The 50,607-nt window shown below is 67.4% G+C and carries 65 protein-coding genes; 54 read left to right on the top strand and 11 right to left on the bottom strand.

The window, feature by feature from the left end; genetic code table 11:
• The 5 genes from L978_RS15245 to L978_RS15225 all read right to left on the bottom strand — a co-directional run.
• Positions 1-760 (bottom strand): nucleotidyltransferase domain-containing protein (locus L978_RS15245; protein WP_047524133.1); only part of this gene is annotated, 760 nt, incomplete at its 3' end.
• 4 nt (positions 761-764) lie between these two features.
• Complete coding sequence (locus L978_RS15240) at positions 765-2,843, bottom strand: bifunctional lysylphosphatidylglycerol flippase/synthetase MprF (RefSeq protein WP_047524132.1); 2,079 nt, start codon at positions 2,841-2,843, stop codon at positions 765-767.
• 51 nt (positions 2,844-2,894) lie between these two features.
• On the bottom strand, positions 2,895-3,701 hold the full coding sequence (locus L978_RS15235) for a tyrosine-protein phosphatase (RefSeq protein ID WP_047524131.1): 807 nt from the start codon (positions 3,699-3,701) through the stop codon (positions 2,895-2,897).
• A 96-nt stretch (positions 3,702-3,797) separates the two neighbouring features.
• Entirely contained in the window at positions 3,798-4,448 is a 651-nt protein-coding gene (locus L978_RS15230) for a DsbA family protein (RefSeq protein WP_047524130.1), read from the bottom strand.
• A 73-nt stretch (positions 4,449-4,521) separates the two neighbouring features.
• Positions 4,522-4,950, bottom strand: a complete 429-nt coding sequence (locus L978_RS15225) for a hypothetical protein (protein WP_231555077.1) — start codon at positions 4,948-4,950, stop codon at positions 4,522-4,524.
• Between the two features lie 75 nt (positions 4,951-5,025).
• Between L978_RS15225 and L978_RS15220 the strand changes: the two genes are divergently transcribed.
• From L978_RS15220 to L978_RS15210, 3 genes are read left to right on the top strand one after another with little or no spacing between them, the layout of a single operon-like run.
• The gene (locus tag L978_RS15220; protein WP_047524129.1) at positions 5,026-5,376 is read left to right on the top strand and encodes a PLD nuclease N-terminal domain-containing protein; all 351 of its coding nucleotides are present in this window, start codon (positions 5,026-5,028) and stop codon (positions 5,374-5,376) included.
• A gap of 14 nt (positions 5,377-5,390) precedes the next feature.
• Positions 5,391-7,037 carry a 2-succinyl-5-enolpyruvyl-6-hydroxy-3-cyclohexene-1-carboxylic-acid synthase gene (menD, locus tag L978_RS15215; RefSeq protein WP_052193797.1) on the top strand — a complete coding sequence of 549 codons (1,647 nt, stop codon included), beginning with the start codon at positions 5,391-5,393 and terminating at the stop codon, positions 7,035-7,037.
• A gap of 16 nt (positions 7,038-7,053) precedes the next feature.
• Complete coding sequence (locus tag L978_RS15210) at positions 7,054-7,896, top strand: polyphosphate kinase 2 family protein (RefSeq protein WP_047524127.1); 843 nt, start codon at positions 7,054-7,056, stop codon at positions 7,894-7,896.
• 116 nt (positions 7,897-8,012) lie between these two features.
• Here the strand turns inward: L978_RS15210 and L978_RS15205 are convergent, their stop codons facing one another.
• Complete coding sequence (locus L978_RS15205; protein ID WP_047524126.1) at positions 8,013-9,266, bottom strand: isochorismate synthase; 1,254 nt, start codon at positions 9,264-9,266, stop codon at positions 8,013-8,015.
• Positions 9,267-9,322: 56 nt separating this feature from the next.
• Here L978_RS15205 and L978_RS15200 point away from each other — a divergent pair, with 56 nt between their 5' ends.
• From L978_RS15200 to L978_RS15180, 5 genes are read left to right on the top strand one after another with little or no spacing between them, the layout of a single operon-like run.
• Positions 9,323-9,886: a DUF402 domain-containing protein gene (locus tag L978_RS15200; RefSeq protein ID WP_047524125.1), complete on the top strand. Its 564-nt coding sequence runs from the start codon at positions 9,323-9,325 to the stop codon at positions 9,884-9,886.
• The gene (locus tag L978_RS15195; RefSeq protein ID WP_047524124.1) at positions 9,883-10,602 is read left to right on the top strand and encodes a class I SAM-dependent methyltransferase; all 720 of its coding nucleotides are present in this window, start codon (positions 9,883-9,885) and stop codon (positions 10,600-10,602) included. The genes L978_RS15200 and L978_RS15195 overlap by 4 nt, the downstream gene beginning before the upstream one ends.
• Before the next feature lie 46 nt (positions 10,603-10,648).
• A complete protein-coding gene (locus L978_RS15190) occupies positions 10,649-11,710 on the top strand; it encodes a polyprenyl synthetase family protein (protein WP_047524123.1) in 1,062 nt (353 codons plus the stop codon).
• 59 nt (positions 11,711-11,769) lie between these two features.
• Positions 11,770-13,143, top strand: a complete 1,374-nt coding sequence (locus tag L978_RS15185) for an FAD-dependent oxidoreductase (protein WP_047524122.1) — start codon at positions 11,770-11,772, stop codon at positions 13,141-13,143.
• A 60-nt stretch (positions 13,144-13,203) separates the two neighbouring features.
• Entirely contained in the window at positions 13,204-14,211 is a 1,008-nt protein-coding gene (locus L978_RS15180; protein WP_131492389.1) for an alpha/beta hydrolase, read from the top strand.
• A 25-nt stretch (positions 14,212-14,236) separates the two neighbouring features.
• On the opposite strand, the gene L978_RS15175 is transcribed toward L978_RS15180, so the two are convergent.
• The 3 genes from L978_RS15175 to L978_RS15165 form a co-directional block, all read right to left on the bottom strand.
• Positions 14,237-14,875, bottom strand: a complete 639-nt coding sequence (locus L978_RS15175) for a GntR family transcriptional regulator (protein ID WP_047524138.1) — start codon at positions 14,873-14,875, stop codon at positions 14,237-14,239.
• A gap of 202 nt (positions 14,876-15,077) precedes the next feature.
• Positions 15,078-15,569 carry a YajQ family cyclic di-GMP-binding protein gene (locus tag L978_RS15170; protein WP_047524120.1) on the bottom strand — a complete coding sequence of 164 codons (492 nt, stop codon included), beginning with the start codon at positions 15,567-15,569 and terminating at the stop codon, positions 15,078-15,080.
• A 9-nt stretch (positions 15,570-15,578) separates the two neighbouring features.
• Complete coding sequence (locus tag L978_RS15165) at positions 15,579-16,223, bottom strand: hypothetical protein (RefSeq protein WP_047524119.1); 645 nt, start codon at positions 16,221-16,223, stop codon at positions 15,579-15,581.
• 200 nt (positions 16,224-16,423) lie between these two features.
• Here L978_RS15165 and L978_RS15160 point away from each other — a divergent pair, with 200 nt between their 5' ends.
• From L978_RS15160 to rplQ, 44 genes are all read left to right on the top strand, one after another.
• Complete coding sequence (locus L978_RS15160) at positions 16,424-17,632, top strand: sugar ABC transporter substrate-binding protein (protein WP_047524118.1); 1,209 nt, start codon at positions 16,424-16,426, stop codon at positions 17,630-17,632.
• 73 nt (positions 17,633-17,705) lie between these two features.
• A complete protein-coding gene (locus L978_RS15155) occupies positions 17,706-19,310 on the top strand; it encodes an ABC transporter permease subunit (RefSeq protein ID WP_047524117.1) in 1,605 nt (534 codons plus the stop codon).
• A 1-nt stretch (position 19,311) separates the two neighbouring features.
• Positions 19,312-20,226: a sugar ABC transporter permease gene (locus tag L978_RS15150; RefSeq protein ID WP_047524116.1), complete on the top strand. Its 915-nt coding sequence runs from the start codon at positions 19,312-19,314 to the stop codon at positions 20,224-20,226.
• 67 nt (positions 20,227-20,293) lie between these two features.
• Complete coding sequence (locus L978_RS15145; RefSeq protein ID WP_047524115.1) at positions 20,294-20,626, top strand: PadR family transcriptional regulator; 333 nt, start codon at positions 20,294-20,296, stop codon at positions 20,624-20,626.
• Positions 20,623-21,264 (top strand): HAAS signaling domain-containing protein, encoded by a 642-nt coding sequence (locus L978_RS15140; protein ID WP_047524114.1) that lies wholly within the window; start codon positions 20,623-20,625, stop codon positions 21,262-21,264. Before L978_RS15145 ends, L978_RS15140 begins: the two co-directional genes overlap by 4 nt.
• Before the next feature lie 73 nt (positions 21,265-21,337).
• Positions 21,338-21,490, top strand: a complete 153-nt coding sequence (locus L978_RS18815) for a hypothetical protein (RefSeq protein ID WP_156118309.1) — start codon at positions 21,338-21,340, stop codon at positions 21,488-21,490.
• 115 nt (positions 21,491-21,605) lie between these two features.
• The gene (locus L978_RS15135; protein WP_047524113.1) at positions 21,606-22,646 is read left to right on the top strand and encodes a hypothetical protein; all 1,041 of its coding nucleotides are present in this window, start codon (positions 21,606-21,608) and stop codon (positions 22,644-22,646) included.
• A 68-nt stretch (positions 22,647-22,714) separates the two neighbouring features.
• On the top strand, positions 22,715-23,146 hold the full coding sequence (locus L978_RS15130; protein ID WP_052193796.1) for a hypothetical protein: 432 nt from the start codon (positions 22,715-22,717) through the stop codon (positions 23,144-23,146).
• Positions 23,147-23,212: 66 nt separating this feature from the next.
• Positions 23,213-23,860 (top strand): hypothetical protein, encoded by a 648-nt coding sequence (locus tag L978_RS15125; RefSeq protein WP_047524137.1) that lies wholly within the window; start codon positions 23,213-23,215, stop codon positions 23,858-23,860.
• A 226-nt stretch (positions 23,861-24,086) separates the two neighbouring features.
• Positions 24,087-24,455, top strand: coding sequence for a 30S ribosomal protein S12 (rpsL, locus tag L978_RS15120; protein ID WP_017201609.1), 369 nt, complete (start codon positions 24,087-24,089; stop codon positions 24,453-24,455).
• A gap of 5 nt (positions 24,456-24,460) precedes the next feature.
• Complete coding sequence (gene rpsG, locus L978_RS15115; RefSeq protein ID WP_017201608.1) at positions 24,461-24,931, top strand: 30S ribosomal protein S7; 471 nt, start codon at positions 24,461-24,463, stop codon at positions 24,929-24,931.
• Positions 24,932-25,018: 87 nt separating this feature from the next.
• On the top strand, positions 25,019-27,133 hold the full coding sequence (gene fusA, locus L978_RS15110) for an elongation factor G (protein WP_047524111.1): 2,115 nt from the start codon (positions 25,019-25,021) through the stop codon (positions 27,131-27,133).
• Positions 27,134-27,302: 169 nt separating this feature from the next.
• Positions 27,303-28,493 (top strand): elongation factor Tu, encoded by a 1,191-nt coding sequence (gene tuf / locus L978_RS15105; protein WP_047524110.1) that lies wholly within the window; start codon positions 27,303-27,305, stop codon positions 28,491-28,493.
• A gap of 150 nt (positions 28,494-28,643) precedes the next feature.
• Positions 28,644-28,856 (top strand): hypothetical protein, encoded by a 213-nt coding sequence (locus L978_RS15100; RefSeq protein ID WP_021201124.1) that lies wholly within the window; start codon positions 28,644-28,646, stop codon positions 28,854-28,856.
• 835 nt (positions 28,857-29,691) lie between these two features.
• Positions 29,692-30,000 carry a 30S ribosomal protein S10 gene (rpsJ, locus tag L978_RS15095; protein ID WP_017201594.1) on the top strand — a complete coding sequence of 103 codons (309 nt, stop codon included), beginning with the start codon at positions 29,692-29,694 and terminating at the stop codon, positions 29,998-30,000.
• Between the two features lie 8 nt (positions 30,001-30,008).
• Positions 30,009-30,668: a 50S ribosomal protein L3 gene (gene rplC / locus L978_RS15090; protein ID WP_047524109.1), complete on the top strand. Its 660-nt coding sequence runs from the start codon at positions 30,009-30,011 to the stop codon at positions 30,666-30,668.
• 2 nt (positions 30,669-30,670) lie between these two features.
• Positions 30,671-31,333: a 50S ribosomal protein L4 gene (gene rplD, locus L978_RS15085; RefSeq protein WP_047524108.1), complete on the top strand. Its 663-nt coding sequence runs from the start codon at positions 30,671-30,673 to the stop codon at positions 31,331-31,333.
• Positions 31,330-31,653: a 50S ribosomal protein L23 gene (gene rplW / locus L978_RS15080; RefSeq protein WP_017829206.1), complete on the top strand. Its 324-nt coding sequence runs from the start codon at positions 31,330-31,332 to the stop codon at positions 31,651-31,653. The genes rplD and rplW overlap by 4 nt, the downstream gene beginning before the upstream one ends.
• A 20-nt stretch (positions 31,654-31,673) precedes the next feature.
• The gene (rplB, locus tag L978_RS15075; protein WP_017201590.1) at positions 31,674-32,513 is read left to right on the top strand and encodes a 50S ribosomal protein L2; all 840 of its coding nucleotides are present in this window, start codon (positions 31,674-31,676) and stop codon (positions 32,511-32,513) included.
• A gap of 12 nt (positions 32,514-32,525) precedes the next feature.
• The gene (rpsS, locus tag L978_RS15070) at positions 32,526-32,807 is read left to right on the top strand and encodes a 30S ribosomal protein S19 (RefSeq protein WP_017829205.1); all 282 of its coding nucleotides are present in this window, start codon (positions 32,526-32,528) and stop codon (positions 32,805-32,807) included.
• Positions 32,807-33,205, top strand: coding sequence for a 50S ribosomal protein L22 (gene rplV, locus L978_RS15065; RefSeq protein ID WP_021201121.1), 399 nt, complete (start codon positions 32,807-32,809; stop codon positions 33,203-33,205). The genes rpsS and rplV overlap by 1 nt, the downstream gene beginning before the upstream one ends.
• Positions 33,205-33,960: a 30S ribosomal protein S3 gene (gene rpsC, locus L978_RS15060; RefSeq protein WP_017201587.1), complete on the top strand. Its 756-nt coding sequence runs from the start codon at positions 33,205-33,207 to the stop codon at positions 33,958-33,960. Before rplV ends, rpsC begins: the two co-directional genes overlap by 1 nt.
• On the top strand, positions 33,960-34,379 hold the full coding sequence (gene rplP, locus L978_RS15055; RefSeq protein WP_047524107.1) for a 50S ribosomal protein L16: 420 nt from the start codon (positions 33,960-33,962) through the stop codon (positions 34,377-34,379). The genes rpsC and rplP overlap by 1 nt, the downstream gene beginning before the upstream one ends.
• Positions 34,379-34,696 (top strand): 50S ribosomal protein L29, encoded by a 318-nt coding sequence (gene rpmC, locus L978_RS19245; RefSeq protein WP_017829202.1) that lies wholly within the window; start codon positions 34,379-34,381, stop codon positions 34,694-34,696. The genes rplP and rpmC overlap by 1 nt, the downstream gene beginning before the upstream one ends.
• A complete protein-coding gene (gene rpsQ / locus L978_RS19240) occupies positions 34,696-35,028 on the top strand; it encodes a 30S ribosomal protein S17 (protein ID WP_047524106.1) in 333 nt (110 codons plus the stop codon). The genes rpmC and rpsQ overlap by 1 nt, the downstream gene beginning before the upstream one ends.
• The gene (gene rplN / locus L978_RS15040; RefSeq protein ID WP_017201583.1) at positions 35,025-35,393 is read left to right on the top strand and encodes a 50S ribosomal protein L14; all 369 of its coding nucleotides are present in this window, start codon (positions 35,025-35,027) and stop codon (positions 35,391-35,393) included. The genes rpsQ and rplN overlap by 4 nt, the downstream gene beginning before the upstream one ends.
• Before the next feature lie 2 nt (positions 35,394-35,395).
• Positions 35,396-35,755, top strand: coding sequence for a 50S ribosomal protein L24 (gene rplX / locus L978_RS15035; protein WP_047524105.1), 360 nt, complete (start codon positions 35,396-35,398; stop codon positions 35,753-35,755).
• Positions 35,755-36,345 (top strand): 50S ribosomal protein L5, encoded by a 591-nt coding sequence (gene rplE, locus L978_RS15030; protein WP_047524104.1) that lies wholly within the window; start codon positions 35,755-35,757, stop codon positions 36,343-36,345. The genes rplX and rplE overlap by 1 nt, the downstream gene beginning before the upstream one ends.
• Before the next feature lie 132 nt (positions 36,346-36,477).
• Positions 36,478-36,876, top strand: coding sequence for a 30S ribosomal protein S8 (rpsH, locus tag L978_RS15025; RefSeq protein WP_047524103.1), 399 nt, complete (start codon positions 36,478-36,480; stop codon positions 36,874-36,876).
• Positions 36,877-36,882: 6 nt separating this feature from the next.
• Positions 36,883-37,419 carry a 50S ribosomal protein L6 gene (gene rplF, locus L978_RS15020; protein WP_047524102.1) on the top strand — a complete coding sequence of 179 codons (537 nt, stop codon included), beginning with the start codon at positions 36,883-36,885 and terminating at the stop codon, positions 37,417-37,419.
• Between the two features lie 2 nt (positions 37,420-37,421).
• A complete protein-coding gene (gene rplR, locus L978_RS15015) occupies positions 37,422-37,781 on the top strand; it encodes a 50S ribosomal protein L18 (protein ID WP_017201578.1) in 360 nt (119 codons plus the stop codon).
• Positions 37,778-38,479, top strand: coding sequence for a 30S ribosomal protein S5 (gene rpsE, locus L978_RS15010; RefSeq protein WP_029260927.1), 702 nt, complete (start codon positions 37,778-37,780; stop codon positions 38,477-38,479). Before rplR ends, rpsE begins: the two co-directional genes overlap by 4 nt.
• Positions 38,479-38,664, top strand: coding sequence for a 50S ribosomal protein L30 (gene rpmD / locus L978_RS15005; protein WP_017201575.1), 186 nt, complete (start codon positions 38,479-38,481; stop codon positions 38,662-38,664). The genes rpsE and rpmD overlap by 1 nt, the downstream gene beginning before the upstream one ends.
• The gene (rplO, locus tag L978_RS14995) at positions 38,664-39,299 is read left to right on the top strand and encodes a 50S ribosomal protein L15 (RefSeq protein WP_052193795.1); all 636 of its coding nucleotides are present in this window, start codon (positions 38,664-38,666) and stop codon (positions 39,297-39,299) included. Before rpmD ends, rplO begins: the two co-directional genes overlap by 1 nt.
• 183 nt (positions 39,300-39,482) lie before the next feature.
• The gene (gene secY, locus L978_RS14990; protein WP_047524101.1) at positions 39,483-40,805 is read left to right on the top strand and encodes a preprotein translocase subunit SecY; all 1,323 of its coding nucleotides are present in this window, start codon (positions 39,483-39,485) and stop codon (positions 40,803-40,805) included.
• The gene (locus L978_RS14985; protein ID WP_047524100.1) at positions 40,802-41,407 is read left to right on the top strand and encodes an adenylate kinase; all 606 of its coding nucleotides are present in this window, start codon (positions 40,802-40,804) and stop codon (positions 41,405-41,407) included. Before secY ends, L978_RS14985 begins: the two co-directional genes overlap by 4 nt.
• A gap of 1 nt (position 41,408) precedes the next feature.
• Positions 41,409-42,260 carry a type I methionyl aminopeptidase gene (gene map / locus L978_RS14980; RefSeq protein WP_047524135.1) on the top strand — a complete coding sequence of 284 codons (852 nt, stop codon included), beginning with the start codon at positions 41,409-41,411 and terminating at the stop codon, positions 42,258-42,260.
• Entirely contained in the window at positions 42,260-42,925 is a 666-nt protein-coding gene (locus L978_RS14975; RefSeq protein ID WP_047524099.1) for a DsbA family protein, read from the top strand. The genes map and L978_RS14975 overlap by 1 nt, the downstream gene beginning before the upstream one ends.
• Before the next feature lie 164 nt (positions 42,926-43,089).
• Positions 43,090-43,311 (top strand): translation initiation factor IF-1, encoded by a 222-nt coding sequence (gene infA / locus L978_RS14970; protein WP_017201569.1) that lies wholly within the window; start codon positions 43,090-43,092, stop codon positions 43,309-43,311.
• A 64-nt stretch (positions 43,312-43,375) separates the two neighbouring features.
• A complete protein-coding gene (gene rpmJ, locus L978_RS14965; RefSeq protein ID WP_005050492.1) occupies positions 43,376-43,492 on the top strand; it encodes a 50S ribosomal protein L36 in 117 nt (38 codons plus the stop codon).
• Positions 43,493-43,640: 148 nt separating this feature from the next.
• Positions 43,641-44,015 (top strand): 30S ribosomal protein S13, encoded by a 375-nt coding sequence (rpsM, locus tag L978_RS14960; RefSeq protein WP_047524098.1) that lies wholly within the window; start codon positions 43,641-43,643, stop codon positions 44,013-44,015.
• 31 nt (positions 44,016-44,046) lie between these two features.
• Positions 44,047-44,445, top strand: a complete 399-nt coding sequence (rpsK, locus tag L978_RS14955) for a 30S ribosomal protein S11 (RefSeq protein WP_017829189.1) — start codon at positions 44,047-44,049, stop codon at positions 44,443-44,445.
• A 133-nt stretch (positions 44,446-44,578) separates the two neighbouring features.
• On the top strand, positions 44,579-45,568 hold the full coding sequence (locus L978_RS14950; protein ID WP_047524097.1) for a DNA-directed RNA polymerase subunit alpha: 990 nt from the start codon (positions 44,579-44,581) through the stop codon (positions 45,566-45,568).
• A gap of 33 nt (positions 45,569-45,601) precedes the next feature.
• Complete coding sequence (gene rplQ, locus L978_RS14945; protein ID WP_047524096.1) at positions 45,602-46,159, top strand: 50S ribosomal protein L17; 558 nt, start codon at positions 45,602-45,604, stop codon at positions 46,157-46,159.
• Between the two features lie 66 nt (positions 46,160-46,225).
• On the opposite strand, the gene L978_RS14940 is transcribed toward rplQ, so the two are convergent.
• Positions 46,226-47,800 (bottom strand): AMP-binding protein, encoded by a 1,575-nt coding sequence (locus tag L978_RS14940; protein ID WP_047524134.1) that lies wholly within the window; start codon positions 47,798-47,800, stop codon positions 46,226-46,228.
• An 88-nt stretch (positions 47,801-47,888) separates the two neighbouring features.
• On the bottom strand, positions 47,889-49,109 hold the full coding sequence (locus L978_RS14935) for a PAS domain-containing protein (protein ID WP_047524095.1): 1,221 nt from the start codon (positions 49,107-49,109) through the stop codon (positions 47,889-47,891).
• Between the two features lie 163 nt (positions 49,110-49,272).
• Here L978_RS14935 and L978_RS14930 point away from each other — a divergent pair, with 163 nt between their 5' ends.
• A complete protein-coding gene (locus L978_RS14930) occupies positions 49,273-50,292 on the top strand; it encodes a Bug family tripartite tricarboxylate transporter substrate binding protein (protein ID WP_047524094.1) in 1,020 nt (339 codons plus the stop codon).
• A gap of 1 nt (position 50,293) precedes the next feature.
• On the top strand, positions 50,294-50,607 hold a 314-nt coding region (locus tag L978_RS14925), incomplete at its 3' end, for a tripartite tricarboxylate transporter TctB family protein (protein ID WP_047524093.1).

Genomic DNA, 50,607 nt, shown 5'->3' with positions numbered 1-50,607 from the left:
GCAACTCCTCGGCGGAGGTGCCCAGATTCCCGAGAGCGGCAGCTGCGGCCGCGCTGAACCCGCCGGTGTCGATCGGAAGGCGGGCCACGTTCGGGACGAGACCCTTCTCGTTCGTGACCCAGGTGCCGGCGGCAGCATGCCACGCGTGCGCGGTGAGCATGGTCGTCGTGGTGCCGCACAGCGACACGTAGGCGACATCGCCGGCCTTCGCGCCCTTCACCGCGGCATTCAGCAGGAAATCGACTTGCCAGAGGTTCGCGAGGAGCGCCTCCCGCAGCGCGTCGGGGTACGGGGTCACCCCGCGCGCGAGAGTGACCAGCAGCCCGTCCGGATCACGCAGCGGCACACTCGTCGCGACCTCACCCGCGTAGGCGACGTCGAGGAAGCCGAGCGGGTGCCCGGGCTGGGGATGGAAGGCGAACTGGCCCCGGACGGCGCGGGCGCACTGCTCCGTCACCCGCTCCACGTCTCGGAGGATGAGGTCCACGGGCACGCCGTCCACGATCAGCCAGGCACCGCCGTCGACCCAGGGGCCCCATCCGCCGCGCTCGGCGACCTCGACGTGTTCGCCCGTCCAGCTGCTCGCGACGCGGGCGATACCGGCGCGGTCGACGTCCGCATCCACGTACAGTCCCAGGTCGATGTCGGAGTCCGGGCGATGGGTCCCGCGGGCGCGGCTCCCGCCCAGCGCGACCGCGCGCACGCCGGGGACGCGGCCCAGGTCGTCGGCCATGGAGCGGAGGCGGCCTTCATCGAGCACGGGCTCAGTCCTTCCCGCCGCCGCGGACGAGTTCGAGCCCCGCGCCCGCGAACTGCCGCAGAGTCGCATCCGGCAGGAAAGCCCTGGTGAGGGCACCGCCGATGCGGGTGAGGTCGCTCTCGTCGCGGAAGAGCAGGTACATGGTCTCGTAGCGGGGATGGAACTTCTGCTTGAACCGGTGCAGCGAACCGAAGCCGTACACCGGTTCCAGGGCCTCAGCGAGGCGGTCGCTCAGCGCTGCGATCACACCGGCATCCGGGGGATAGTCGTGGGCGAGGGGCGCTCCGGACAGTGACATGATCTGTGCGCCCTCGTCGGAGAACTGCCGGGCGGAGGAGCCGATCAGGAACTCCATCACCGGGCCGAACCCGCCCTCGCGGCGGCGCATGAGATCGAGGGTCCGGCCCCGCACTTCGCCGTCGTCGCCGTACACGGGCAGCCAGGAGAGGAAGCCGTCGACGTCGCCGTTCGGGGCGAGCGCGAGGGCGAGCCGCACTTCGGGATCCTCGGCCTCGTCGAGCGTGCCGAGGGTGAAGCGCATCTCGGGCAGATCCTTGTCGCCGACCCATGCCTCCGAGATCGCCCGCAGCTGCTGCTGCACCCCCCACGGTTCCGCCTTGAAGTGGGTCATCCGGAAGGTCATATCCTCGCGCCCGGCCTTGTTGAGCGAAGTGCGCACCGAGTTCCACCGCTTTCCCGTGAACTCGAGTCCCGGCAGATCGACGATCGTGTCGTCCGCCACGACGATGCTCCGCCAGGTAGAGGGGACCGCCGCGCGGGTGGCCTCGTCCGCGCTGAAGAAGCACGGGACGAGACCGGCGAGCTCCGCCGTGCGGATGAACTCCTGCACCGCCTCGGCACGGGCATGCGCCGGGCCGATCGGGTCGGCGAGCGCGAGCGCGACGCCGTTGCGCCGTTGGTACGCCACGATGCCGCCGGGCACACGCGCGTAACTGTTGCCGTCCCAGGTCGTCATCCACGAGAGGGTGCCGCCGCCGTGCGTGCGCAGTTCGTGCTTCATGTCGTCCGCGGTGGGGGAGGGCTGCATGCCGAGCTTCGACTTCCGACGGGCATGGAACGCGCGGCGTACCCAGATCAGGTACACGAGCATGATCAACCAGAGGAAGCCGTTCGCGAGGGCGAGTTCGGTCTCGCCGTCCCAGCGGACGTCCACCTGGGCCTGGCTGAAGACGGTGATCAGCGTCAGCACGAGCGCGGCCGTGACGATGTTGAGGATCCCGAGCAGGAGGGCGAGCACCCAGGTCCAGCGTCGTCCGCGACGCAGCCCGTTCACGAGCACCAGGATCACGACCAGGTCGATGGCGAGGTCGATGAAGCCGCCCGAGGCGGGCTCGGTCGGACCGAACGGACCGTCGGTCGGCAGGAGGGTGGTGATGATCTCGACCGCACCGAGCACGAGGATCGCCATCACCGCGATCAGCCGCTGCTCGCGGACGGTCGTGTGACGCACGCGCAGGGTGCGATCCACCACGAGGATCAGCAGCACGGCGAGCAGATGCTCGAGGTCGGCGAGCTTGCCCCAGAACAGCATCGCGATGAAGACGAAGCCGAGCAGGATGAGCCACCCGCGCACCCGCCACGGTGGCCGGAACAGGCCCACCGCCGCAGCGATGCAGGCCATGGTGCCTCCGGAGGCCCCGACATCGAGCGCCTGTGCCTGCGTGGTCGCCCACGCCCACGGGAACGAGGAGAGCACGAGGAGCACCAGGGCGGTGGCGAAGATCGCGAACAGCTGGCCGACCGCGTAGTACGCGATCGCGACGCGCGTTCCGCGCCGGAACTCCAGGTAGGCCATGCCCCAGAACCCGGCGATCGTGAACACGTAGACCCACGGCTGGTTCACGAAGAACGTGCCCGTCAGCGGCGTCCACCACTTCCCCTCGGCGAGATTGGGCAGTCCGTAGGCGACGGTCGGGAACAGGTCGCTGTCCTCGAACGGCGTCCACAGGCCGCGCCAGATGACCCCGACGGCGAGGATCAGCACCACCATCGTCAGCGTCGCGGGGATCCGCCGCGCGAACGCCGGCAGCGGGTGCAGCGAGGGGGAGCGCTCCTCAGTCATGCGATCAGCGTAGCGACGGCACCGGCGATACGGGGAGATATGGGGGCGGGACTACTCGCCGCGTAGCACCCGCCGCAGCTCGGCGACCTCGTCGTCCGTCAGACCGCCGCTGCGGAGGTAGCCCGCGGCGTCACCGTGAGTCGCGTCGATCCAGTCCAGCGCCGTCTCGATGGCCGAGGCGGGTGATTCGGTCGCCAGCGTCTTGAGTCCGGGGGTCAGGGGAACGCCGAGCGAGGTGATGAGGCCGGTGAGCGCTTCCGCGAATCCGAGCGCGAGGTTCTTCTCGGTCTCCGTGTAGTCGTCGACGATCGCCTCACGCGGCACGCCTGCGACGGAGAGCAGGATCGCCGCAGCGAGACCCGTCCGATCCTTGCCCGCGGTGCAGTGGAACAGGACGCCGGGACGGGGGGTGCGCGCGGCGTCGAGCACCGTGCGCGCCACGGTCGCGAACTGCGCGGCGCTGTCCGTGAGGATCGCGATGTACAGCTCCTCCAGGGTCGGCACCTGCTTCAGGAGCTGGGCGACCTGGGTCACCGACAGGCTCTTGCTTCCGGCCGCGGGGAGCAGATGCTTCACCATCTCGTCCATCGCTCCGCCCTGCATGGGCAGCGGCAGAAGCGTCACGCTGCCGTCCGCGGGGAGACGGTCGGCTGCACGGGAACGCTCGGCATCCATACGCAGATCGATCACGGTGCCGATGCCGAGATCCGTCAGAGCCTGCAGTCCATCGTCGGTCAGTCCGGCGAGAGCATCGGCACGGAACAAGAGCCCGGACGCGATGGTCCCGCCTCCCGAGACCGGCAACCCGGTGAGTTCCCGGGCGTTGTGCGTCCCCTGCAGAAGCGAAGTCAGTTCCATCGTCGTCCGGGCCCTCTCCCTGAATCTGATCTCAGAGTATCGGGGTTCGTATCCGGCCTTCACCCTCGGCGGGGCTGCCGCGACGGGCGCCAGGACTCAGCCGTTCAGGGCCTTCTCGATCGCCTGCTCCGGGTCGTCCCAGGTCTCGAGCACGACCTTCTCGCCGTCCACGAAGAAGGTCGGGGTGCTGGTCACGCCGAGCTTCTCCCCGTCGGTCTTGTCCGCCTGCACGCGCTCGGCCGTCGCCGGGTCCGCGATCGCCGCGTCGTACGCGGCCAGGTCGAGTCCGAGCTCCTCGGCGATGGCGCGGAACACCTCGGGCGTCTCCTCACCCTGCTCGCCCCACTGCGCCTGCGTCTCGAACAGCCGGTGGTACATGTCCTCGAATCGGTCCTGCTGCGCCGCCGCCTCGGCGGCGAGGGCGGCCTGGGTGGAGTTGATGTGACCCGGGAGCGGGAAGTAGCGGACGACGTAGGTGATCTCGCCGTCGTACTTCTCCCGGAGCTCTTCGACGACGGGATAGAACGCCCCGCAGGCCTCGCACTCGAAGTCGAGGAACTCGACGACGGTCACGGCGCCCTCGCCCCCGTCGTCGAGTACGTGCGAGTCGGTGCGGACGGTCTGCTGCTCCGCGCCTTCGGGCGGCGTGGGGGCTGCGCGCTGGTTGAGCGCGAACACGAGGGCGACGATCAGCAGGACGATGGCGACGGCGATGGCGATCAGGGTCGCTTTGACAGAGTTCTTCATGGGGTCTCCAGACACACGGGTACGACGGGAAAGGGGATGCCGCGCGAAGGCGGCCCGAGGGACGCGTCGGTGTTCAGGTGCGGGAGATCGAGAGCTGTGTGAGCGAGAGTGCGGAGAAGAGGGGACGCGGTCCGGCGCGCGCCGGCGGTGCTGTGCGCGGGGCGCGCGAGACGAGCAGCCGTGTGCCGCGATCACGGAGACGCCGGAACAACAGCACCAGTGCGACGCAGCAGAGCGCGACGACCAGGCAGACCCCGGCGTCGGCGGTGAGGACGTCGACCGCGGTCGCGCCGTCAGCCACCGCGGTGCCGGATTCCGTGCCCGCCGACGCCGTGATGCCGGAGGCGAGGCAGAGCGTGGCGTGCACCTCGGCGGAGCCGCGCGACGTCGACCACGCGCCGACGACGAGCAGGAGCGCGAGACCGACGGCGAGGATCACACGCGCGATCATCGTCCGCTCGGCCCGTGCTCGCGGCATCCGATCCGGCGATGAGGGCAGCATTTCCCGCGCAGTCTAGCAACGGCGCCTCTGCCTCCTCCGAACCCCGGACGCTGAGGACATGCCTACACTGGAGGGGTGGCGAGACTACTGATCATCGGCGGCTTCCTCGCCGCCGTGTTCTGGGTGTTCAGCATCGTCGACTGCGCTGTGCAGCCGGCGACGCGGCACCGGGGCGTGCCCAAGGCCGCCTGGATCGCCATCGTGGTGCTCCTCCCCGTGATCGGGGGGATCCTCTGGTTCGTGATCGGTCGTCGGCGGGCCAACGGTTCCGGCGCTCGCCCGGTGATCGCCCCGGATGACGATCCCGCCTTCCTGCGCAGCATCGACAAGACCGAGCAGGATGCGCGCATCCGCCGTCTCGAAGAGGAGCTCGCGCGCCTGGACGAGGAGACCGACGAGCCTCCCGCCTCGGACCCGCGCCCGTGAGCTCGTCGCCGGCGATGGATGCGGCGGCGTCTCTGCTCGCCGATCTCGTCGCCCATGGAGTCCGCGACGTCGTCGTCTCCCCGGGTTCGCGTTCGCAGGCCCTCGCGCTCGCCGCGGTGCGACTGGCGGATGAGGGTCACCTCCGTGTGCATGTGCGCATCGATGAGAGGGTCGCCGGTTTCACCGCGCTCGGCATCGCCAGGGAGACGCAGGTCCCCGCCGCGGTGATCTGCACCTCGGGGACGGCCGTCGCGAATCTGCTGCCCGCGGTGATGGAGGCGTTCCACTCGGGCGTGCCGCTGCTGCTGCTCACCGCTGATCGCCCACCCGAGTTGCGGGGCGTCGGTGCCAACCAGGCGACGCTGCAGAACGGTCTGTTCCACCCCTGGGTGCGCGATCAGGTCGACGCGCCGGTTCCGGGAGACGGCGAGTGGGCAGGGCTCGCCGAGCGTTCGGTGGCCGCGGCGATGGGCGTGCGCGACGTCGACGCGCTTCCCGGCGTCGCAGGACCCGTCCACGTGAACCTGCCGTCGCGTGAGCCGCTCTCCGGCGCATTCCCCGAAGTCAGGGTTACTCCCGGCGATATGCCCGTCCGGCGTGCGGCCGACCCGTTCGAGCTCGCCCGGGGTCCGCGCACCGTCGTGCTGGCCGGTGCCGATGCCGGGCCGGACGCCGAGGAGATCGCCTACGCCGGCGGGTGGCCGCTGATTGCCGAGATCGTGAGCGGGGCCCGGTTCGGTCGGCAGATCGTGCACGGGTATCGCCGCCTCCTCGCGCGGGAAGAGCTCGGTGGACGTATCGAGCGCGTGGTCGTGCTGGGTCACCCGACCCTCAGCCGGGAAGCGACGGCCCTGCTCTCGCGCCAGGATGTCGACGTGGTGGCCGTCCGTCGCGGAGGGGAGGAGCTCAATCTCAACCACCGCACGCGCGCCGTCGGTGCCGTCACGGTCGCCCCCGGTGCCGCCGATCGTGCGTGGCTCGGTGCGTGGCTCCAGGCCTCCGCCGCCGAGACCGTCGACCTGAGCGAGAACGCCCCGGATCCGGAAGGCCTCGCCTCCACGGACTTCGCCGCCCGTCGGGAAGCCGTGAAGGCCGAACTCGACGCGGTCCGGCGCCCGCTCGATCGCGAGCTGCTCGTCGATGCCGTGTGGCGGGCCACCTGGCCGCACGATCGGCTCGTCTTCGGCTCGTCGCGGCTGGTGCGTGTGGCCGACCAGGTGCTCGGAGGCAAGAAGGTGCCCGTCCACGCGAATCGCGGTCTCGCCGGGATCGACGGCACGATCGCGACCGCGACCGGTATCGCCCTCGCCAGCCAGGCCGCGGGCGCTCCCGGCGTGACCAGGGTGCTGCTGGGCGACCTCGCCTTCCTGCATGACGTCGGTGCCCTGCTGCTGCCGCCGGATGAGGCGGAACCGCGTCTCCAGGTCATCGTCGGCAACGACGGCGGCGGGACGATCTTCGACGCGCTGGAGGTCGCCGCCTCCGCACCCGCGGCCGACCTCGATCGCGCCTTCTACACCCCGCACACCGTGCGACTGGAACACCTGGCATCGGCGTACGGCTGGGAGTACCAGCGGGTCACGACCCGCACCGCGCTGGATCAGGCGCTCACCACGCCGCGGGGAGGACGTCAGATCATCGAGGTGCCGCTGCCGCGTTGACTGGCAGGATGTGCGTATGAACGCGCACACCTGGACGCAGCGGCTCCGCGTCGACGAGGGTTTCCGTCTCGCTGACCTCGACCCCGACACCAAGCCCGGCTATGTCGGCGGCAAGTCGCACGGGGTGCGCGATCTCGCGGCCGGGCTCGGCGCGCTCAACGATCTGCAGGAGCGGTTGTTCGCCGAAAGCCGGGTGGGCGTGACGAAGGACGCGGTGCTGCTCGTGCTGCAGGCGATGGACTCGGCAGGCAAGGGCGGGATCGTGCGGCATGTGGTCGGGGGTGTCGATCCGCAAGGGGTCGCGCTCGCCGCGTTCAAGGCCCCGACTCCGGAAGAGCTCGCCCACGACTTCCTGTGGCGCGTCGAGAAGCGCCTGCCCGAGCCGGGGCTCATCGGCGTCTTCGACCGTTCCCACTACGAGGACGTCCTGATCGGACGGGTGCGCGGGCTCGCGGACGCCGCGGAGATCGAGCGCCGCTACGACGCGATCAACGAGTTCGAGGCGCGGGTGGCGGCGTCGGGCACCCGCATCATCAAGGTCATGCTGCACATCTCGCCGGAGGAGCAGAAGGCGCGGCTCATGGAGCGACTCGACCGGCCGGACAAGCACTGGAAGTACAACCCCGGCGATGTGGATGAACGGCTCCTGTGGTCGCAGTACATGGAGGCGTACCAGACGGTCTTCGACCGCACCTCGACGGAGGTCGCCCCGTGGCACGTGATCCCGGCGAACGCCAAGTGGTATGCGCGCCTCGCGGTGCAGGAGCTGCTGCTTGCGGCCCTCGAGGACATCGATCCGCAGTGGCCGGTCGCCGACTTCGACGTCGAGGCCGAGAAGGAGCGCCTCGCCGCGAGCTGATGACGGTGTCGGGGCCGTTCACAACTCAGGAAGATCGGCTCGACACGCGTTCGACGAGCGAGCTTCGGGCGAGAATTCTGCGTTCGTCCTGAATTGTGAGCAGGGCGGACCGGAGGCTAGGCCAGGGCGTCGACGAGCGGGCGGAACTTGACCCGGGTCTCGAGCAACTCGCTCTCCGGGTCGGAGCCGGCCACGATCCCGGCACCCGCGTACGCGGTCACCCCGATCGCGTCGGTGCCTGCCGTGAACTGCGCGCACCGGAGGGCGATCGCCCATTCTCCGTTGCCTGCCGCGTCCACCCAGCCCACCGGCCCGGCGTAGCGTCCGCGATCGAAGGGCTCGAGGTCGCGGATCGCGGCGATCGCCGTCGGGGTCGGGGTGCCGGCGACCGCTGCGGTCGGGTGCAGGACGCGCACCAGGTCCAGGGCCGATTCGCCGTCGGCCAGCTCGCCCTCGACATCGGTCGCCAGGTGGAAGAGGTTGGGCAGTTTCAGCAGGAAGGGCTGTTCGCTCGCGGCCAGGGCTCTGGTGTGGGAGCGCAGTGACGCGAGCACGCTCTGCACCGCGTACTGGTGCTCGTCGAGGTCTTTCACGCTCGAAGCGAGGTGTGCGGATGCCGCGGTGTCGGCGTCGGCATCGGCCCCGCGACCGATCGTGCCGGCGAGCACACGCGCCGTGACGGTGCCGTCGTGCACGGTGACCAGAGTCTCCGGGCTCGCCCCGATCAGCCCGTCGACCGCGAAGGCCCAGGTGTCGGGGTAGGCGGTCGAGAGGGCGCGCACGAGGCGACGCAGGTCGGACCCCGCAGGGATGCTGCCGGTCAGGTCGCGCGCGAGCACGACCTTGCTCAGCTCGCCGTCGGCGATGCGGGTCAGGGCCCGGCGCACTGCGTCCTGGTAGCGCTGAGGGGTCTGCGCGCCCGGTCCGACCGTGCCGGCCCAATGGGGTCCGTACGGCTCCGTGGCGAGTGCATCCTCGTGGACCGCTGCGTCGGCGAGGCGGATGCGGGTCTCCCAGAACCGGTCGCCGTGTCGGCCGAGCACGCGCGTCGGCAGCAGGAGCACGCTGTCGGCCGTCGACTCCTCATCGAAGGTGAAGGCACCGAAGGCGACCAGCCCGGTGCCCGGGAGCCCGATCGGATCGGTGATCTCGGCCTCGGCGGCCATCCCCCGCCAGGCCGTCGCGAGGGCTTCGACGCGTGATCCGCCGGGACGCGCCGGAGGGCGGATCTCCGCGAGCGTCTCGCCGACCGCGACGATCCCGTCCCCGCGCCGCAGCCAGGCGAGCGGGCGGGCGGGATCCGTGTAGGCGAGCAGATCTTCGACCGGGTCGATCTCTCGGGTCTCCACGACCAGGGGGGTGGTGTGCACGGTTCCAGCCTATGCCGCTCAGGGGGCAGGGATCCGCGCCGTCGTAGGGTGAGCGGATGAGTGATGCACGCCCCGCACCCGGCACCGAGATGGTCTTCCAGTGGCGAAAGTGGGACGGCTCGCCGCACTGGCGCCACGAATGCGTCTACCTCGGGGCCGACGAGTGGGGGGACTGGCTCGGGCAACCCGTGGGATGGCACAGCGAGCGCCCCGGGGCCGCGTTCCATGCGGGCGGCCCCAACGTGACGCTCATCCCCGCCAGTGGAGACCACGCGGTGACCGTGAACCGCCGTCACCGCCGCGGGATGCGCATCTACATCGACCTGGGGTGGGACGTCCGCTGGTCCGACGACCCGCTGCTCGCGACAGGCATCGACATGGACCTCGACGTCGTGCGGGTGGCGGGTGCGCGGGGGACCTGGGTCGACGACCGCGACGAGTGGGCCGAGCACAGCGCTCGGTACGGCTATCCCGCCGACGTGATGACGCATCTCGAGGCGCTCGCCCTCGACCTCGAGGAGCGGGTGCGTGCGCAGACCGCCCCGTTCGACGATGCCACCGCCGATCCCTGGCTCGACCGCCTCGAAGCCCTGGGTCTCGCGCCTAGACTGAAGCCGTGACCCCGAACGAAGCCAACCGCGCCGATCTCGGCAAGGACCCCGCCCGCGTCAGCGGCATGTTCGACCAGGTCGCCGCAGGGTACGACCGCACCAACACGGCCATGACCTTCGGCAACGACATCCTGTGGCGGGCGGCGACGACCCGCGCGGTCGCGCCGAAGCCGGGGGAGCGGATCCTCGACCTCGGAGCGGGCACCGCGTCTTCGTCGGCCTCTCTCGCCCGCAGTGGCGCCGACGTGGTCGCGGCCGACTTCTCGCCGGGGATGCTCGCCGAGGGCCAGCGCCGCCACGGGGCGATGCGCAACCTCTCGTTCGTGCAGGCGGACGCCACGGCCCTGCCGTTCGCGGATGCCGAGTTCGACGCCGTCACCATGTCGTATGCGCTGCGCAACGTGAACGACCCGAAGAAGGCCCTCCAGGAGCTGTTCCGGGTGACCAAGCCGGGAGGAAGGCTCGTGATCAACGAGTTCTCCACCCCTCCGGGCAAGCTGTTCCGTGGCGCCTACCGGCTCTACAACGATCAGGTCCTGCCGCGCGTCGCACGCGTGGCCGGCACGAACGGCGACGCGTACGACTACCTCAACGAGTCGATCCGGGAGTGGCCCGACCAGAAGAAGCTGTCGGCCTGGATCCGTGAGGCGGGGTGGACGGACGTCGCGTACCGCAATCTCACGTTCGGCATCGTCGCCCTGCACAGAGCACGCAAGCCGGAGTGATTCCTCCGCGCGAAACCGCGGCACCCGACGAAGGTAGGCTGGGAACGTGACTTCGAGCCCCATCGCCCCGGGTTCGCGACTGGCGAGCCGTCTCGGCTTCAGCGATCGCGTCTTCATCGGCCCCGCCGCCCGCCGTGTCGCGCGCGCCATCGAAGACGGGTTGGAGCTGGTCGAGACCGGACTCGCCGAGGACGTCCGCGTCGCCGATCCGCTGGCCGACGCGGCCAGCCGCTACCTGTACGAGGCCGGCGGCAAGCGCATCCGACCGGTGCTCACGCTGCTCGCCGCGCAGCTGGGCGACGGCAACACCCGCGAGGTCATCGACGTCGCCAAGGCGCTCGAGATCACGCATCTCGGCTCGCTGTACCACGACGACGTCATGGACGGGGCGGACCGCCGACGCGGCGTCCCGGCCGCGCACGCCGTGTGGGGGAACAACATCGCGATCCTCACGGGGGACATCCTGTTCTCCCGCGCGAGCCAGTTGATGTCCCGACTGGGCGAACGCGCGATCCGGCTCCAGGCCGATACGTTCGAGCGGCTCGTGCTCGGGCAGATGCACGAGACTCTCGGCCCGCAGGAGAACGACGACCCGATCGCGTTCTACATCCAGGTGCTCGCCGACAAGACCGGTTCGCTGATCGCCGCAGCCACGCAGGGCGGTGTGATCTTCTCCAACGCCCCGAGCGAGTACGAGGAGCCGCTGCGGATGTACGGCGAGAAGATCGGCGTCGCCTTCCAGCTGCTCGACGACGTGATCGACCTCTCGGCCAAGCCGGAGGAGACGGGGAAGGTGCCCGGAACCGACCTGCGCGCCGGCGTCCCGACCATGCCGTATCTGCTGCTCAAAGCCGAAGCCGACGAGGCGTCCGCCGACCTCGCTGCGCGCATCGATGACGGGGTCGCCCGGATCGCGGATGGTGCGGACCCGGCGATCCTCGACGAGCCCCTGGACGAGCTGCGCGACCACCCGGTGACGCAGAAGACCCTCGAGCTCGCGCACGCCTGGACGCAGGACGCCATCGACGCCCTCGGTCCGTTGCCGCGCGGCACGGTGCGCGAGGCCTTGACCCGATTCGCAGAGACCCTCGCCGAACGATCCAGCTGATCTGCGCGGGCGGCCCGTCGGGCCGCGCGCCGGCTGCGACGGCATACGAAAGGACCTCCATGACCAAGCTCAGACTGGCCATCGTCGGTGCGGGCCCCGCCGGCATCTACGCCGCGGACATCCTTCTGAAGGCCGAGCGCAAGTTCGATGTGTCGATCGACCTCTTCGAGCAGCTTCCGGCGCCGTACGGTCTCGTGCGCTACGGCGTGGCTCCCGATCACCCTCGCATCAAGGGCATCATCACGGCTCTGCGCGACGTGCTCGACCGCGGCGACATCCGCCTCTTCGGCAACGTGCGCTTCGGCGAGGACATCACGCTCGACGACCTCAAGAAGCACTACAACGCCGTGATCTTCGCGACCGGCGCGATCCGCGACACCTCGCTGGACATCCCCGGCATCGATGCGGTCGCCTCCTACGGAGCGGCGGACTACGTCAGCTGGTTCGACGGTCACCCCGATGTTCCGCGCGAGTGGCCGCTGGACGCCGCGTCCGTCGGCGTCCTCGGCAACGGAAACGTCGCGCTCGACGTCGCCCGCATGCTCGCGAAGCACGCGGAGGACCTGCTCGTCACCGAGGTTCCGCAGAACGTGTACGAGGGGCTCCAGGCCAGCGAGGTCACGGATGTGCACGTCTTCGGTCGGCGCGGCCCCGCTCAGGTCAAGTTCACGCCGCTCGAGCTCCGCGAACTCGGAGAGCTGCGCGACGTCGACATGGTCGTGTACGACGAGGACTTCGACTACGACGAGGCCTCGAAAGACGCGGTCGCCAGCAACAAACAGGTCATGGTCATCGACCGCATCCTGCAGTCCTGGCGCAAGCGCGACTCGGTCAACAACGCGGGAGGCACGGCCTCACGGCGCCTCCACCTGCACTTCTGGGCGCGCCCCGTCGAAGTGCGCAAGGACGAGAACGGTCGCGTGGCGGCGCTGGTGTACGAGCGCACGCGGCCCGACGGACAGGGCGGCGCCGTGGGCACGGGCGAGATGCGCGAGGTCCCGCTCCAGGCGCTGTACCGTGCCATCGGCTACTTCGGTTCGCCGCTGCCGGGTGTGCCCTTCGACAAGAAGCACGGTGTGATCCCGAACCGCGAGGGCCAGGTGCTCGCGAAGGATTCGAACGAGCGCGTGTCCGGCATCTATGCGACCGGGTGGATCAAGCGCGGCCCGGTGGGTCTGATCGGCCACACGAAGTCCGACGCCATGGAGACCGTGCGGCACATCATCAACGATCAGGGCTCCTGGTGGCACCCGGAGGACCCGTCGGAGGAGGCGATCGTCGCTCTCCTGCAGGAGCGCGGCGTGCAGTGGACCGACCTGGACGGCTGGCACCGCCTCGACGAGCACGAGATCGCCCTCGGTGCGCCGCAGGAGCGCGCTCGCGTCAAGGTCGTCCCGCGCGACGAGATGGTCCGCGTCTCCCGGGGCGAGTAGCGCCGGACCCGCTCCCGGCGTCGCGCCTGGGCTAGCCTGGCGATGACGGGGGAGGACCGCATGGCCGACTGGACGCCCGACGTGCTCGGCGACGAGTTCGAGCAGCTCACGCTCGACCTCGGCGCGGACGACCAAGGGCCCGTCGTCGCGACGCTGGTGCGCGCCCTTCCCGCGGAGCCGGGGTGGTGGGACCGGGTGCGCCGCCGTGCGCCGCAGCTCGACGGCGTCGACGTGCTCTACGTGCACGGGTGGTCGGACTACTTCTTCCAGAAGCGACTCGCGCGCTTCTGGACCTCGCGGGGGGCGCGCTTCTTCGCCCTCGATCTCCGCAAGTACGGGCGCAGCCTCCGCGAGGGGCAGACGCCCGGCTACGTCGCCGACCTGGCCACCTACGACGAAGACATCGCCGCGGCTCTGACGGAGATGGGACGCGGGAAAGGCGGGGGTGAATCCGACCGGCGCCTCGTCCTGCTCGGGCACTCCACCGGCGGTCTCACGCTCAGCCTGTGGGCGTCGCGGCATCCGGGCGTGGCCGATGCGGTGATCCTGAACAGCCCGTGGTTGGAGTTCCAGTTCGCCCCCGCCAGGGCGGCGATCGCGCCGATGGTCGAGTTGCAGGCACGGATCCGTCCGCTGGAGGCCGCACCGCAGGTCGATCTCGGGTTCTACACCCGCGCACAGCAGGAGGTCGCCGATCCCGATGACCCGATGGAGGTGAACCCCCTCTGGCGCCCGGTGCAGACCATGGCGGTCTACGCCGGATGGCTGCATGCGATCCTCTCGGGTCACAAGACCGTCGCCGGGGGACTCTCGATCACCGCTCCGGTGTGCGTGCTGCTGTCCGCGAGGTTCGTGCCTCCGACCCGTTGGTCCGAGGAGCTGACGTCGGCGGACTCCGTGCTGGTGGTCGACGACATCGCCCGTGCGGCCCTCCGCCTGGGCTCGACGGTCACCGTGGAGCGCATCGACGGAGCTCTGCACGATGTCTTCCTCTCACGTCACGAGGCGCGAGAAGACGCGTACCGGCGGCTGGACCGATGGGTCACCGGCTGGCGAGCGGCCGACTGAGTTTCCTCAGAGGTACGGAGTTTCCTCAGAGGTAGTGCATCGACCGGACGAGCTGCTCGGCGCGTCCCCCGTCACCGTCGAGGACGGCGTCGCGGAAGTCGAGGTAGATCTGCCGCATGCGGTCGCGGTCCGTCGGCGTGATCTTCCAGTTCCGGAGGTTGCGGAGGAGAGCCATGCTCGCGTCCTCCATCAGCGCCCGGTGCTGGGTGTTGCCGCAATGCTCACCCAGGTAGGAGAAGACCGCCCAGCGGGCGTCCGACGTCTTCGCGCCGTCGTCGAGTGTGGCGTACATCGCCGCCACGAGGCGGACGACGTGTGCGCGCTGCGTCGCGGTGAGCCGGGGGACCGCCAGACGCGCGGCGATGCCGGCCTGGCAGCCGGCGAACACGAGGGACTGCGCCTCGGTCTCCGCCGTCACGGAGGTGACCTCGGTGTACCGGCTCGGATACATCATCACCATCCCGAGCCGTTCGAGACGTTGCAGAGCCTCTCGCACCGGTGTCCGCGAGACGTGCAGTTCCTCGGCGACGTCGACGTCGCGGATGCGTTCGCCCTCCGTCAGTGTGCCCGTGACGATCTGCGTGCCGATGTGCCGGAAGACCTCCTCCGCCAGAAGCTGCTTGCTCTCACCGATGCCCGTCGATGTCGATCCGATGTTCCGCATGGATGCGCTCCCCGTACGCTTGTGTCCCGAGCACCCGACGTTCAGGCTCGGAGGGCCACTGCACCAGGAGGTCGCGTGGATCCCGAAGATCTCCACCCTCGCGCCAACACGAGCAGTACATCTGCATCCATTCGGAGACATACGCAGAGAGGGGGCCGGATGCCGTGGCATCCAGCCCCCTCTTGCGTACCAGCCGCCGGGGTCAGCGGTAGTTGATGAACTGCAGATCGAGGTCGAGATCGGCACCCTTGAGAAGCGCGATGACCTCCTGGAGGTCGTCGCGGCTCTTCGACTGGACGCGCAGCTCGTCGCCCTGGATCTGGCTCTTGACGCCCTTGGGACCCTCGTCGCGGATGATCTTGCCGATCTTCTTCGCGTTCTCCGAGGAGATGCCGTCCTTGAGCGTCGATACGATGCGGAACTCCTTGCCGCTGGCGAAGGGGTCGCCCGACTCGAGGCTCTTCAGGGAGATTCCGCGCTTGATGAGCTTGGACTGGAACACGTCGAGCACGGCCTTCGCCCGCTCCTCGGTGTTCGCGGTGATCAGGATCTGCTCGCCGCTCCAGGCGATCGACGCCCCGGTGCCCTTGAAGTCGTAGCGCTGCTCGACCTCCTTGCGGGCCTGGTTCACGGCGTTCTCAGCCTCCTGGTGATCCACTTTCGAGACGATGTCAAAGCTAGAGTCGTTTGCCATTCTGCAATTCTAGGCAACGGGTGTGTCGGGACCCGCTGATTCGAACACAGGCACCGTGTTGACCCGACGGTGGCCGGCGAGCGTCACCCCCACGATGCCGAGCCCGAGAGTGGTGGACAAGAAGCCGAGGAGCCCGAGCGCGGGGAGAACGGCGGCCATCTCGATGAGCGCGCGCGGGGCGCTGGCGCCGATCACCTGGGGAACCACCCAGACGACGGTCTGAATGCCGAGCGCCCAGAGCGGAGCCCCGTTCCAGGGCGCTGGGACCGTACGCGCGCGGGCCACCTGCATCGCGGCGATCACCCCGGAGATGAGTGGGATCAGCACCGACAGATACGACCAGGTCTGCCATGCTTCCGTCGCCGTCGGCTCCTGGGGGAGGACGAGCGGGCCGAGGACTGTGGCCGTCACCGGCCAGAGGGCGACGACCGCGGAGGCGGTCAGTCCCAAGGGTCTTCGTGCGACGACGCTCGCCTCACGACTCAGGCCGATGGACAGGAGGAGGATCGCGCCGGCCCAGAGGAGGTCGCTGAGGAGCGCGAGGACGACGTCCGCTCCGGGAGCGCCCAATACGGAGCTCCGCGCGATGCCGACGATGCCGCACGAGATCAGTCCGATACCGCCGAGCAGCCACGAGCGTCGGATTTTCCGCATCTCTCGACAGTATCGCGTCGTGCCGCTACCTCCCAGTTTCCTGCCGTCGTGGAAGCGTTTTCACTCCGACATTGCGAGTTCACCCCGGTCACAGGTTGATATCACCCGCTCTCTTCGTTGCAAATCGCCCTTGCTTCGATGCATACTGTAAGCGCTTGCAGTCTGTGCAGGCCACCCAGCACTGAGAGAGGCACACACCAATGAAGGTGAACAAGAGGGGCATCGCCGCCGCGGGCGCGATCGCCATCGTTTCGACTCTGACGCTCGCCGGCTGCTCCACGGGGACCAGCGGCGATGACACCTCCGGCTCCGAGGGCAGCGGCACGCTCGTCGTCTGGGTCGACGCCGAGCGCGTCGACGCCCTGCAGGGGGCGGCGGACGCATACGAGGACAAGACCGGGGTCACGGTGGAGCTGTCGGGCAAGTCCGTCGACGACATGAAGGACGACTTCATCCAGCAGGTGCCGACCGGCAAGGGACCCGATGTGGTCATGGGCGCGCACGACTGGCTCGGGGAGCTGTCGACGAACGGCGTCGTCGCTCCGATCGAGCTCGGTGACAGCGCGGGGGACTACCTCTCGGTGGCGCTGCAGGCCGCGACGTATGACGGCACCGTCTACATGCTTCCCTACGCCGTCGAGAACATCGCCGTGCTGCGCAACGCCGACCTTGTCCCGACCGCCCCGACCAGCTTCGACGACATGATCGCCCAGGGCACGTTCGTCGTGGAGCAGGGCGCCGAGGGCAACCCGTACCACCTGTACCCCTTCCAGACGGCTTTCGGCGCTCCGGTCTTCGGCACGGACGACGCGGGCAGCTACGACGCCACCGACCTGCAGCTCGGCAGCGAGGGCGGTTTCGCCTTCGCCGACTGGCTCGGCGTGCAGGGTGCGGCCGGCGTGCTGAACACGGACATCGACGGTGAGATCGCCAAGCAGCAGTTCCTCGACGGCACCGCGGCCTTCTGGCTGACCGGTCCTTGGAACGTGGGGGCGGCCACCGACGCCGGCATCAACGTCGCGATCGACCCGATCCCGAGCCCGACCGGTGAGACCGCATCGCCGTTCGCCGGCGTCAAGGGCTTCTTCGTGAGCTCCGAGTCCAAGAACAAGGTCGCGGCGAACGACTTCCTGGTCAACTACCTCGGCACGGAAGACGTCCAGCTCGAGCTGTTCAAGGCCGGCAACGTTCTGCCCGCGCTCACTGCGGCCGCCGACACGGCGGCATCCGACCCGATCATCGCCGGCTTCCAGGCCGTCGGTGCCGACGCCGTCCCGATGCCGGCCATCCCGGCCATGGGCTCGGTCTGGCAGTTCTGGGGTGTCGCCGAGGCGGCGATCATCAACGGTGCGGACCCGACGACGACGTGGCAGAAGCTCGTCGACGACGTCACCGCAGCGATCAAGTAACAGCCATCACACGGGCCCTGCCGGGGCGGACGGCGACCACCGCCCGCCCCGGCAGGATCATGACGAGGACGACATGACAGACACCGACGAGCGCACGGCTCCTCCGACCCGACGTCAGCGCCAGGCCGCGAAGATCGCGGAGGCCGCATCCGGACCGATCGGCTGGATGCTGCTGAAGATCCTCCTGCTGGCGGTGGTCGATGCGATCGCGCTCTACGCCGCGTTCGTGCTCTTCGCGAACCAGGAGTGGCTGATCCTCGGCATCGTCGTCGCGGTCGCCGTCCTCGTCAACTACATCTACTTCTCGCGCAAGCGCATTGCAGCGAAGTACCTCACCCCCGGCATCATCTTCCTGGTCGTGTTCCAGGTGTTCACGCTCCTCTACACCGGGTACATCGGCTTCACCAACTACGGCACCGGCCACAACGGCACCAAGGAGCAGGCGATCTCCTCGCTCCTCGCCTCGGCACAGGAGCGGGTCGAGGACTCGCCCACCTACCCCGTCACCGTCGTCGAGCAGTTCGGGACGTACGGGTTCCTCGTGACGGACCCGGAGTCCGGCGACGCCCTCCTCGGCACGTCCGAGCAGCCGCTCGAAGAGGTCGACGCCGAGTTCGCGGGCGGTCAGGCCATCGCGGTCGACGGCTGGACGACGCTCCCGCTCGCGACCGTCTTCACACTCTCGGAAGCGCTCGAGAAGCTCTCCGTCCCGTTCAGCGATGACCCCAACGACGGCAGCCTGCGGGCTCCGGACGGCCAGAAGGGGTATCTGTACGTCTCGACGCTCGAGTACGACGCGGCTGCCGACACGATCACGGACACCACCACCGGCACCGTCTACTCCGACGAGGGCGACGGAGCCTTCACCGCGGCGGACGGGGAGCAGCTGCTGCCCGGGTGGCAGACGACCGTCGGCTTCGACAACTTCGTGCGTGCCGTCACCGACTCCTCGATCCGCGGGCCGCTGATCTCGGTCACCCTGTGGACGTTCGCGTTCGCGCTGATCTCGGTCGCGTCGACGTTCTTCCTCGGGCTCCTGCTCGCGCTGGTGTTCAACAACACCCGGATGCGCTTCCGCAACGGATACCGGATCATCCTGATCCTGCCGTACGCGTTCCCCGCGTTCCTCTCCGCACTCGTCTGGGCCGGGATGATGAACGAGAGCTTCGGGTTCATCAACCAGGTCCTGTTCGGAGGTGCGGCGATCCCGTGGCTCACGGATCCGACGCTCGCGAAGGTGTCGGTCCTGCTGGTCAACCTGTGGCTCGGCTTCCCGTACATGTTCCTGGTGTGCATGGGTGCCCTCCAGGGCATCCCGGAGGACGTGAACGAGGCGGCCGTCATGGACGGCGCGAACCCCTGGCAGGTGTTCCGGCGCATCAAGCTCCCGCTGCTGCTCGTCACGGTCGCGCCGTTGCTGATCTCGTCCTTCGCGTTCAACTTCAACAACTTCAACCTGATCTACATGCTCACCAAGGGCGGGCCGCGATTCAGCGACGTGTCGATCCCCGTGGGACACACCGACATCCTGATCTCGATGGTGTACAAGGTGGCCTTCACCGGGCAGACGCGCGACTACGGCCTCGCCTCCGCCTTCACCATCCTGATCTTCATCGTGGTCGCGACCATCTCGATCATCAGCTTCCGCAAGACCAAGGCCCTCGAGGAGCTGAACTGACATGAGCACCGCCAGCCCCGCCACCGACGCACACGCACACGCCCCCGCCGCGCGCCGACGCACTCTCGGCGCCTGGTTCGCCGACACCGGGTGGCGTCACCTCGTCGCGATCGTCGTCAGCGTGTTCGCCCTGTTCCCCCTCCTGTACGTCGTGTCGGCCTCGCTGAATCCGAAGGGGACGCTCACCGGATCGAATCAGCTGTTCTCGGCGATCGGGATCGACAGCTATGTGCGCATCCTGAGTGATCCGCAGAACCCCTACGGGACCTGGTTCCTGAACACCTTGCTCATCGCGGTCGTCACGGGCGCCGTCACGGTCTTCATCGGCGCGTGCGCCGCATATGCGTTCTCCCGCATGCGATTCGCCGGGCGCCGCGTCGGACTCGTCACGATCGTCGTGGTGCAGATGTTCCCGCAGCTGCTCGCCGTCGTCGCGATTTTCCTGCTCATGTCGACGCTGGGGGACTGGTTCCCGGCGATCGGGCTCAACACCCATACGGGACTCATCCTGGTGTATCTCGGGGGCGCACTCGGCGTGAACACATATCTGATGTATGGCTTCTTCAATACGATCCCCAAGGAGATCGACGAGGCCGCCCGCATCGACGGCGCCGGACATGCCCGGATCTTCTTCACGATCATCCTGCGCCTGGTCGCGCCGATCCTCGCCGTCGTCGGGCTGCTGTCCTTCATCGGCACCGTCAACGAATATGTGATCGCGAGTGTGATGCTCGTCGACGTCGACCAGCAGACGCTGGTCGTCGGGCTCACCAAGCTCGTGGCCAACCCGCGCTACGCGGATTGGTCGGCGTTCTCTGCCGGTGCCGTGATGGCGGCGATCCCGGTGATGATCCTGTTCCTGTTCCTGCAGAAGTACATCGTCGGCGGGCTGACGGCGGGCGCGACCAAGGGCTGACCTCCTTCGGCCCGCCTCGCGTATCCGCCGGTCGCGGTAGCTTGTGTCGCATGCTATCTTGTGATGCATGACAGCTGACGTCGGCGCCCAGATGCGCAAGGGGGTCGTCGAGTACTGCGTGCTCGGCCTGCTCGCGCGCGAGCCGATGTACGGCTGGCAGCTGGCGGACGCACTCACGCGCGCCGGACTGATCGCCAGCATCGGCACGTTGTATCCGCTTCTGGGGCGGCTGCGCGACGCCGACTGGGTCAGCACGTTCGACCAGCCGTCCGAGAGCGGTCCGGTGCGCAAGTACTACCGGCTCACGGAGGCGGGTGTGCAGCAGCTCGAGCGCTTCCGCGCCCAATGGACACCGTTCGCCCGTGTCGTCACGGGCATCGTCGGAGAGGGACGACCATGACACAGACAGACGCACACGCACTGCGCGACGACTACCTCGCGCGGCTCGATGAGGCCATGCGAGACCTCCCGCACGGCGTCGCCTCCGACATCCGCGGCGGCATCGTCGAAGAGCTCGAGGGGCTCGACGCCGAAGCGATGGCCGCACGGATCGCGCGGCTGGGGGATCCGGCCGCGATCGCGCGCGAGGCCCAGGACGAAGTCCCGGACAGCCCGAGGATCGTGGTCGCCGCCCCGCCGGCGCCGCGCCGCCCATCGACGTCGACGCGAGGGTTCGCGATCACGGCGGCACTGACGTTGAGTTTCGGCGGATTCATCGTCCCGGTACTCGGGTGGTTCGTCGGAGCGGTGCTCGTCTCGCTGAGTGCCCTGTGGAAGACGTGGGAGAAGGTCGTCTCGATCGTCGTGCCGTTCGTGTTCGGCGCCCTGTCGCTGCTGCTCCTGCAGTTCATGAGCTTCGTGGAGTTCGCCTCCTCGGGAAGCTCCTCCGGGTCCAGTCCCGGGCCGGACGACGTCACGAACAATCCGCTGGTGCCGAGTCTCAGCATCTGGCACCTCCTGCTCCTCTTCGGCTTCCTCCTCATCCCCGCATCGGGCCTGTGGCTGCTCTGGAGGCTGCGGGGGCGCACCGCCGCGTGAGACCGTGCAGCGACCGCGTCATCGCTCGGCGTTGCGGCCTGCGAGTTCGCCCTGCCCGTCGTAGCGTGAGGATATGGCACGAGTGGCTGGGCGCAGCATCGCGATGAGCTGGTTCGCCGGTGTCGTCTGTGCCGCGATCATCGGGACGCTCGTCTGGCTGTCCCTCCCGATCCTTCCCGTGCTGGCCGCGTTCGCGGGCGACGCCCTACGCACCGCCCTCCCCTGAGCGGTGGCGACCGGCCCGTCCTCACCCGCATGGCGACACGTCGGCACGCCTGCGTGAGCGGCCGTTCACGCGGCGGTACCCTCGCAATGCACATATCCGATGAGAGGCGCACCCCATGAGTGATCCCGACGGCCCCCAGCCCGAGAAGCCGGCTGACGTCGACGACGTCGTCGGCAGCGCGAACGCCGGTCTCGCAGACGCCGCCGCCGCGGGCGCGGATGTTCCCGGCGCGAACGACAGCGTGGACGACGGTCCCGTCGACCCCGTCGCCGCGCCCGTCGACCCCGACCTCGCCGCCTTCGAAGAGGCCGAGCGGGACCACCCCGGCACGTTCGCTCCTCCGCCCCCCGCCGCGACAGCGACGCCGGCCGCCGCATCGAACCCCGACGTGCGCGATGTCCGCGCTGAGGCCGCCGCCGACAGTGCTTCCTTCTTCCCTGAACCGGTCGTGGCCGAGCCCGCACCGTTCGGCCACGAACAGTCCGGCATGGCCGGCGGTGCCTACGCGCAGTATGGCGATGAGGCCGACACCCGCATCGTCCCGTCGGAGCCGCTGGTCGCCGCGAGCGCGGGTGCGGCCGCGGCCCAGCCGCAGCCGATCTTCGTGCAGGCTCCGGAGCCGCCGCGTGATCGTGGCAACCGCGGCACCGCCGGGCTCATCGGTCTGCTCGCGACCCTCGTCTTCGCCGTGCTCTACCTGGGCGCGGCGCTGGGATTCGGCGCGGTCGCCGGTGATGTCACGGGCGAGAACATCGGTGAAGCGGCGCTCGCGCCTCTGCTCACGTGGGGATACTGGACGCCCGTCGTCGTGTTCTTCCTCGGGTTCTGGCTGCTCGGCGCGATCATCAACCGCGGACGCTGGGGCCTCTGGGTCGTGTTCGGTCTCCTCGTCGGCGTCATCGCGTACGCCGGCCATATCCTCGGGCAGCTGTTCGAGGCGCCGTTCTGGAAGCTCACCGCCTCGCAGGGACTCGACCTCGTCGGGGAACAGCTGCTGGCGCCGTTGGCCATCGCCGCGTTCGTGTTCGCCCGTGAGCTGACCATCTGGTTCGGCGCATGGGTGTCCCGCAGCGGTGCGCGCAAGACCGAGCTGAACGCCGAGGCGCAGCGCGAGTACGAGCGCACCCTCGAAGCCGGTCCGACGCTGTCGAGGTAATCACGAACTCCACCACGCCGAACCCCCGCGGGCCCGAGTCCGCGGGGGTTTCGGCTGTCTTGGCGGTGGTGCTCGCCACCATCAGCTTCTTCGCGCTCGCGGTGTTCGGGCTCGGTGCCCTGAGCGTGGCGACCGACACCGACATCATCTCGACCCCCGACCTCGGTCAGGCTCCGGGGGTGGTGGGGATGCTCGCCGCGGTCGTCGCCTTCGCGGTGCTCTTGTGGGTGACCCTCCGGACCCGGCGTCCGTCCTTCGTCTCCACGATCACGATCGCGCTCGTCACTGTCCTCGCGCATCTCGCGGTCGTGTGGTTCGCCGTTCTCCTCGGAACGTCGGACATCGTGATCGCCACGGCGGTCGCCGGGGACCTCGTCCGGGGTGGAGTGAGCGCGGTGCTGCTCGTGGCGGCGCTGATCGCCGCGTGGGGTGGCGTCGCTCTGCGACGCACTCGTGCTGAGCATCCGCGTTGGCCTTGGGAGCGCGACGAGGACGAGTGACCTCCACGCCCCGCCGCGGAAGGGGAAATCGACGCGGTGAAGGGCGACGCGCCGTACGCTGGTGGGGTGGAGCGCTCACTGGAGACGCAGGTGGACCAAGCCGTCGAGGCCTGGTTGCGCTGGGTGCCGCGCTGGGAGCCGGCGACCCATCGAGGCCGCGTCGCGCCCTGCCGTCGTTGTCTGGGGTCTCCGATCCTCGCCGCCGCCGGGATCGGCGCGAACGCGCCCCACGGCGTGCAGCACGGGCTCTCGACCCGGATCAAGACCATCGTCGACCACGCGGTCGCCGAGTACACGGCGCAGAACCTCCCGATGCTGCAGCGAGAGCTCGACCAGCAGGCCGCACGCAATCGCGCCCGCAGCTACCGACCGGCCGAAGACCTCGACCCCGAGTTCGACGGGCTCCCGCTCGATCCGGAGCCGGTACCCGGAGCACCGTTCCTGTTCACGATCGCCGGCCTCGCCGACGACTCCGCCGCAGAGCTCCCGGCGCTGCCACCGCTCACGGAGGAGGCGAAGATCGCCCTCCGCCAAGAAGTCGCCCTCGCCGACGAGTACGCCAACATGGTCGGCCGGGAGATCTGCAACATGCTGCTCGGGCACCGGATCGTCATCCAGGCGGCGATCTCCCAGCATGTCGAGCCTCAGATCGAGGCGCTGCTGGCGGAGTTGACCGAGTCGCTGGACTCGCCCTTCGATCCCGGCATCCCCTGATCCTCGCGCCGGTTCGCGGCCGCACGCTCATTTGACCGCCACGTTACGCGGCATTACACTTGACCAGGTGTGTGCACGTCTCGACGTGCGCGCTGGGCGTCGGCACCATGCCGGTCCGCCCCCACGGCATACCCACCACACCAAAAGCTCGTCGATTCCGGCGTGCCGGTGGGTCATGATGTGAAACCCATCACGCTGTCACCGTGCAGCACTATGAGGAGAGAACGTGCCAACCATTCAGCAGTTGGTTCGCAAGGGTCGCTCGCCCAAGGTCACCAAGACCAAGGCGCCGGCGCTCAAGTCGAACCCGCAGCAGGCCGGGGTCTGCACCCGCGTCTACACCACCACCCCGAAGAAGCCGAACTCGGCGATGCGCAAGGTCGCTCGTGTGAAGCTCCGCAACGGCACCGAGGTCACCGCGTACATCCCCGGTGAGGGCCACAACCTGCAGGAGCACTCGCTCGTGCTCGTGCGCGGCGGTCGTGTCAAGGACCTTCCCGGTGTGCGTTACAAGATCGTCCGTGGCGCCCTGGACACCCAGGCAGTCAAGAACCGTAAGCAGGCTCGTTCCCGCTACGGCGCGAAGAAGGGTTGAGTTAGATGCCTCGTAAGGGACCCGCCCCGAAGCGCCCCGTCGTCAACGACCCGGTATACGGCGCACCGATCGTCACCTCGCTGGTGAACAAGATCCTCGTCGACGGCAAGAAGTCGCTGGCCGAGTCGATCGTCTACGGCGCCCTCCGCGGTGTCGAGGCGAAGAACGGCCAGGACGCCGTCGCCACGCTCAAGAAGGCGCTCGACAACGTGCGCCCGACCCTCGAGGTCCGCAGCCGCCGCGTCGGTGGTTCGACCTACCAGGTGCCGGTCGAGGTCAAGCCTCACCGCGCCAACACGCTCGCTCTGCGCTGGCTCGTGAGCTACGCGAAGGGCCGTCGTGAGAAGACGATGACCGAGCGTCTCCAGAACGAGATCCTCGACGCGTCCAACGGCCTGGGTGCCGCGGTCAAGCGCCGCGAGGACACGCACAAGATGGCCGAGTCGAACCGCGCGTTCGCTCACTACCGCTGGTAAACAGCTTCGCCCGTCCCCCGGCCTCCCGTCGGGGGACGGGCACCCCCTCTTCGCAGTAAGACTGCTCCAAAAGATAAGGACACTCCTGTGGCACAAGACGTGCTCACGGACCTGAGCAAGGTCCGCAACATCGGCATCATGGCGCACATCGATGCCGGCAAGACCACGACGACCGAGCGCATCCTGTTCTACACGGGCGTCAACCACAAGCTCGGCGAGACGCACGACGGCGCCTCGACCACCGACTGGATGGAGCAGGAGAAGGAGCGCGGCATCACGATCACGTCTGCCGCCGTGACCTGCTTCTGGAACAAGAACCAGATCAACATCATCGACACCCCCGGTCACGTGGACTTCACGGTCGAGGTGGAGCGCTCGCTCCGCGTCCTCGACGGTGCTGTCGCCGTGTTCGACGGCAAGGAGGGCGTCGAGCCCCAGTCCGAGACCGTGTGGCGTCAGGCCGACAAGTACAACGTGCCGCGCATCTGCTTCGTCAACAAGATGGACAAGCTCGGTGCCGACTTCTACTTCACGGTCGACACGATCGTCAGCCGCCTCGGCGCCAAGCCGCTGGTCATCCAGCTGCCCATCGGTGCGGAGAACGACTTCATCGGCGTCATCGACCTGATCGAGATGCGTGCACTGGTCTGGCCCGGCGACTCCAAGGGTGATGTCACCATGGGCGCCAAGTACGAAGTCCAGGAGATCCCCGCCGACCTCAAGGAGAAGGCGGACGAGTACCGTCAGCAGCTCCTCGAGGTCGTCGCCGAGACCGACGACGCGCTGCTCGAGAAGTTCTTCGGTGGCGAGGAGCTCACGGTCGCCGAGATCAAGGGCGCGATCCGCAAGCTGACCGTCGCGAGCGAGATCTACCCGGTGCTCTGCGGCTCCGCGTTCAAGAACCGCGGTGTCCAGCCGATGCTCGACGCGGTCGTCGACTTCCTGCCGAACCCCCTCGACGTCGGTGCCATCGAGGCGCACGACCCGAAGGACTACGACACGATCATCGAGCGTCACCCCGACGCCAACGACCCGTTCTCGGCGCTGGCCTTCAAGGTCGCCGTGCACCCGTTCTTCGGTCGCCTCACCTACGTGCGCGTCTACTCGGGTCACCTCGACTCGGGCTCCGCCGTGGTCAACTCGACCAAGGGCAAGAAGGAGCGCATCGGGAAGATCTTCCAGATGCACGCCAACAAGGAGAACCCGGTCGACTCGCTGACCGCCGGCAACATCTACGCGGTCATCGGCCTGAAGGACACCACCACCGGTGACACCCTCGCCGACCCGGCTGCTCCGGTCGTCCTCGAGTCGATGACGTTCCCGGAGCCCGTGATCGAGGTCGCGATCGAGCCGAAGACCAAGGCCGACCAGGAGAAGCTGGGTCTCGCGATCCAGAAGCTCGCTGAGGAGGACCCGACCTTCCGCACGGAGCTCAACCCCGAGACCGGTCAGACGACCATCAAGGGCATGGGTGAGCTGCACCTCGACATCCTCGTCGACCGCATGAAGCGCGAGTTCCGCGTCGAGGCGAACGTCGGCAAGCCGCAGGTCGCGTACCGTGAGACGATCCGCAAGACCGTCGAGAAGCACGACTACACGCACAAGAAGCAGACCGGTGGTTCTGGACAGTTCGCGAAGATCCAGTTCAACATCGAGCCGCTCGAGCTCGACTCCGAGACGACTTACGAGTTCGTGAACGCCGTCACCGGTGGGCGCATCCCTCGTGAGTACATCGGCTCGATCGATGCTGGTTTCCAGGACGCGATGAACGTCGGTGTGCTCGCGGGCTACCCGATGGTCGGCGTCAAGGCAACCATCGTCGATGGTGCAGCGCACGACGTCGACTCCTCGGAGATGGCGTTCAAGATCGCGGGCTCCATGGGCTTCAAGGAGGCCGCTCGCCGTGCCAACCCCGTGCTGCTCGAGCCGCTGATGGCCGTCGAGGTCCGTACTCCGGAGGAGTACATGGGCGACGTCATCGGTGACCTGAACTCGCGCCGTGGCCAGATCCAGTCGATGGAAGACGCCGCCGGCGTCAAGGTCGTCCGCGCTCAGGTGCCGCTGTCCGAGATGTTCGGCTACATCGGCGACCTGCGCTCGAAGACCTCGGGCCGCGCCGTCTACTCGATGGAGTTCCACAGCTACGCTGAGGTTCCCCGCGCGGTGGCGGACGAGATCGTCCAGAAGACCAAGGGCGAGTAATCACCCTTCTGGGTTCCCCGCGGCGCCGAGCACGGCGAAGCGCCGCGGGGTTCCCAGGTCACCTACAACTTCACATTCCCTCTCTACTAAACTGAGAACCTAACCCGTAGAGAACCGGTCGCAAACCAGTGCCCGGTCACCTCTACAACGACGTCCTGAGGAGGACCCAGTGGCTAAGGCCAAGTTCGAGCGGACCAAGCCGCACGTCAACATCGGAACGATCGGTCACGTCGACCACGGCAAGACCACGCTCTCCGCAGCGATCTCGAAGGTGCTTGCTGACAAGTACCCGTCCGACACCAACGTGCAGCGTGACTTCGCTTCCATCGACTCGGCGCCGGAAGAGCGCCAGCGTGGTATCACCATCAACATCTCGCACATCGAGTACGAGACCCCGAAGCGCCACTACGCGCACGTCGACGCTCCCGGCCACGCCGACTACGTCAAGAACATGATCACCGGTGCGGCTCAGATGGACGGCGCGATCCTCGTGGTCGCCGCCACCGACGGCCCGATGGCTCAGACGCGTGAGCACGTGCTGCTCGCCAAGCAGGTCGGCGTTCCCTACCTGCTCGTCGCGCTGAACAAGTCCGACATGGTCGACGACGAGGAGATCCTGGAGCTCGTCGAGCTCGAGGTCCGCGAGCTGCTCGCCGGCCAGGGCTTCGACGAGGACGCTCCTGTCGTCCGCGTCTCCGCTCTCAAGGCCCTCGAGGGCGACGAGAAGTGGGTCCAGGCGATCCTGGACCTGATGCAGGCCGTCGACGACAGCGTTCCGGACCCGGAGCGTGACCGTGACAAGCCGTTCCTGATGCCCGTCGAGGACGTCTTCACGATCACCGGTCGTGGAACCGTCGTCACGGGTCGCGCCGAGCGTGGCACGCTGGCCATCAACTCCGAGGTCGAGATCGTCGGACTCCGTCCGACCGTCAAGACCACGGTCACGGGTATCGAGATGTTCCACAAGCAGCTCGACGAGGCCTGGGCCGGCGAGAACTGTGGTCTGCTGCTCCGCGGTACCAAGCGTGAAGACGTCGAGCGCGGTCAGGTCATCGTCAAGCCGGGTTCGGTCACGCCGCACACCGACTTCGAGGGCACCGCGTACATCCTGTCGAAGGACGAGGGTGGCCGTCACAACCCGTTCTACACGAACTACCGCCCGCAGTTCTACTTCCGCACCACCGACGTCACCGGCGTCATCTCGCTGCCCGAGGGCACCGAGATGGTCATGCCCGGCGACACCACCGACATGACGGTCGAGCTGATCCAGCCGATCGCCATGGAGGAGGGCCTCGGCTTCGCCATCCGTGAGGGTGGACGCACCGTCGGCGCCGGTACGGTCACGAAGATCATCAAGTAAGCATCTGCTTCCTCGCAAAGGGGTCGGGCCTTCGGGTCCGGCCCCTTTGTCGTGGACGGGCGGCGAGGGTTCCCTTCGGCGGGGTGGACATGCACAATGAGTGTGGTCGCCCCGATCGGACGACCGCACACGTCTCAGAAGGGGAGTCACATGGGTATCGAGGACGCCGTGAACAAGGGCAAGGACCTCTACGAGCAGAACAAGGACAAGATCGCCGAAGCCGTGAAGAGCGAGCAGGCGGAGGACATCAGCGACAAGGTGCTCGACGGTGTCGCCGACTTCGCGAAGAAGATCGCACCCGGCGCGGCGGACAAGATCGACGAGATCCGGGACGGCGCGGACAAGGCCGTCGGCAACGAGTAGCCTCGCCCGTCGTCGCTGAGCGGCGCCCCACCGGTGGTGGGGCGCCGCTTTTCGGTGCCGGGCGGTGAGACCCGGTGTCAAATGTGGCGGATTCGCTGCTGCATCGAGTATGATCGTCTCGACCGCCTGGGGATCTTGCGGTCATGGAAGCCGAAGGGGTTCGGTTTCCGGGAACACGCGGTCATCCGCGTCCAAACTGGGGATATGCGATCTTGGGGATCATCGTGCGACGCGCGCAGTCACTGCGCCTGAGCGTCTCCCTGCCTGCGCGGCGGGTCTTCCGCCGCGCCCTCGGTCGAGGAGCTCGGCGTCCCTTCACGCCGGGCTACTCGCGTTCGGTGTGCCCCCTCGCACTGAACGCCCTCCCCAAGCGGGGCGAGGCATGGGGATGCCTCGCCCCGCTATCTCCTGCGATCTGACGTCTCCGCTGCGCGTCTGAGGCGCTGCGAGTCGACCGCGACACGCCCGGGTTTGCAGAAGTGAAATCGGCCGTGGCAGAATAGACAGGTTCGATATTCCGTTGCCGCTGTGCGTGCAACGGATCACTGCCAGGGCAGTGCATAGACGGCGCCTCCTCCGGGACGGCGCAGGGTTCTAGGCCGCGGGTAGCAGAACACACCCCGACACCCCCTCATCATGAAGGGTTCCGCCGTGCGCGGTGGAAGGTCGGCATCCGGTCGCCTCACGGCTTCCGGCTGACAGAAGAACAGTGGTGCAGCAGATCGACTCGTGAGAGCCGTTCTCGTGCCGAGGCGCGAACAGCGCCGACGTGCGTCCAATGCCCCAGGGCCACCCGGTCCCGGACGGTAAGACGCCTAAAGAGAGAGAGCAGACAATGGCGGGACAGAAGATCCGCATTCGCCTGAAGTCGTATGACCACGAGGTCATCGACACGTCCGCACGCAAGATCGTCGACACCGTGACCCGTGCGGGCGCAACCGTCGTCGGCCCCGTGCCCCTTCCGACCGAGAAGAACGTCGTGTGCGTCATCCGGTCGCCCCACAAGTACAAGGACAGCCGCGAGCACTTCGAGATGCGCACCCACAAGCGTCTGATCGACATCGTCGACCCGACGCCCAAGGCTGTCGACTCGCTGATGCGTCTCGACCTGCCGGCCGATGTCAACATCGAGATCAAGCTCTGAGGTTCGACATGGCTGACATCAATTCCAAGGTTTCCAAGGGCATGCTCGGCACGAAGCTCGGCATGACCCAGGTCTGGAACGAGAGCGGCAAGCTCGTTCCCGTCACCGTCATCGAGCTGGCACCGAACGTGGTCACCCAGGTCCGTACCCCCGAGAAGGACGGCTACAACGCCGTGCAGATCGCCTACGGCCAGATCGACCCCCGCAAGGTGAACAAGCCGCTCTCCGCTCACTTCGAGGCAGCCGGCGTCACGCCGCGTCGTCACGTCACCGAGATCCGCACCGCGGACGCCGGCGACTACACCCTGGGCCAGGAGCTCACGGTCGACGGCACCTTCGAGGCAGGCCAGCTCGTCGACGTCGTCGGCACGAGCAAGGGCAAGGGCTTCGCCGGTGTCATGAAGCGCCACAACTTCAAGGGCGTCTCGGCTTCGCACGGTGCACACCGCAACCACCGCAAGCCCGGCTCCATCGGCGCATCGTCGACCCCGAGCCGCGTCTTCAAGGGCATGCGCATGGCCGGCCGTATGGGTGGCGAGCGCGTGACCGTCCTCAACCTCACGGTGCACGCCATCGACATCGAGAAGGGACTCATGCTCGTCAAGGGCGCCGTCCCCGGTGCTCGTGGTCGCATCGTCTATGTCCGCAACGCAGTGAAGGGTGCCTGATCATGGCTGACTCCACTCTCGCGCTCGACGTCCTCAAGGCAGACGGCAAGAAGGCAGGCTCCATCGAGCTTCCCGCCGCACTGTTCGACGCCAAGACGAACATCCCGCTCATCCACCAGGTCGTCGTCGCGCAGCTCGCGGCGGCACGCCAGGGCACGCACTCGACCAAGCGTCGTGGCGAGGTCTCCGGTGCCGGCCGCAAGCCCTTCAAGCAGAAGGGCACGGGTAACGCCCGTCAGGGTTCCATCCGCGCGCCGCACATGACCGGTGGTGGCATCGTCCACGGCCCGAAGCCGCGTGACTACTCGCAGCGCACCCCCAAGAAGATGATCGCCGCCGCCCTGCTGGGCGCGCTCAGCGACCGCTTCCGCGGAGACCGCATCCACGCCATCGACTCCTTCGGGATCGACGGCACGCCCTCGACCAAGACCGCCGTGAGCTTCCTCACCAACGTCGTCTCGTCGAAGAACGTGCTCGTCGTCATCGAGCGGGGCGACGACGTGACGCTGAAGAGCATCCGCAACCTGTCGAACCTGCACGTGCTGACGTTCGACCAGCTCAACGCATACGACGTGCTCGTCTCCGACGACATCGTCTTCACCCAGGCCGCGCTCGAGGGCTTCATCGCCTCCAAGTCCGGCGCCAACCAGGAGGTCTCCGCATGAGCGAGCAGGCATCTGTTCTCCAGACGGCCCTGAACAAGGACCCGCGCGACATCATCCTGAAGCCGGTCGTGTCCGAGAAGAGCTACGGGCTCATCGATGAAGGAAAGTACACCTTCCTCGTCGACCCGCGCGCTTCGAAGACCGAGATCAAGCTCGCCATCGAGAAGATCTTCGGCGTCAAGGTCGCAGGGGTCAACACCCTCAACCGCGTCGGCAAGGCTCGCCGCACCCGCTTCGGAACCGGCAAGCGCAAGGACACCAAGCGCGCCATCGTCACCCTGAAGTCGGGCACCATCGACATCTTCACGGCAATCGGCTGATCCGGGGGATAAGGACAATCATGGCTATTCGCAAGTACAAGCCCACGACCCCGGGCCGTCGCGGCTCGTCGGTGGCTGACTTCGCCGAGATCACTCGATCGACGCCGGAGAAGTCGCTGCTGCGCCCGCTCTCGAAGACCGGTGGTCGCAACAACCAGGGCCGCATCACGACCCGTCACATCGGTGGCGGCCACAAGCGCCAGTACCGCGTCATCGACTTCCGTCGCAATGACAAGGACGGCGTCAACGCCAAGGTCGCTCACATCGAGTACGACCCCAACCGCACCGCGCGCATCGCGCTGCTGCACTACTTCGACGGTGAGAAGCGCTACATCCTCGCTCCGGCGAAGCTGAAGCAGGGCGACATCGTCGAGTCGGGTGCCGGGGCTGACATCAAGCCGGGTAACAACCTCCCGCTGAAGAACATCCCCACCGGTACCGTCATCCACGCGATCGAGCTCCGCCCCGGCGGCGGCGCGAAGATGGCACGTTCGGCCGGTGCATCCGTCCGTCTCGTCGCCAAGGACGGCCCCTACGCCCAGCTGCGTCTCCCCTCGGGTGAGATCCGCAACGTCGATGCGCGCTGCCGCGCGACCATCGGCGAGGTCGGCAACGCCGAGCAGTCGAACATCAACTGGGGCAAGGCCGGCCGTATGCGCTGGAAGGGCGTCCGCCCGACGGTCCGTGGTGTCGCGATGAACCCGGTCGACCACCCGCACGGTGGTGGTGAGGGTAAGACCTCCGGTGGTCGTCACCCCGTCTCCCCGTGGGGCCAGGCGGAGGGTCGTACCCGTCACGCCAACAAGGAAAGCGACAAGTACATCGTGCGTCGTCGTAACGCCGGCAAGAAGCGCAAGTAGGAGTAAGAGAAGATGCCTCGCAGTCTTAAGAAGGGCCCCTTCGTCGACGATCACCTGCTTCGCAAGGTGGTCGTGCAGAACGAAGCCGGCACCAAGAACGTCATCAAGACCTGGTCCCGTCGGTCCATGATCATCCCGGCCATGCTGGGTCACACGATCGCGGTCCACGACGGACGCAAGCACATCCCTGTGTTCGTGTCCGAGACCATGGTCGGTCACAAGCTGGGCGAGTTCGCGCCCACCCGCACCTTCCGCGGTCACGAGAAGGACGACAAGAAGGGGCGGCGCCGCTAATGGTCGAATCGATCGCACGCGTGCGACACATCCGCGTGACCCCTCAGAAGGCTCGCCGTGTCGTCGCGCTCATCAAGGGCAAGCAGGCTCAGGAGGCTCTCGCCATCCTGAAGTTCGCGCAGCAGAGCGCCAGCGAGCCGATCTACAAGCTTGTCGCGTCGGCCATGGCCAACGCGCAGGTGAAGGCGGATCGCGACGGCGAATTCCTCGACGAGCAGGACCTGTACGTGGCGAACGCGTACGTCGACGAGGGCACGACGCTCAAGCGTTTCCAGCCCCGTGCACAGGGTCGCGCTTTCCAGATCAAGAAGCGCACGAGCCACATCACGGTCGTGCTCTCGACGCCTGAGGCAGCTCCGGCCGCCACGGGCGACAGCAACAAGAAGGCGAGCAAGTAATGGGACAGAAGGTAAACCCGTACGGCTTCCGTCTCGGCATCACGACGGACCACGTCTCGCGTTGGTTCTCTGACTCGACGAAGCCGGGGCAGCGTTACGCCGACTACGTCGCCGAGGACATCAAGATCCGCAACCTGCTCAAGACGCAGCTCGACCGCGCCGGTGTCTCGAACATCGAGATCGAGCGCACCCGTGACCGCGTCCGCGTCGACATCCACACCGCCCGTCCGGGCATCGTGATCGGTCGTCGTGGAGCCGAGGCCGAGCGCATCCGCGGCGACCTCGAGAAGCTCTCGGGCAAGCAGATCCAGCTGAACATCCTCGAGGTCAAGAACCCCGAGGCCGACGCTCAGCTCGTTGCGCAGGGCATCGCCGAGCAGCTCTCTGCTCGTGTGGCGTTCCGTCGTGCGATGCGCAAGGGTCTGCAGGGCGCTCAGCGCGCCGGCGCCAAGGGCATCCGTATTCAGGTCTCCGGCCGCCTCGGCGGCGCCGAGATGAGCCGTTCGGAGTTCTACCGCGAGGGTCGTGTGCCGCTGCACACGCTGCGCGCGAACATCGACTACGGCTTCTACGAGGCGAAGACCACCTTCGGCCGCATCGGCGTGAAGGTCTGGATCTACAAGGGCGACCTGACCGCGAAGGAGCTCGCTCGCGAGCAGGCCAACGCACCCAAGGCTCGTCGTGACGACCGTGGTGGCGACCGCCGCCGTGCCCCGCGCAACGAGGCACCTGTCGCAGAAGGAGCGTCGGCATAATGCTCATCCCCCGTAAGGTCAAGTTCCGCAAGCAGCACCACCCCGGGCGCTCGGGTCAGGCCACCGGCGGCACGAAGGTCTCCTTCGGCGAGTACGGTATCCAGGCGCTTTCGCCCGCTTACGTGACGAACCGTCAGATCGAGTCCGCTCGTATCGCGATGACCCGTCACATCAAGCGTGGTGGAAAGGTGTGGATCAACATCTACCCCGACCGTCCGCTCACGAAGAAGCCTGCCGAGACCCGCATGGGTTCCGGTAAGGGTTCCCCCGAGTGGTGGGTCGCCAACGTCAAGCCGGGCCGTGTCCTCTTCGAGGTCGCGGGTGTCGACGAGCAGCTCGCTCGCGAAGCTCTGACCCGAGCAATTCACAAGCTGCCGCTCAAGGCACGCATCATCAAGCGCGAGGAGGGCGACGCGTAATGGCGATCGGCACCAAGGAGCTCGCCCCGGCAGAGCTCGACACATTCGAAGACCAGCGCCTCGTCGAGGAGCTGCGCAAGGCCAAGGAGGAGCTGTTCAACCTCCGTTTCCAGTCGGCCACCGGCCAGCTGGAGAGCCACGGCCGCATCCGCGCCGTCAAGCGCGACATCGCGCGTCTCTACACCGTGATCCGCGAACGCGAGCTGGGCATCCGTGCGACGCCCGCTCCGGTCGAGGCTCCGGCCAAGAAGGCGACCAAGTCGAAGGCGAAGAAGGCGGACTCCGCCGACGACGCCGTGAAGGAAGAGGCTGAGTGATGGCCACCAAGAAGGAAGCGACTGCGGAGACGCAGGCCGCAGGACACGAGTCGTCCGAGCACGACGTCCGCGACACCGCTGCACGCGGCTACCGCAAGGCGCGTCGCGGCTACGTCGTCAGCGACAAGATGGACAAGACCATCGTGGTCGAGGTCGAGGACCGCGTGAAGCACCCGCTTTACGGCAAGGTCATCCGCCGCACCTCGAAGGTCAAGGCGCACGATGAGGCGAACACCGCCGGCATCGGCGACCTGGTCCTGATCAACGAGACCCGCCCGCTCAGCGCCACGAAGCGCTGGCGCCTGGTGGAGATTCTGGAGAAGGCCAAGTGATCCAGCAGGAATCCCGACTCAAGGTCGCCGACAACACAGGCGCCAAGGAGCTGCTCACGATCCGCGTTCTCGGTGGCTCGAAGCGCCGCTACGCGGGCCTCGGCGACACCATCGTCGCGACCGTCAAGGACGCGATCCCCGGTGGCAACGTCAAGAAGGGCGACGTCGTCAAGGCGGTCATCGTCCGCACCAAGAAGGAGGTCCGTCGTCCGGACGGCTCCTACATCAAGTTCGACGAGAACGCCGCCGTGATCCTGAAGAACGACGGGGAGCCCCGCGGCACCCGTATCTTCGGACCGGTCGGTCGTGAGCTTCGTGACAAGAAGTTCATGAAGATCGTCTCGCTGGCGCCGGAGGTCATCTAATCATGGCGAAGATCAAGAAGGGTGACCTGGTTCAGGTCATCACGGGTGCCACGCAGGAGCGTGGCGGCGACCGCGGTAAGCAGGGCAAGGTCCTCGACGTCCTTTCCGACAAGAACCGCGTCATCGTCGAAGGCGTGAACTACGTCACCAAGCACACCCGCGTCGGACAGACGCAGCGTGGCACCAAGACCGGAGGCCTCGAGACCGTCGAAGCCTCCATCCACATCTCGAACGTCGCACTCGTCGACCCCTCGACCAAGAAGCCGACCAAGGTCGGCCACCGGGTCGAGGAGCAGACGAAGGACGGCGTGAAGCGCACCGTCCGCGTGCGCTACGCGAAGAAGAGCGGTAAGGACCTCTGATGAGCACCGACACTGCCGCGCCGGCTGGCAAGATCCAGCCGCGCCTGAAGCAGAAGTACAACACCGAGATCAAGAAGGCGATGCAGGAAGAGTTCGGTTACTCGAACGTCATGCAGATCCCCGGACTGGTCAAGGTCGTCGTGAACACCGGTGTCGGCGAGGCAGCTCGCGACAGCAAGGTGATCGATGGCGCGGTCGACGACCTCACCAAGATCACCGGCCAGAAGCCGATCGTCACGAAGGCCCGCAAGTCCATCGCGCAGTTCAAGCTGCGTGAGGGTCAGGCCATCGGCGCGCACGTCACCCTCCGTGGCGACCGCGCGTGGGAGTTCGTCGACCGCCTCGTCTCGCTCGCTCTGCCCCGTATCCGCGACTTCCGCGGTCTCTCGGCCAAGCAGTTCGACGGCAACGGCAACTACACCTTCGGTCTCCAGGAGCAGAGCGTTTTCCACGAGATCGATCAGGACAAGATCGACCGGGTTCGCGGTTTCGACATCACCGTCGTCACCACCGCGAAGACGGATGACGAGGGTCGGGCACTGCTCCGCCACCTCGGCTTCCCGTTCCGCTCGGAAGACGCACAGGCGTAACACCCTTGACGGGCTCAGTGGTCTCGTGTCACTGAGCCCGTCGATGTGCACGTACAATTGAAAATTGCGTGTCATCGCAGGCCGTCTGTCGTGTAACGGCAGCCGGAACCTCATGAACAAAGGAAAACAACAATGACAATGACAGACCCGGTCGCAGATCTGCTGACCCGTCTGCGCAACGCGAACTCGGCGCACCACGATTCCGTGACCCTGCCGTCGAGCAAGCTCAAGACGCACATCGCTGAGATCCTCCAGCAGGAGGGCTACATCGCCGGTTGGGAGACCTCTGACGCTCGCGTCGGGAAGAACCTCACGCTGACGCTGAAGTACGGTCCCAACCGTGAGCGCTCCATCGCCGGCATCAAGCGCGTCTCGAAGCCCGGTCTCCGCGTCTACGCGAAGTCGACCGAGCTGCCCACGGTCCTCGGCGGCCTCGGCGTGGCCATCCTGTCCACTTCCTCCGGTCTTCTCACCGACCGTCAGGCTGAGCAGAAGGGCGTGGGCGGAGAAGTTCTCGCCTACGTGTGGTAATTCGAAATGTCGCGTATCGGACGACTTCCCATCGACGTTCCTGCGGGCGTGACCGTTTCGGTCGACGGCCGTGAGGTCGCGGTGAAGGGCCCCAAGGGTGAGCTCACCCTCACGGTGGCCAGCCCCATCGAGGTCGCGGTCGAGGAGAACCAGGTTCTGGTCTCCCGTCCCGACGACGAGCGCGAGTCGCGGTCGCTTCACGGCCTGACCCGCACGCTCATCAACAACAACATCATCGGCGTGACCCAGGGATACACCAAGGGTCTCGAGGTCGTCGGCACCGGTTACCGCGTGCAGCAGAAGGGGAGCTCGGTCGAGTTCGCCCTCGGCTTCTCGCACCCGGTCCTGGTCGACCCGCCCGCCGGCATCACGCTCACGGTCGAGGGCACCACCAAGCTCACCGTCAGCGGGATCGACAAGCAGGCTGTCGGTGAGGCAGCTGCGAACATCCGCAAGATCCGCAAGCCTGAGCCGTACAAGGGCAAGGGTGTGCGCTACGCCGGCGAGAACGTGCGTCGCAAGGCCGGAAAGAGTGGTAAGTAACCATGGCTCTCAAGTCAAAGTCTGACGCCCGCGCGCGTCGTCACGCCCGCCTTCGCAAGAAGGTCGTCGGCACCGAGGCGCGTCCGCGTCTCGTCGTCAACCGTTCGGCCCGCCACGTCTTCGTGCAGCTGGTCGACGACAGCAAGGGTCACACCGTCGCGTCGGCTTCGACGCTCGAGACCGACCTGCGCTCGCTCGAGGGTGACAAGACCGCCAAGGCCCGCAAGGTCGGCGAGCTCCTCGCCGAGCGCGCGAAGGCCGCAGGCGTTTCCGAGGCAGTGTTCGACCGTGGCGGCAACCGCTACGCCGGTCGTGTCGCCGCCATCGCCGACGGCGCCCGTGAGGGGGGTCTGGCACTGTGAGTGACAACAAGGAGAACGAAGTGACCGAAGCGGCTGCTGCCACTTCCGAGACGGCTGCAGGCACCACGCAGGCAGAGCCGGCTCGCGATCAGCGCGACGGCCGCCGTGGTGGCCGTGGTGACCGTAACCAGGGTGGCCGCGACCGCAACTCGCGCGACCGTGGTGACAACCAGTTCCTGGAGCGCGTCGTCACCATCAACCGTGTCTCGAAGGTCGTGAAGGGCGGTCGTCGCTTCAGCTTCACCGCTCTCGTGGTCGTCGGTGACGGCAACGGTCTGGTCGGCGTCGGCTACGGCAAGGCCCGTGAGGTCCCCCTGGCCATCTCGAAGGGTGTCGAAGAGGCCAAGCGCAACTTCTTCCGCGTTCCGCGCGTCGGCAGCACCATCCCGCACCCCGTGCAGGGTGAGGCCGCCGCTGGTGTGGTCCTGCTCCGCCCGGCCGCTGCCGGTACCGGTGTCATCGCCGGTGGTCCGGTCCGCGCGGTGCTCGAGTGCGCCGGTATCCACGACGTGCTGTCGAAGTCGCTCGGCTCGTCGAACACGATCAACATCGTGCACGCGACGGTCACCGCCCTGAAGCAGCTCGAGGAGCCTCGTGCGGTCGCCGCACGTCGTGGCCTCGAGTTCGACCAGGTCGCCCCCGCGCGCCTCGTCCGCGCCGAGGCCGAGGCCATCGCCGCACAGAAGGTAGGTGCCTGATGGCCGCGCGACTGAAGGTCACGCAGATCAAGTCCAAGGTGAGCGAGAAGCAGAACCAGCGCGACACGCTGCGCAGCCTCGGTCTCAAGCGGATCGGTGACACCACCGTCCGCCCCGACGACGCGCAGACGCGCGGTTACGTCAAGACCGTCGCCCACCTCGTCAAGGTTGAGGAGATCGACTAATGGCTGAGAAGAACGAGGCCGTCGAGGCTGAGAAGGCCCCGAAGAAGGCTGCAGCTCCCAAGGCTGCCGCCGAGAAGAAGCCTGCTGCGAAGAAGGCTCCGGCCAAGAGCGCAGCAGCCGACGCCAAGGCTGAGGCTCCCGCCAAGAAGCCGGCTGCCAAGAAGGCTGCGCCCGCGAAGGACGCTCCGGCGTCCCGCCCCGGCGTGCTGAAGGTGCACCACCTGCGTCCCGTCCCCGGATCCAACACCGCCAAGACTCGCGTCGGCCGTGGTGAGGGCTCCAAGGGTAAGACCGCTGGTCGTGGTACCAAGGGCACCAAGGCGCGCAACACCGTTCGCGTCGGCTTCGAGGGTGGGCAGATGCCGCTGCACATGCGCACCCCGAAGCTGCGCGGGTTCAAGAACCCGTTCCGCGTGGAGTACCAGGTCGTGAACCTGGAGAAGCTCGCGGAGCTGTACCCCAAGGGTGGCGACGTCACCGTGGGCGACCTGGTCGCCAAGGGTGCCGTTCGCAAGAACGAGAAGGTCAAGGTTCTCGGTAACGGCGACATCGCCGTGAAGCTCACCGTTTCGGTCGACAAGGTCTCGGGTTCCGCCGAGCAGAAGATCGTCGCGGCGGGCGGATCCGTCAAGTAACCGCAGTGCAAGAGGGGCCGGAGATTCTCCGGCCCCTCTTGTGGTTTCACACTCCGAGACCTCGCTCTGGGGCCGCATCCGGCGGGCCTGGTATCGGTGGCGAATTCCGGGAAGCCCGGTTTGCGTTACCCTGGTCTTTCAGCCGTCCTTCGGGAATCGGCAACCTTTTCAGGAGGAACGTCCTTGTTTAGCGCCATCGCGCGGATCTTCCGCACCCCCGACCTGCGTCGGAAGATCGGTTTCACCCTCGCCATCATCGCGATCTACCGGCTCGGCTCCAACGTCCCGGCACCGTTCGTGAACTTCCCGAACGTCGAAGAGTGTCTCGCCGCCAACGCGGGCACCGATGGTCTGCTCGGACTGGTCAACCTCTTCTCCGGTGGCGCGCTGCTGCAGCTGTCGATCTTCGCGCTCGGTGTCATGCCGTACATCACCGCGACGATCATCACGCAGCTCCTGCGCGTGGTCATCCCGCACTTCGAGGCGCTGCACAAGGAAGGCCAGGCCGGTCAGGCCCGCCTGACCCAGTACACGCGCTACCTCACGATCGCTCTCGCGCTGCTCCAGTCGACGACTCTCGTCACGGTCGCGCGCAGCGGTCAGCTCTTCGGGACGACAGATCTCGCGGCCTGCCAGCAGCTCCTGACCAACGACGTGTGGTGGGCGCAGCTGCTCATCATCATGGCGATGACGGCGGGTACCGGTCTGATCATGTGGTTCGCCGAGCTCGTCACCGAGCGCGGCATCGGCAACGGCATGTCCCTGCTCATCTTCACCTCGATCGCCGCGACGTTCCCGGGAGCCATGGGGCTCATCTGGCAGACCAAGGGCTTCGAGGTCTTCCTCCTGGTGCTGCTCGTCGGAATCGTCGTGATGGGACTCGTCGTCTTCGTCGAGCAATCCCAGCGAAGGATCCCGGTCCAGTACGCCAAGCGCATGGTCGGTCGCCGCACCTACGGCGGGACGAACACCTACATCCCGATCAAGGTCAACATGGCGGGTGTGATCCCCGTGATCTTCGCGTCGTCGCTGCTGTACATCCCTGCGCTCATCGCTCAGTTCAACACCCCGCAGGACGGCTCGACGCCGCCCGCCTGGGTCTCGTGGATCAGCGCGAACTTCACGACGGGCAACAGCCCGGTCTACATGGCCGCGTACTTCCTGCTGATCATCGGCTTCACCTACTTCTACGTGGCGATCACGTTCAACCCGGTCGAGGTCGCGGACAACATGAAGAAGTACGGCGGCTTCATCCCCGGCATCCGTGCAGGGCGTCCCACGGCCGAGTACCTCGACTACGTGCTCACCCGCATCACGCTTCCCGGCTCGCTGTACCTCGGTCTGATCGCGCTCATCCCGCTGATCGCGCTGGCCACGGTCGGCGCCAACCAGAACTTCCCGTTCGGTGGCGCGTCGATCCTGATCATCGTCGGTGTCGGTCTCGAGACGGTCAAGCAGATCGATGCGCAGCTCCAGCAGCGTCACTATGAAGGGCTTCTCCGATGACAGCATCCGCACGTCTTCTCATCGTCGGCCCGCAGGGCTCCGGAAAGGGCACGCAGGGCGTGCGCATCGCCGAGTCCTACGGCATCCCGGTCGTGTCGACCGGTGACATCTTCCGCGCGAACATCAAGGAGGGCACGCCTCTCGGCCAGCAGGTCACGGCGATCCTCGACAAGGGCGACCTCGTTCCGGACGAGCTGACGAGCGAGATCGTGCGCGACCGGCTTTCGCAGCCCGACGCCGCGCAGGGCTTCCTGCTCGACGGGTACCCGCGCAACACCGCGCAGGTCGCTCACCTGGAGTCGTTCCTCGCGGAGCGGGGGGAGGCCCTCGACGCCGTCATCCTCCTCGACGTGCCGCGCGAGGAGAGCCTGTCTCGTCTGTCCCTGCGCGCGACCGAGCAGGGACGTTCGGATGACACCCCGGAGGCCATCGGCCACCGCCTCGACATCTACGAGCGCGAGACCGCGCCGATCCTCGAGGTCTACGGCGCCAAGGGCATCGTCGATCGCATCGACGGTGTCGGCTCCCTCGACGAGATCACCGAGCGCATCGCGGATGCTCTGGCCGCGCGCGGTCTGCGTCTCGCGGCCTCCGCCTCCTGAGATGTTCCGCCGGTCGATCTACAAGACCCCGGCTCACCTGCGAGCCATGGTCGAGCCCGGGCTCATCACCGCCGCAGCACTGGACGCCGTCCGCCCGATGATCAAGGCCGGCGTCGCCACGCTGGAGCTCGACACCGTCGCGAACCGCGCGATCCTGTCACGCGGTGCGGAGTCCAACTTCCAACTCGTGCGCGGCTACCACCACACCACCTGCATCTCGGTGAATGAGCAGGTCGTCCACGGCATCCCGGGGGAGCGGGTGCTGCAGCCGGGGGACATCGTCTCCGTCGACTGCGGTGCGCAGTTCCAGGGATGGAACGGCGACAGTGCCATCACCGTCGTGGTGCCCGATCCGGAGCGGCCCGAGCTGGTCGCACAGCGCGAGGAGCTCTCGCGCGTCACGGAGGGCTCGATGTGGGCCGGAATCGCCGCCATGGCATCCGCGTCGTCGATCGATGAGATCGGTGCGGCCATCCAGGGGTACATCGAGGCCCAGGGCCCTTCCGCGGTCTCCGGTGAGCCGTACGGCATCCTTCGCGAGTACGTCGGTCACGGCATCGGCCGCAAGATGCACGAGGCCCCCAGCGTCTTCAACTACCGCACACCCGATCGCGGGGAAGACGTCAAACCGGGACTCGTGCTCGCGATCGAGCCGATGGTCACCGCCGGCGGAGAAGCGACCTTCATCGAAGAGGATGGCTGGACCGTCACGACCGTCGACGGAACCGATGGCTCCCATTGGGAACATAGCGTCGCCCTGCATGATGGAGGTATCTGGGTGCTGACCGCGCCCGATGGTGGAAGAGCCGGACTCGCCCCGTTCGGGGTCGAGCCTCGAGAGATCGGAAAGTAATGGCAGCGGCGAAGAGCAACACCAACTGGTTCGCGATCGGCGTCTCCATCGCCGTGGTCGTGGTGCTGGTGGCGATCGGTGGACTCGTGGTGTTCCTCAACACCCAGGCGACCTCGCCCGGCGCCGCACCCAGCGCGAACGACACTTTCGACCCGGAGACCGGGGCGATCTCCTTCGGGGACGGTGAAGACACCGTCGCGGTGTTCCTGGACTTCCAGTGCCCCATCTGCAAGAGCTTCGAGGATCAGTACGGAGAGCAGCTGGAGGCGGCTGCGGCAGACGGGCGCATCACGCTCGAGTACCACCCGATCGCGATCCTCGACCGTTTCTCGCAGGGCACGGACTTCTCGTCGCGCTCTGCCGGTGCGGCCTTCTGCGTCGCGGAGTCGAACCCTGACCTGTACCTCGATTTCGCGAAGACGCTGTTCGAGAACCAGCCGGCGGAGAACTCCTCCGGTCTCACGAACGACCAGATCGCCGGCTTCGCGACACAGGTCGGTGCGGACGACGCGGTCTCGTGCATCACCGACGAGACGTACCGCAAGTTCGGTGCGGCGCAGGCGAAGGCCCACGAGATCGCCGGAACGCCGACCATCGAGGTCAACGGCGAGCGTCTCGACCTCCAGGCCGGGGACATCTCCAAGATGGAGCAGCTGATCGGCTGACCGGTCGGCTTCGCGCCCCGGACGCCCGAGTTGCCGGATGGTAATCGAGCGTCTAACATAGATCTTTGGTGCTTTGTGCCTTGATTCGGCGTGTCCGTCGGTGCAGCACCACAACCCATTCACCCACCGCAGATCGACCGATCTGCAGAAGCGTCAGCGAGGCTATGGCTAAGAAAGACGGTGTCATCGAGATCGAGGGCGTGATCTCCGAGGCTCTGCCCAACGCGATGTTCCGCGTTGAGCTCAGCAACGGACACAAGGTCCTTGCAACGATCTCCGGCAAGATGCGGCAGAACTACATCCGTATCATCCCCGAGGACCGTGTGGTCGTGGAGCTCAGCCCCTACGACCTGACCCGCGGCCGTATCGTCTACCGCTACCGCTGATCGGTCGAGAAGTAACGGCCTGCCCCTGTCCGGGGCGGTACGAAGACAGCGAACAGGAAACATCATGAAGGTCAACCCCAGCGTCAAGCCCATCTGCGATCACTGCAAGGTGATCCGCCGTCACGGCCGCGTCATGGTGATCTGCAAGAGCAACCCGCGTCACAAGCAGCGCCAGGGCTGAGTCCCTCGCTGTGCGGCATCGCTCACGCACATCTCACAACTGAACACACACGACGGCAGGATCAGAACCCGCGGAAGCGGGGGACACCTCGGGCGGAGGCCCGGGCACCGATCCTGTCCCACACCTCCACAACACCCAGGAGAACCGCATGGCACGTCTTGCCGGCGTTGACATCCCGCGCGACAAGCGCGTGGTGATCGCCCTTACCTACATCTACGGCGTCGGCCGTACCCGCTCGGTCGAGATCCTCAAGGCGACGGAGATCGACGAGAGCATCCGCGTGAAGGACCTCAGCGACGACCAGCTGATCGCCCTCCGCGACTACATCGAAGGCAACTACAAGGTGGAGGGTGACCTGCGCCGCGAGGTCGCCGCAGACATCCGCCGCAAGGTCGAGATCGGCTCCTACGAGGGCATCCGCCACCGTCGTGGTCTCCCGGTCCGTGGTCAGCGCACCAAGACCAACGCCCGTACCCGCAAGGGCCCGAAGCGCACCGTCGCAGGCAAGAAGAAGGCCCGCTAAGCGCGGCCCCAGGGACTAGGAGAACATTTTCATGGCTGCACCCAAGGCCGCCGCGCGCAAGCCGCGCCGCAAGGAAAAGAAGAACATCGCGCTGGGCCAGGCCCACATCAAGTCGACGTTCAACAACACCATCGTTTCGATCACCGACCCGTCCGGCGCCGTCATCGCCTGGGCATCGTCGGGTGGCGTGGGCTTCAAGGGCTCCCGCAAGTCGACCCCGTACGCCGCCGGCATGGCAGCCGAGTCCGCAGCCCGTCAGGCCGCGGAGCACGGTGTCAAGAAGGTCGACGTCCTCGTGAAGGGTCCGGGCTCCGGCCGCGAGACGGCGATCCGCTCGCTGCAGGCCGCCGGCCTCGAGGTGGGTTCGATCCAGGACGTCACTCCGCAGGCGCACAACGGTTGCCGCCCGCCGAAGCGTCGCCGCGTCTGATGCGCGCTTCGAGCCGCTCGGCCCTCCACGGTCCGAGCGGCTCGACGCCCGCGTACGGGCATCGACTTCCACAACTCAAGACCTCACCCCACCACATGTCATATAGCGGGCATGTGATCGAAAGGAACACAGAGTGCTTATTGCACAGCGTCCCACACTGACCGAGGAAAAGATCGTCGAGAACCGTAGCCGGTTCATCATCGAGCCTCTGGAGCCCGGCTTCGGTTACACGATCGGCAACGCGCTGCGCCGCAGCCTGCTGTCGTCGATCCCCGGTGCTGCTGTCACCAGCGTTCGCATCGACGGCGTGCTGCACGAGTTCAGCACCATCCCCGGCGTGAAGGAGGATGTCACCGAGATCATCCTCAACATCAAGCAGCTCGTCGTCTCCTCGGAGCGCGATGAGCCCATCACCGCGTACCTGCGCAAGACCGGAGCGGGCGAAGTCACCGCCGCCGACATCTCGGCTCCGGCCGGTGTCGAGGTGCACAACCCCGAGCTGGTCATCGCGACGCTCAACGACACCGCGAAGTTCGAGCTCGAGCTCACGATCGAGCGTGGCCGTGGCTACGTCTCCGCGACGCAGAACCGCAACGAGTACGCCGAGGCCGGTCAGATCCCGATCGACTCGATCTACTCGCCGGTCCTCAAGGTCAGCTACCGCGTCGACGCGACCCGTGCCGGGGAGCGCACCGACTTCGACAAGCTCGTCCTGGACGTCGAGACCAAGTCGGCGATCAGCCCCCGCGACGCTGTCGCTTCGGCTGCCAAGACGCTCACCGAGCTGTTCGGTCTCGCCCGCGAGCTGAACGTCGAGGCCGAGGGCATCGAGATCGGCCCGGCGCCGGTGGAGGCTGTGAACTCCAGCGAGCTGTCGATGCCGATCGAGGACCTCGACCTGTCGGTCCGCTCGTACAACTGCCTGAAGCGTGAGGGCATCAACACCGTTTCTGAGCTCGTCGCCCTGTCGGAGACGCAGCTCATGAACATCCGTAATTTCGGCCAGAAGTCGGTCGACGAGGTGCGCGACAAGCTCATCTCGCTCGGTCTGTCGCTCAAGGATTCGGTGCCCGGTTTCGACGGCTCCCACTTCTACGGCGGCAGCGAAGACGAGTCCTTCTGATACCCGACCTTTCTGACCAGGAGTTAGACGATTATGCCCAAGCCCACTAAGGGTCCCCGCCTCGGAGGCGGCCCCGCACACGAGCGCCTCATGCTTGCCAACCTCGCGGCGGCGCTCTACACCCACAAGTCGATCAAGACGACCGAGACCAAGGCGAAGCGCCTTCGTCCCCTCGCTGAGCGTCTGATCACCTTCGCCAAGCGTGGCGACCTGCACGCGCGTCGTCGCGTGCTGTCGGTCATCGGTGACAAGGAGGTCGTGCACATCCTTTTCTCCGAGATCGCGCCGCTCGTCGCCGAGCGTGAGGGTGGCTACACCCGCATCACGAAGGTCGGCAACCGTAAGGGCGACAACGCTCCGATGGCCGTGATCGAGCTCGTCCTCGAGCCCGTCACCCCGAAGGCGAAGTCGACCAAGAAGGCCGCAGCGCCGAAGACCGAAAAGGTCGAGGAGCCGGCTGAGGTCGTCGAGGAGACGCCCGCTGAGGAGGCTCCCGCCGAGGACGCCGCCGACGCCGGCGCCGAGTCGCAGGCCGAGGGCGAAGCCGCTGAGGCTGCCGCCGAGGACGCTGTCGAGAAGAAGTCCGAGTAAGCACTTCGCTCACGAAGAAGCCCGCCGCCCCATTCGGGGTGGCGGGCTTCTTCGTTTCCGGACCGGTCAGCGTGCACGCAGATCCTTGCGGAGGATCTTTCCGGAGCTCGATTTCGGGATCACCTCGATGAACTCGACCTGTCGCACCTTCTCGTGCGGCGCGACGTGGGCGGCGACATGCGCCATCACGGCCTCCGCATCGAGGTCGGCGTCCGGCTGTCGAACCACGAAGGCCTTCGGGACCTCCTGACCGTCGGCGTCGAGTGCACCGACGACAGCAGCATCGGCGATGGCGGGATGCTCGAGCAGCACCGCCTCGAGGACGGCCGGTGCGACCTGGTAGCCCTTGTACTTGATGAGTTCCTTGAGCCGGTCGACGATGCGGTAGATGCCGTCCTGGGTGACGGTCGCGACGTCTCCGGTGTGCAGCCAGCCCTCGGCGTCGAGCATCTCGGCCGTGGCGTCGGGGCGGTTGAGGTAGCCGACCATCACCTGCGGTCCGCGCACCCACAGCTCACCCGGCTCGCTGGCGCCCTCGGCCGGTACGGCCACATCCTCGCCGGACTCCGGGTCGACCAGCCGTGCTTCGGTGTTGGGCACGAGCGGCCCGATGGCGGAGCGGTCGATGTCGTCACGGATCTCGGAGATGAGGTTCACCGCCGGACTCGTCTCGGTCATGCCGTAGCCCTGCGTGACCGTGCAACCGAGCCGGTTCGCCACCGCCGAGGCCAGAGCGCCGTCGAGCGGGGCGGCTCCGGAGAAGATCACCTTCACGGCGGAGAGGTCGTACTGGTCGACGATCGGATGCTTCGCCAGCGCGACCGCGATCGGGGGAGCGACGAACACCCAGGTCGTCCGGTGTTCCGCGATGATGCGGAGGAACTCCGGCAGATCGAACTTGGGCATCGTGACGAGCCCCGCGCGCTGTCGTAGCGCGAAGTTGAGCAGCACCGTCATCCCGTAGATGTGGAAGAAGGGGAGCACGGCCAGCACGCGATCGCTCGCCTCGACGCCCAGGACCGGACGGCACTGCGACACGTTGGCGACGAGGTTCCGGTGGGTGAGCATGACACCCTTCGGGCGACCGGTCGTGCCGGAGGAGTACGGCAGCACGGCCAGGTGTGTCGCCGGGTCGAACGACACGTCCGGCGCCGGGTGGCCTTCGCCCAGGAGCGCCGGAAGCGACGGGTGCCCCTCGGCGCCGTCGAGCACGATGACGTGGTCGGCTGCGAAGCCGAGCTTCTCCGCGGCAGCAGAGGCACCGGGCAGCAGGGGAGACACCGTCACAAGCCAGGTCGCACCGGCGTCGGTGAGCTGATTCGCGATTTCTTCTGTGGTGTAGAGGGAGTTGATCGTCGTTGCGGTCGCTCCGGCGCGGAGGATGCCGTGGAACACCGTGGCGAACGCGGGGACGTTCGGGCACAGGACGCCGATCGTGGTCCCGACGCCGACTCCGCGGGCGGCGAGGGCGCCGGCGAAGAGATCGATCTGCCCGACGAGCTGTCGGTAGGTGGTGGTCGCCCCGCTCACTCCGTCGACGAGAGCGATCGTGTCGAGCTCCTCCTCGCCGAGACCTCCGAAGAGGAATTCGTGGATGGAGACCTCGGGGATCTCCACATCGGGGTAGGTGCTGCGAACCATGAGATCTCCTTCGATCCTGGGTGTGCTGACGGCGTCGTCGAGTGCGATCCAGTGTCGCATACAACGGCACTGCGTCCCAGGGGAGGATTCAGATCGTCCCGTTCATGCGGTAGCGCGTGCCGGGGCGGCCCTTGGTCGCGTAGTCGAGTGCGCGGACCGCGCGTCCGGAGCTCGCGAGATGCTCGAGGTAGCGTCGTGCGCTCACCCGCGAGATGTCGAGATCCGCGCCGATCTCGGTGGCGGATGCGTCGGGACGCGCAGCGAGGGCGGCGGACACCCGGTCGAGCGTCTCGGCGCTGAGCCCCTTGGGGATGCCGAAGCGCTGACGGAAGGCGATGATCGCATCGGCCGCCTCGACTCTGCGCACGACATCGTGGAGCTCGGTGTGGTCGCGCAGCAGCAGCGTCGCCCCGATCCCGCCGTCCTCGCCCTCGCTGCCGGTGCTGCGGGCGACCAGGACGTGGGAGCCGACGATCACCGGACGTCCGGCGGACTCGCCCTCGCGCAGCACCGTGGTCAGCTCTTCGCCGAGCACGTCGGCAGCGGGGGAGCCGTCGAGTTCGGCGGCATCGCGGTCGAGGAACCGCGCCGCTGCGTCGTTGACGAGCGTGATCCGGCCCTCGTCGTCGACGGTGATCACGCCCTCGCTGAGGCCGTGCAGCGTCGTCTCCTGGTTCTTCACGAGTGCGGCGATCTGGTGGGGTTCGAGACGGTAGATGCGCCGTCGGATGACCGAGGTGACCCACGCGGATCCGAAGACCCCGAGGACCGCCGCGGCGAGCATGGCGGAGATCAGCCAGGCGAGGTTGGACGTGAACTCCTCATTGAGCTCGGATTCGAGGATGCCGACGGACGCCGTGCCGATCACCTCGTCATGGTCGTCGCGGATGGGCACCTTGACTCGCCAGGACGTGCCGAGCGTGCCGGTCTGCGTGCCGACGTACACCTCGCCGGAGAGGGGGATGGAGGGGTCGGTGGAGACCGTCTCTCCGATGCGGTCCGGATTCGGGTGGGAGTAGCGGATGCCCTCCTCGTTGGCGACCACCACGTAGGCGAGATCGGACGCCTCGCGGATGACCTCGGCGATGGGCTGGATCGCCGTCGACGGCTCGATGTCGTCGAACGCGGCGAGGACGGCGGGGAGGGCGGCGATCGACTGGGCGACGGCCTGCATCCGGTCCTTGTAGGCCTCGCGGAGCGCCTGCTCCTGGAACGCCCCGGCGACGATGCCGGTCGCGAGGGTCACCAGGAACACGATCAGCGCCTGCAGCACGAGCAGCTGCATGCGGAGCGTCATCTTCGAGGCCACCTGACCATTGTCGCCCCAGACGGCGGACCGTGCGAGCGGGGGACGGCACTGTCCCCGACCAATAGTTTCGAAACTCCGACCAATGGTTTCCGAAGCTTGAGCGAGGGCCCTCCGGCTCTCAGTGTGGACGCACAGCACCACGAACGCTCAAGGAGGAGCGCACATGAAGCACGCACGCATCGGAGTCCTGGCCGCCATCGCGGTGGCCGCACTCACCCTCACGTCCTGCGCCGGAGGCAGCGCACCGACGGACGACGGCGGCGGTGGGGACGCCGAGGCCGCTGCGGTCACCGACGTCTCGATCGTGGTCCCGGCCGATCCGGGCGGCGGATGGGACCAGACCGGTCGTGCGCTGTCCCAGGTGCTCACGGAGGACGACATCGTCAGCTCTGCACCCGTCACGAACGTCGGTGGAGCCGGCGGCACCGTGGGCCTGGCGCAGCTGGCCAACGAGAAGAACCCGAACACGCTCATGGTGATGGGCCTCGTGATGGTCGGGGCCGTCGAGACGAACGCCTCGGCCGTGCGCATCGAGGACACGACACCGATCGCCCGGCTCACGGATGAACCCCTCGTCGTGGTGGTCCCCGCCGACTCGAAGTACGACACGCTCGAGGACCTGGTGGAGGACATCGTCGACAACGGCCAGTCGGTCACGATCACCGGCGGGTCGGCGGGCGGCGCCGACCACATCCTCGCCGGGCTCATGCTCGAAGAAGCGGGCCTCGACGAAGCGGAGATCGCCGAGAAGCTCAACTACACCCCCAACTCCGGTGGCGGTGAGGCGGTGCCGCTGCTGATCGGCGGAAAGGTGTCCGCGGGCATCTCGGGCGTGGGCGAGTTCGCCCAGCATGTCGAGAGCGGTGCGCTCAAGGCGCTCGCCGTATCCAGCGAGGAGCCGGTCGAACAGCTCCCCGACGTCCCGACCATCACCGAAGAGGGGTACGACGTCGTCCTCACCAACTGGCGTGGTGTGATCGCCCCCGGGGGCATCTCCGACGGCGCGAAGGACGAGCTCGTGCGCGTCATCACCGAGCTGCACGAATCGGCGGCGTGGACCGAACAGCTGGAGACGAAGGGCTGGACCGACGCCTTCCTGGTCGGGGACGAGTTCGACGAGTTCCTCACGGGCAACATCGAGGAGGTCACGGCGACGCTGAAGAACATCGGGCTGGTGCAGTGACATGAGGGTCGCCCTCGGCGAACTCGTGTTCGCCGGCATCATGGTCGCGCTCGGCATCTTCGCCGTCGTCGGCATCTTCCTGATCCATGTCCCCGTCGGTATGAAGGCCGGCCCGACGGTGTTCCCGATCTTCGTGTCGGTCATCCTGCTCGCCTCTGCAGTCTTCGTGCTGATCGGCGTGCTGCGCGGTGAGCGCGGCGGTGCCGAGGAGGCGGAGGACGTCGACACCACACTGCCGACCGACTGGGTGACGCTCGCCAAGCTGGTGGGTCTGGTGGTCGCGCACCTCCTGCTGATCGAGCCGCTCGGCTGGGG

It is taken from the genome of Microbacterium sp. ZOR0019 (genome assembly GCF_000800925.1).
Taxonomy (GTDB): domain Bacteria; phylum Actinomycetota; class Actinomycetes; order Actinomycetales; family Microbacteriaceae; genus Microbacterium; species Microbacterium aurugineum.
The sequence above is the reverse complement of the archived record's forward strand: the minus strand, read 5'-3'. Positions and strand labels throughout refer to the sequence as shown.

Excerpts from the sequence above, each read along its gene's own strand:
- rpmJ (WP_005050492.1), top strand. The coding sequence starts at position 43,376 with ATGAAGGTCAACCCCAGCGTCAAGCCCATCTGCGATCACTGCAAGGTG.
- rpsK (WP_017829189.1), top strand. The coding sequence starts at position 44,047 with ATGGCTGCACCCAAGGCCGCCGCGCGCAAGCCGCGCCGCAAGGAAAAG.
- L978_RS15165 (WP_047524119.1), bottom strand. The coding sequence starts at position 16,223 with ATGCGGAAAATCCGACGCTCGTGGCTGCTCGGCGGTATCGGACTGATC.
- rpmC (WP_017829202.1), top strand. The coding sequence starts at position 34,379 with ATGGCGATCGGCACCAAGGAGCTCGCCCCGGCAGAGCTCGACACATTC.
- menD (WP_052193797.1), top strand. The coding sequence starts at position 5,391 with ATGGATGCGGCGGCGTCTCTGCTCGCCGATCTCGTCGCCCATGGAGTC.
- L978_RS15135 (WP_047524113.1), top strand. The coding sequence starts at position 21,606 with ATGAGTGATCCCGACGGCCCCCAGCCCGAGAAGCCGGCTGACGTCGAC.
- L978_RS14940 (WP_047524134.1), bottom strand. The coding sequence starts at position 47,800 with ATGGTTCGCAGCACCTACCCCGATGTGGAGATCCCCGAGGTCTCCATC.
- map (WP_047524135.1), top strand. The coding sequence starts at position 41,409 with ATGTTCCGCCGGTCGATCTACAAGACCCCGGCTCACCTGCGAGCCATG.
- rpsG (WP_017201608.1), top strand. The coding sequence starts at position 24,461 with ATGCCTCGTAAGGGACCCGCCCCGAAGCGCCCCGTCGTCAACGACCCG.
- L978_RS18815 (WP_156118309.1), top strand. The coding sequence starts at position 21,338 with ATGGCACGAGTGGCTGGGCGCAGCATCGCGATGAGCTGGTTCGCCGGT.
- L978_RS15175 (WP_047524138.1), bottom strand. The coding sequence starts at position 14,875 with ATGCGGAACATCGGATCGACATCGACGGGCATCGGTGAGAGCAAGCAG.
- L978_RS15185 (WP_047524122.1), top strand. The coding sequence starts at position 11,770 with ATGACCAAGCTCAGACTGGCCATCGTCGGTGCGGGCCCCGCCGGCATC.
- rpmD (WP_017201575.1), top strand. The coding sequence starts at position 38,479 with ATGGCCGCGCGACTGAAGGTCACGCAGATCAAGTCCAAGGTGAGCGAG.
- L978_RS15235 (WP_047524131.1), bottom strand. The coding sequence starts at position 3,701 with ATGGAACTGACTTCGCTTCTGCAGGGGACGCACAACGCCCGGGAACTC.
- rplC (WP_047524109.1), top strand. The coding sequence starts at position 30,009 with ATGGCTGACATCAATTCCAAGGTTTCCAAGGGCATGCTCGGCACGAAG.
- rplW (WP_017829206.1), top strand. The coding sequence starts at position 31,330 with ATGAGCGAGCAGGCATCTGTTCTCCAGACGGCCCTGAACAAGGACCCG.
- rpsM (WP_047524098.1), top strand. The coding sequence starts at position 43,641 with ATGGCACGTCTTGCCGGCGTTGACATCCCGCGCGACAAGCGCGTGGTG.
- L978_RS15155 (WP_047524117.1), top strand. The coding sequence starts at position 17,706 with ATGACAGACACCGACGAGCGCACGGCTCCTCCGACCCGACGTCAGCGC.
- L978_RS14930 (WP_047524094.1), top strand. The coding sequence starts at position 49,273 with ATGAAGCACGCACGCATCGGAGTCCTGGCCGCCATCGCGGTGGCCGCA.
- L978_RS15210 (WP_047524127.1), top strand. The coding sequence starts at position 7,054 with ATGAACGCGCACACCTGGACGCAGCGGCTCCGCGTCGACGAGGGTTTC.
- L978_RS15160 (WP_047524118.1), top strand. The coding sequence starts at position 16,424 with ATGAAGGTGAACAAGAGGGGCATCGCCGCCGCGGGCGCGATCGCCATC.
- rplR (WP_017201578.1), top strand. The coding sequence starts at position 37,422 with ATGGCTCTCAAGTCAAAGTCTGACGCCCGCGCGCGTCGTCACGCCCGC.
- rpsH (WP_047524103.1), top strand. The coding sequence starts at position 36,478 with ATGACAATGACAGACCCGGTCGCAGATCTGCTGACCCGTCTGCGCAAC.
- L978_RS15180 (WP_131492389.1), top strand. The coding sequence starts at position 13,204 with ATGGCCGACTGGACGCCCGACGTGCTCGGCGACGAGTTCGAGCAGCTC.
- L978_RS15100 (WP_021201124.1), top strand. The coding sequence starts at position 28,644 with ATGGGTATCGAGGACGCCGTGAACAAGGGCAAGGACCTCTACGAGCAG.
- L978_RS15170 (WP_047524120.1), bottom strand. The coding sequence starts at position 15,569 with ATGGCAAACGACTCTAGCTTTGACATCGTCTCGAAAGTGGATCACCAG.
- rpsJ (WP_017201594.1), top strand. The coding sequence starts at position 29,692 with ATGGCGGGACAGAAGATCCGCATTCGCCTGAAGTCGTATGACCACGAG.
- infA (WP_017201569.1), top strand. The coding sequence starts at position 43,090 with ATGGCTAAGAAAGACGGTGTCATCGAGATCGAGGGCGTGATCTCCGAG.
- L978_RS15145 (WP_047524115.1), top strand. The coding sequence starts at position 20,294 with ATGACAGCTGACGTCGGCGCCCAGATGCGCAAGGGGGTCGTCGAGTAC.
- rplV (WP_021201121.1), top strand. The coding sequence starts at position 32,807 with ATGGTCGAATCGATCGCACGCGTGCGACACATCCGCGTGACCCCTCAG.
- rplF (WP_047524102.1), top strand. The coding sequence starts at position 36,883 with ATGTCGCGTATCGGACGACTTCCCATCGACGTTCCTGCGGGCGTGACC.
- L978_RS15230 (WP_047524130.1), bottom strand. The coding sequence starts at position 4,448 with ATGAAGAACTCTGTCAAAGCGACCCTGATCGCCATCGCCGTCGCCATC.
- L978_RS15225 (WP_231555077.1), bottom strand. The coding sequence starts at position 4,950 with ATGCTGCCCTCATCGCCGGATCGGATGCCGCGAGCACGGGCCGAGCGG.
- rplE (WP_047524104.1), top strand. The coding sequence starts at position 35,755 with ATGAGCACCGACACTGCCGCGCCGGCTGGCAAGATCCAGCCGCGCCTG.
- L978_RS15240 (WP_047524132.1), bottom strand. The coding sequence starts at position 2,843 with ATGACTGAGGAGCGCTCCCCCTCGCTGCACCCGCTGCCGGCGTTCGCG.
- L978_RS14975 (WP_047524099.1), top strand. The coding sequence starts at position 42,260 with ATGGCAGCGGCGAAGAGCAACACCAACTGGTTCGCGATCGGCGTCTCC.
- rplX (WP_047524105.1), top strand. The coding sequence starts at position 35,396 with ATGGCGAAGATCAAGAAGGGTGACCTGGTTCAGGTCATCACGGGTGCC.
- rpsC (WP_017201587.1), top strand. The coding sequence starts at position 33,205 with ATGGGACAGAAGGTAAACCCGTACGGCTTCCGTCTCGGCATCACGACG.
- rplB (WP_017201590.1), top strand. The coding sequence starts at position 31,674 with ATGGCTATTCGCAAGTACAAGCCCACGACCCCGGGCCGTCGCGGCTCG.
- rpsQ (WP_047524106.1), top strand. The coding sequence starts at position 34,696 with ATGGCCACCAAGAAGGAAGCGACTGCGGAGACGCAGGCCGCAGGACAC.
- L978_RS15150 (WP_047524116.1), top strand. The coding sequence starts at position 19,312 with ATGAGCACCGCCAGCCCCGCCACCGACGCACACGCACACGCCCCCGCC.
- rplO (WP_052193795.1), top strand. The coding sequence starts at position 38,664 with ATGGCTGAGAAGAACGAGGCCGTCGAGGCTGAGAAGGCCCCGAAGAAG.
- L978_RS14985 (WP_047524100.1), top strand. The coding sequence starts at position 40,802 with ATGACAGCATCCGCACGTCTTCTCATCGTCGGCCCGCAGGGCTCCGGA.
- L978_RS15140 (WP_047524114.1), top strand. The coding sequence starts at position 20,623 with ATGACACAGACAGACGCACACGCACTGCGCGACGACTACCTCGCGCGG.
- L978_RS15200 (WP_047524125.1), top strand. The coding sequence starts at position 9,323 with ATGAGTGATGCACGCCCCGCACCCGGCACCGAGATGGTCTTCCAGTGG.
- rplP (WP_047524107.1), top strand. The coding sequence starts at position 33,960 with ATGCTCATCCCCCGTAAGGTCAAGTTCCGCAAGCAGCACCACCCCGGG.
- rpsS (WP_017829205.1), top strand. The coding sequence starts at position 32,526 with ATGCCTCGCAGTCTTAAGAAGGGCCCCTTCGTCGACGATCACCTGCTT.
- rplD (WP_047524108.1), top strand. The coding sequence starts at position 30,671 with ATGGCTGACTCCACTCTCGCGCTCGACGTCCTCAAGGCAGACGGCAAG.
- rplQ (WP_047524096.1), top strand. The coding sequence starts at position 45,602 with ATGCCCAAGCCCACTAAGGGTCCCCGCCTCGGAGGCGGCCCCGCACAC.